This is a genomic window from Streptomyces brasiliensis (assembly GCF_014647875.1).
Lineage (GTDB): Bacteria > Actinomycetota > Actinomycetes > Streptomycetales > Streptomycetaceae > Streptomyces > Streptomyces brasiliensis.
On the sequence record NZ_BMQA01000009.1, the window covers coordinates 225,497 to 281,658 of the forward strand.

The 56,162-nt window shown below is 70.6% G+C and carries 53 protein-coding genes and 2 pseudogenes (2 of these 55 running past the window's edge); 29 read left to right on the forward strand and 26 right to left on the reverse strand.

Annotated elements, in window-relative coordinates; translation table 11 throughout:
- From IEZ19_RS17095 to IEZ19_RS17110, 4 genes are all read left to right on the forward strand, one after another.
- On the forward strand, window positions 1-224 hold the final stretch of the coding sequence (locus IEZ19_RS17095; protein ID WP_189312037.1) for a phosphatase PAP2 family protein. It extends 304 nt beyond the left edge of the window; 224 of the gene's 528 nt are visible here — the last part of the coding sequence; its start codon lies beyond the left edge, outside the window; it ends in the stop codon at window positions 222-224.
- Complete coding sequence (locus IEZ19_RS17100) at window positions 221-1,213, forward strand: decaprenyl-phosphate phosphoribosyltransferase (protein WP_189312038.1); 993 nt, start codon at window positions 221-223, stop codon at window positions 1,211-1,213. Before IEZ19_RS17095 ends, IEZ19_RS17100 begins: the two co-directional genes overlap by 4 nt.
- 107 nt (window positions 1,214-1,320) lie before the next feature.
- Window positions 1,321-1,722 carry a GtrA family protein gene (locus tag IEZ19_RS17105; protein ID WP_229840418.1) on the forward strand — a complete coding sequence of 134 codons (402 nt, stop codon included), beginning with the start codon at window positions 1,321-1,323 and terminating at the stop codon, window positions 1,720-1,722.
- On the forward strand, window positions 1,710-2,624 hold the full coding sequence (locus IEZ19_RS17110) for a YihY/virulence factor BrkB family protein (RefSeq protein WP_189312039.1): 915 nt from the start codon (window positions 1,710-1,712) through the stop codon (window positions 2,622-2,624). Before IEZ19_RS17105 ends, IEZ19_RS17110 begins: the two co-directional genes overlap by 13 nt.
- Here the strand turns inward: IEZ19_RS17110 and IEZ19_RS17115 are convergent.
- Window positions 2,569-3,864, reverse strand: coding sequence for a D-alanyl-D-alanine carboxypeptidase family protein (locus IEZ19_RS17115; RefSeq protein ID WP_373296991.1), 1,296 nt, complete (start codon window positions 3,862-3,864; stop codon window positions 2,569-2,571). The genes IEZ19_RS17110 and IEZ19_RS17115 overlap by 56 nt on opposite strands.
- A gap of 91 nt (window positions 3,865-3,955) precedes the next feature.
- On the opposite strand from IEZ19_RS17115, the gene IEZ19_RS17120 reads away from it, so the two are divergent.
- The 4 genes from IEZ19_RS17120 (at window position 3,956) to IEZ19_RS17135 (ending at window position 7,679) form a co-directional block, all read left to right on the forward strand.
- Window positions 3,956-4,195, forward strand: coding sequence for an SCO4848 family membrane protein (locus IEZ19_RS17120; RefSeq protein ID WP_189312041.1), 240 nt, complete (start codon window positions 3,956-3,958; stop codon window positions 4,193-4,195).
- Window positions 4,196-4,213: 18 nt separating this feature from the next.
- Window positions 4,214-5,461 carry a metallophosphoesterase gene (locus IEZ19_RS17125; protein WP_189312042.1) on the forward strand — a complete coding sequence of 416 codons (1,248 nt, stop codon included), beginning with the start codon at window positions 4,214-4,216 and terminating at the stop codon, window positions 5,459-5,461.
- 218 nt (window positions 5,462-5,679) lie between these two features.
- The gene (locus IEZ19_RS17130; RefSeq protein ID WP_189312043.1) at window positions 5,680-7,224 is read left to right on the forward strand and encodes an ABC transporter substrate-binding protein; all 1,545 of its coding nucleotides are present in this window, start codon (window positions 5,680-5,682) and stop codon (window positions 7,222-7,224) included.
- Window positions 7,225-7,262: 38 nt separating this feature from the next.
- Complete coding sequence (locus IEZ19_RS17135; RefSeq protein WP_189312044.1) at window positions 7,263-7,679, forward strand: ATP-binding protein; 417 nt, start codon at window positions 7,263-7,265, stop codon at window positions 7,677-7,679.
- Between the two features lie 80 nt (window positions 7,680-7,759).
- On the opposite strand, the gene IEZ19_RS17140 is transcribed toward IEZ19_RS17135, so the two are convergent.
- Window positions 7,760-9,205: a sensor histidine kinase gene (locus IEZ19_RS17140; protein WP_189312045.1), complete on the reverse strand. Its 1,446-nt coding sequence runs from the start codon at window positions 9,203-9,205 to the stop codon at window positions 7,760-7,762.
- Window positions 9,202-9,891, reverse strand: a complete 690-nt coding sequence (locus IEZ19_RS17145) for a response regulator transcription factor (RefSeq protein ID WP_189312046.1) — start codon at window positions 9,889-9,891, stop codon at window positions 9,202-9,204. The genes IEZ19_RS17140 and IEZ19_RS17145 overlap by 4 nt, the downstream gene beginning before the upstream one ends.
- Window positions 9,892-10,061: 170 nt before the next feature.
- Here IEZ19_RS17145 and IEZ19_RS17150 point away from each other — a divergent pair, with 170 nt between their 5' ends.
- Window positions 10,062-12,464, forward strand: a complete 2,403-nt coding sequence (locus IEZ19_RS17150; protein WP_189312142.1) for an MMPL family transporter — start codon at window positions 10,062-10,064, stop codon at window positions 12,462-12,464.
- Here IEZ19_RS17150 and IEZ19_RS17155 read toward each other — a convergent pair.
- The 5 genes from IEZ19_RS17155 to IEZ19_RS17175 all read right to left on the reverse strand — a co-directional run bounded on the left by IEZ19_RS17155 (window position 12,457) and on the right by IEZ19_RS17175 (window position 15,329).
- Complete coding sequence (locus tag IEZ19_RS17155) at window positions 12,457-13,065, reverse strand: Uma2 family endonuclease (RefSeq protein WP_189312047.1); 609 nt, start codon at window positions 13,063-13,065, stop codon at window positions 12,457-12,459. The two genes, IEZ19_RS17150 and IEZ19_RS17155, sit on opposite strands and share 8 nt — an antisense overlap.
- 90 nt (window positions 13,066-13,155) lie before the next feature.
- Complete coding sequence (locus tag IEZ19_RS17160) at window positions 13,156-13,893, reverse strand: TetR/AcrR family transcriptional regulator (protein ID WP_189312143.1); 738 nt, start codon at window positions 13,891-13,893, stop codon at window positions 13,156-13,158.
- A 32-nt stretch (window positions 13,894-13,925) separates the two neighbouring features.
- The gene (locus IEZ19_RS17165) at window positions 13,926-14,420 is read right to left on the reverse strand and encodes a thiol-disulfide oxidoreductase DCC family protein (RefSeq protein ID WP_189312048.1); all 495 of its coding nucleotides are present in this window, start codon (window positions 14,418-14,420) and stop codon (window positions 13,926-13,928) included.
- A complete protein-coding gene (locus IEZ19_RS17170) occupies window positions 14,417-14,824 on the reverse strand; it encodes a hypothetical protein (RefSeq protein WP_189312049.1) in 408 nt (135 codons plus the stop codon). The genes IEZ19_RS17165 and IEZ19_RS17170 overlap by 4 nt, the downstream gene beginning before the upstream one ends.
- 94 nt (window positions 14,825-14,918) lie before the next feature.
- A complete protein-coding gene (locus tag IEZ19_RS17175; protein ID WP_189312050.1) occupies window positions 14,919-15,329 on the reverse strand; it encodes a VOC family protein in 411 nt (136 codons plus the stop codon).
- Between the two features lie 188 nt (window positions 15,330-15,517).
- Here IEZ19_RS17175 and IEZ19_RS17180 point away from each other — a divergent pair, with 188 nt between their 5' ends.
- Entirely contained in the window at window positions 15,518-16,450 is a 933-nt protein-coding gene (locus IEZ19_RS17180) for a hypothetical protein (protein ID WP_189312051.1), read from the forward strand.
- A 20-nt stretch (window positions 16,451-16,470) separates the two neighbouring features.
- Here the strand turns inward: IEZ19_RS17180 and IEZ19_RS17185 are convergent, their stop codons facing one another.
- The 7 genes from IEZ19_RS17185 to IEZ19_RS17215 all read right to left on the reverse strand — a co-directional run bounded on the left by IEZ19_RS17185 (window position 16,471) and on the right by IEZ19_RS17215 (window position 22,098).
- Complete coding sequence (locus IEZ19_RS17185; protein ID WP_189312052.1) at window positions 16,471-16,821, reverse strand: hypothetical protein; 351 nt, start codon at window positions 16,819-16,821, stop codon at window positions 16,471-16,473.
- Window positions 16,821-17,420 (reverse strand): hypothetical protein, encoded by a 600-nt coding sequence (locus IEZ19_RS17190; protein ID WP_189312053.1) that lies wholly within the window; start codon window positions 17,418-17,420, stop codon window positions 16,821-16,823. The genes IEZ19_RS17185 and IEZ19_RS17190 overlap by 1 nt, the downstream gene beginning before the upstream one ends.
- Before the next feature lie 472 nt (window positions 17,421-17,892).
- Window positions 17,893-18,654, reverse strand: a complete 762-nt coding sequence (locus IEZ19_RS17195) for a succinate dehydrogenase iron-sulfur subunit (RefSeq protein ID WP_189312054.1) — start codon at window positions 18,652-18,654, stop codon at window positions 17,893-17,895.
- On the reverse strand, window positions 18,654-20,408 hold the full coding sequence (gene sdhA, locus IEZ19_RS17200) for a succinate dehydrogenase flavoprotein subunit (protein WP_189312055.1): 1,755 nt from the start codon (window positions 20,406-20,408) through the stop codon (window positions 18,654-18,656). Before sdhA ends, IEZ19_RS17195 begins: the two co-directional genes overlap by 1 nt.
- 19 nt (window positions 20,409-20,427) lie before the next feature.
- Window positions 20,428-20,910 carry a succinate dehydrogenase hydrophobic membrane anchor subunit gene (locus IEZ19_RS17205; RefSeq protein ID WP_189312056.1) on the reverse strand — a complete coding sequence of 161 codons (483 nt, stop codon included), beginning with the start codon at window positions 20,908-20,910 and terminating at the stop codon, window positions 20,428-20,430.
- A 5-nt stretch (window positions 20,911-20,915) separates the two neighbouring features.
- On the reverse strand, window positions 20,916-21,296 hold the full coding sequence (sdhC, locus tag IEZ19_RS17210; RefSeq protein WP_189312057.1) for a succinate dehydrogenase, cytochrome b556 subunit: 381 nt from the start codon (window positions 21,294-21,296) through the stop codon (window positions 20,916-20,918).
- Between the two features lie 157 nt (window positions 21,297-21,453).
- Complete coding sequence (locus IEZ19_RS17215; protein ID WP_189312058.1) at window positions 21,454-22,098, reverse strand: 2-oxo-4-hydroxy-4-carboxy-5-ureidoimidazoline decarboxylase; 645 nt, start codon at window positions 22,096-22,098, stop codon at window positions 21,454-21,456.
- A 208-nt stretch (window positions 22,099-22,306) separates the two neighbouring features.
- Here IEZ19_RS17215 and IEZ19_RS17220 point away from each other — a divergent pair, with 208 nt between their 5' ends.
- The 4 genes and pseudogenes from IEZ19_RS17220 (at window position 22,307) to IEZ19_RS17235 (ending at window position 26,011) form a co-directional block, all read left to right on the forward strand.
- The gene (locus tag IEZ19_RS17220) at window positions 22,307-23,872 is read left to right on the forward strand and encodes a beta-N-acetylhexosaminidase (protein WP_373296995.1); all 1,566 of its coding nucleotides are present in this window, start codon (window positions 22,307-22,309) and stop codon (window positions 23,870-23,872) included.
- A gap of 30 nt (window positions 23,873-23,902) precedes the next feature.
- Window positions 23,903-24,775: a DUF4328 domain-containing protein gene (locus IEZ19_RS17225; RefSeq protein ID WP_308428971.1), complete on the forward strand. Its 873-nt coding sequence runs from the start codon at window positions 23,903-23,905 to the stop codon at window positions 24,773-24,775.
- An 89-nt stretch (window positions 24,776-24,864) separates the two neighbouring features.
- Window positions 24,865-25,365 (forward strand): annotated as a pseudogene (locus IEZ19_RS17230) (hypothetical protein).
- A 76-nt stretch (window positions 25,366-25,441) separates the two neighbouring features.
- Window positions 25,442-26,011, forward strand: a complete 570-nt coding sequence (locus IEZ19_RS17235; RefSeq protein WP_189312060.1) for a hypothetical protein — start codon at window positions 25,442-25,444, stop codon at window positions 26,009-26,011.
- Between the two features lie 24 nt (window positions 26,012-26,035).
- Here the strand turns inward: IEZ19_RS17235 and IEZ19_RS17240 are convergent, their stop codons facing one another.
- The gene (locus IEZ19_RS17240; protein ID WP_308428972.1) at window positions 26,036-26,524 is read right to left on the reverse strand and encodes a DUF1877 family protein; all 489 of its coding nucleotides are present in this window, start codon (window positions 26,522-26,524) and stop codon (window positions 26,036-26,038) included.
- Between the two features lie 201 nt (window positions 26,525-26,725).
- Between IEZ19_RS17240 and IEZ19_RS17245 the strand changes: the two genes are divergently transcribed.
- Window positions 26,726-27,115, forward strand: a complete 390-nt coding sequence (locus IEZ19_RS17245; protein ID WP_189312062.1) for a hypothetical protein — start codon at window positions 26,726-26,728, stop codon at window positions 27,113-27,115.
- Between the two features lie 259 nt (window positions 27,116-27,374).
- Here the strand turns inward: IEZ19_RS17245 and IEZ19_RS17250 are convergent, their stop codons facing one another.
- Window positions 27,375-28,109, reverse strand: coding sequence for a D-Ala-D-Ala carboxypeptidase family metallohydrolase (locus IEZ19_RS17250; RefSeq protein WP_189312063.1), 735 nt, complete (start codon window positions 28,107-28,109; stop codon window positions 27,375-27,377).
- Window positions 28,110-28,547: 438 nt separating this feature from the next.
- Here IEZ19_RS17250 and IEZ19_RS17255 point away from each other — a divergent pair, with 438 nt between their 5' ends.
- From IEZ19_RS17255 to IEZ19_RS17270, 4 genes are all read left to right on the forward strand, one after another.
- The gene (locus tag IEZ19_RS17255) at window positions 28,548-29,180 is read left to right on the forward strand and encodes an RNA polymerase sigma factor (RefSeq protein ID WP_189312064.1); all 633 of its coding nucleotides are present in this window, start codon (window positions 28,548-28,550) and stop codon (window positions 29,178-29,180) included.
- Window positions 29,181-29,327: 147 nt separating this feature from the next.
- On the forward strand, window positions 29,328-30,278 hold the full coding sequence (locus tag IEZ19_RS17260; protein ID WP_189312065.1) for a hypothetical protein: 951 nt from the start codon (window positions 29,328-29,330) through the stop codon (window positions 30,276-30,278).
- Window positions 30,279-30,661: 383 nt separating this feature from the next.
- Window positions 30,662-31,324, forward strand: coding sequence for an RNA polymerase sigma factor (locus IEZ19_RS17265; RefSeq protein WP_189312066.1), 663 nt, complete (start codon window positions 30,662-30,664; stop codon window positions 31,322-31,324).
- The gene (locus IEZ19_RS17270) at window positions 31,324-32,448 is read left to right on the forward strand and encodes a hypothetical protein (RefSeq protein ID WP_189312067.1); all 1,125 of its coding nucleotides are present in this window, start codon (window positions 31,324-31,326) and stop codon (window positions 32,446-32,448) included. Before IEZ19_RS17265 ends, IEZ19_RS17270 begins: the two co-directional genes overlap by 1 nt.
- A 219-nt stretch (window positions 32,449-32,667) precedes the next feature.
- Here IEZ19_RS17270 and IEZ19_RS17275 read toward each other — a convergent pair whose 3' ends face one another.
- On the reverse strand, window positions 32,668-33,537 hold the full coding sequence (locus IEZ19_RS17275; RefSeq protein ID WP_189312068.1) for a L,D-transpeptidase family protein: 870 nt from the start codon (window positions 33,535-33,537) through the stop codon (window positions 32,668-32,670).
- Window positions 33,538-33,620: 83 nt separating this feature from the next.
- Between IEZ19_RS17275 and IEZ19_RS17280 the strand changes: the two genes are divergently transcribed.
- Window positions 33,621-35,201, forward strand: a complete 1,581-nt coding sequence (locus IEZ19_RS17280; protein WP_189312069.1) for an acyl-CoA mutase large subunit family protein — start codon at window positions 33,621-33,623, stop codon at window positions 35,199-35,201.
- Window positions 35,202-35,254: 53 nt separating this feature from the next.
- Window positions 35,255-35,905 (forward strand): leucine efflux protein LeuE, encoded by a 651-nt coding sequence (gene leuE, locus IEZ19_RS17285; RefSeq protein WP_189312070.1) that lies wholly within the window; start codon window positions 35,255-35,257, stop codon window positions 35,903-35,905.
- Here leuE and IEZ19_RS17290 read toward each other — a convergent pair.
- The 3 genes and pseudogenes from IEZ19_RS17290 to IEZ19_RS17300 all read right to left on the reverse strand — a co-directional run.
- A pseudogene (locus tag IEZ19_RS17290) lies at window positions 35,865-36,320 on the reverse strand (hypothetical protein); the annotation flags it as partial. The gene leuE and the pseudogene IEZ19_RS17290 sit on opposite strands and share 41 nt — an antisense overlap.
- A gap of 12 nt (window positions 36,321-36,332) precedes the next feature.
- Entirely contained in the window at window positions 36,333-37,241 is a 909-nt protein-coding gene (locus IEZ19_RS17295) for a class I SAM-dependent methyltransferase (RefSeq protein WP_189312071.1), read from the reverse strand.
- A gap of 98 nt (window positions 37,242-37,339) precedes the next feature.
- Window positions 37,340-38,506, reverse strand: a complete 1,167-nt coding sequence (locus IEZ19_RS17300) for an acyltransferase family protein (protein WP_189312072.1) — start codon at window positions 38,504-38,506, stop codon at window positions 37,340-37,342.
- A 262-nt stretch (window positions 38,507-38,768) separates the two neighbouring features.
- On the opposite strand from IEZ19_RS17300, the gene IEZ19_RS17305 reads away from it, so the two are divergent.
- Both IEZ19_RS17305 and IEZ19_RS17310 read left to right on the forward strand, forming a co-directional pair.
- The gene (locus tag IEZ19_RS17305) at window positions 38,769-40,235 is read left to right on the forward strand and encodes a glycosyltransferase family 29 protein (RefSeq protein ID WP_189312073.1); all 1,467 of its coding nucleotides are present in this window, start codon (window positions 38,769-38,771) and stop codon (window positions 40,233-40,235) included.
- A complete protein-coding gene (locus IEZ19_RS17310; RefSeq protein WP_189312074.1) occupies window positions 40,232-42,556 on the forward strand; it encodes a glycosyltransferase in 2,325 nt (774 codons plus the stop codon). Before IEZ19_RS17305 ends, IEZ19_RS17310 begins: the two co-directional genes overlap by 4 nt.
- Window positions 42,557-42,652: 96 nt before the next feature.
- On the opposite strand, the gene IEZ19_RS17315 is transcribed toward IEZ19_RS17310, so the two are convergent.
- The 4 genes from IEZ19_RS17315 to IEZ19_RS17330 all read right to left on the reverse strand — a co-directional run bounded on the left by IEZ19_RS17315 (window position 42,653) and on the right by IEZ19_RS17330 (window position 47,920).
- Window positions 42,653-44,386 (reverse strand): phospholipid carrier-dependent glycosyltransferase, encoded by a 1,734-nt coding sequence (locus IEZ19_RS17315; protein WP_189312075.1) that lies wholly within the window; start codon window positions 44,384-44,386, stop codon window positions 42,653-42,655.
- A 126-nt stretch (window positions 44,387-44,512) separates the two neighbouring features.
- Window positions 44,513-45,487 (reverse strand): class I SAM-dependent methyltransferase, encoded by a 975-nt coding sequence (locus tag IEZ19_RS17320; protein WP_189312076.1) that lies wholly within the window; start codon window positions 45,485-45,487, stop codon window positions 44,513-44,515.
- Between the two features lie 127 nt (window positions 45,488-45,614).
- A complete protein-coding gene (locus IEZ19_RS17325; protein ID WP_189312077.1) occupies window positions 45,615-46,946 on the reverse strand; it encodes an alpha-2,8-polysialyltransferase family protein in 1,332 nt (443 codons plus the stop codon).
- Entirely contained in the window at window positions 46,943-47,920 is a 978-nt protein-coding gene (locus IEZ19_RS17330; protein ID WP_189312078.1) for a glycosyltransferase family 2 protein, read from the reverse strand. The genes IEZ19_RS17325 and IEZ19_RS17330 overlap by 4 nt, the downstream gene beginning before the upstream one ends.
- A gap of 198 nt (window positions 47,921-48,118) precedes the next feature.
- Here IEZ19_RS17330 and IEZ19_RS17335 point away from each other — a divergent pair, with 198 nt between their 5' ends.
- From IEZ19_RS17335 to IEZ19_RS17350, 4 genes are read left to right on the forward strand one after another with little or no spacing between them, the layout of a single operon-like run.
- Complete coding sequence (locus tag IEZ19_RS17335) at window positions 48,119-49,468, forward strand: DUF6716 putative glycosyltransferase (protein WP_189312079.1); 1,350 nt, start codon at window positions 48,119-48,121, stop codon at window positions 49,466-49,468.
- Between the two features lie 56 nt (window positions 49,469-49,524).
- Window positions 49,525-50,823 (forward strand): N-acylneuraminate cytidylyltransferase, encoded by a 1,299-nt coding sequence (locus IEZ19_RS17340; protein WP_189312080.1) that lies wholly within the window; start codon window positions 49,525-49,527, stop codon window positions 50,821-50,823.
- A gap of 14 nt (window positions 50,824-50,837) precedes the next feature.
- A complete protein-coding gene (locus tag IEZ19_RS17345; RefSeq protein WP_189312081.1) occupies window positions 50,838-51,776 on the forward strand; it encodes an N-acetylneuraminate synthase family protein in 939 nt (312 codons plus the stop codon).
- A gap of 47 nt (window positions 51,777-51,823) precedes the next feature.
- Window positions 51,824-52,981 (forward strand): hypothetical protein, encoded by a 1,158-nt coding sequence (locus IEZ19_RS17350; protein WP_189312082.1) that lies wholly within the window; start codon window positions 51,824-51,826, stop codon window positions 52,979-52,981.
- Window positions 52,982-53,141: 160 nt separating this feature from the next.
- On the opposite strand, the gene IEZ19_RS17355 is transcribed toward IEZ19_RS17350, so the two are convergent.
- Complete coding sequence (locus tag IEZ19_RS17355; RefSeq protein WP_189312083.1) at window positions 53,142-53,864, reverse strand: class I SAM-dependent methyltransferase; 723 nt, start codon at window positions 53,862-53,864, stop codon at window positions 53,142-53,144.
- A 422-nt stretch (window positions 53,865-54,286) separates the two neighbouring features.
- On the opposite strand from IEZ19_RS17355, the gene IEZ19_RS17360 reads away from it, so the two are divergent.
- Window positions 54,287-55,528, forward strand: coding sequence for a M20 family metallopeptidase (locus IEZ19_RS17360; protein WP_189312084.1), 1,242 nt, complete (start codon window positions 54,287-54,289; stop codon window positions 55,526-55,528).
- Between the two features lie 272 nt (window positions 55,529-55,800).
- Window positions 55,801-56,162 carry the 5' end (the start) of a BMP family lipoprotein gene (locus IEZ19_RS17365; RefSeq protein WP_189312085.1) on the forward strand. 664 nt of this gene lie beyond the right edge of the window, so only the first 362 of its 1,026 coding nucleotides appear in the window; its start codon is at window positions 55,801-55,803; its stop codon lies beyond the right edge, outside the window.

Consider the following 56,162-nt stretch of genomic DNA (forward strand, 5'->3'; position numbering starts at 1 on the left):
CCGCCTCGGCCACAGCCGCGGCGATGGCTCTGGGGGCGCTCGGGACGCCGTACGGGACGTACGCGATCCGGCCGCTGGCCGCCGCCATGTGCCTCTCGCGCCTGGTCGCCGGGGTCCACTACCCCTCGGACGTGGCCGCCGGCGCGGCCCTGGGGGCGCTCACGGCGCGACTCGGGGCGCGCTGGATGCGGGACGGCGGGCGGCGTGAGGGGAGGCGGCCGTGACGGAGACCGCGCCCCTCACCAACGCCGCGCGCCCCGGAGAAACGACTCTGCCCGAGCTGCGCACACCCCCCGGGCAGTCTGCCGCGGGCGCGCGGGAGCGCACCGCGCTCGCGCTCCTGGGCGGCCTGCTGAGGACCACCCGGCCCAAGCAGTGGGTCAAGAACAGCCTCGTCGTCGCCGCGCCCGCCGCCGCCGGGCAGCTCTTCTCCCGGCACGCGCTCACCCAAGTCGCCCTCGTCTTCGTCCTGTTCACCGCCTGCGCCGCCGCCGTCTACCTGATCAACGACGCACGTGACGCCGAGGCCGACCGCGCCCACCCCACCAAGTGCCGGCGGCCGGTCGCCGCCGGGGTCGTCCCCGTGCCCGTCGCGTACGGCGTCGGAGGCACGCTGGCCGTCCTGGCGCCCGCCGTCGCGGTCTGGCTGACCCCGCCGTTCGTACCGGCCCTGCTGGCGGCGTACGTCGGCATGCAACTGGCGTACTGCGTCAGCCTCAAGCACGTCCTGGTCGTCGACCTCGTCGTCGTCACCACCGGGTTCCTGATGCGGGCGGTGATCGGCGGGGTCGCGCTCGGCATCCCGCTGTCGCGCTGGTTCCTGATCACCACCGGGTTCGTGGCGCTGTTCATGGTGTCGGCCAAGCGCTACTCGGAAGCCGTGCAGATGGCCGGGAAAGCGGGCGCCACGCGCGCGTTGCTCACCGAGTACACCACCGGCTACCTCCGCTTCGTCTGGCAGCTGGCCGCCGGTGTCGCCGTCCTCGCCTACTGCATGTGGGCCCTGGAGGAGGGCGGTGTGCCGCAGGAGAGCGTGCTGCCCTGGCGGCAGCTGTCGATGATCGCCTTCATCCTCGCGATCCTCCGCTACGCCGTCTTCGCCGACCGCGGCACCGCGGGGGAGCCCGAGGAGGTCGTCCTGGGCGACCGCGCCCTGGCCCTGATCGGCCTGGCCTGGCTCACGATGTACGGCCTGGCGGTGGCGAATTGGTGAGCCTGTCGCCCGACGGGCGTGCTCCGCGCCCTCGCGGGCGCCCCGCTCCGCGCCCGCCCCGAAGCCCCACCAGCCGCCTCACCCGACAGTTCCCCCACGGCGAGCTCCTGGGCTTCGTCACCGTCGGTCTCCTCGCCTACGCCGTCGACCTCGCCCTCTTCACCTGGCTCCGCGGCCCCGCCGCCCTGGGCCCGCTCACGGCCAAAGCCGTGTCCTTCGCCGCAGGCTGCACCGTCGCGTACCTCGGCAACGCACTCGGTACCTATCGGCACGCCCGGACGCAGGGGCTGCGGCCGTACGTCGTGTTCGTCGCCGTGAATCTCGCCGGCGCCCTCGTCCAGCTGCTGTGTCTCGCCGTCAGTCACTACGGTCTCGGGCTCACCTCGCAGCGTGCCGACACGGTCTCCGGTGCCGGGATCGGGATGGTGTTCGCCACGACTCTGCGGTTCTGGGGTACTCGGACATTGGTCTTCCGCAACGGGGGCAGAGTCGGATCATGGACTGGCTGAAGAAGCTTCCCGGGATCGGGCCGCTCGTCGCGCGGCTGATGACCACGCACGCGTGGCGGTCGTACGAGCGTCTCGACCGGGTGAAGTGGTCGCGGCTGGCCGCCGCGATGACGTTCATCAGCTTCATCGCGCTGTTCCCGCTGCTGACCGTGGCCGCCGCGATCGCCGCGGCCACCCTCAGCCCCGCGCGCCAGAAGAGCCTCGAGAACAAGATCGCCGAACAGTTCCCCGGCATCTCCAACCAGCTCGACCTCAACTCCCTGGTGCACAACGCCGGTACCGTCGGCCTCATCGCGGGCGCCCTCCTGCTGTTCACCGGCATCGGCTGGGTCGGCCAGATGCGCGACTGCCTGCGCGCGGTGTGGGAGCTGCCGGACCCCGACGAGAACCCCGTCGTGCGCAAGGGCGTGGACGCGGGCATCCTGGTCGGCCTCGGCGGCGCGCTGATCCTCACCCTCGCCGCCTCCGCCGTCGCCTCGGCCACGGTGGGCTGGATCGCGCGGCAGCTGGGTGTCGTCGAGCACGGCTGGGGCGCCATCCTGCGCGTCGCCGCGTTCGCCGTCGCCGTGCTCGCCGACTTCCTCGTCCTGGTCTACGTGCTGACCCTGCTGCCCGGAGTCGATCCGCCGCGCCGCCGCCTGGTCGTGGCGGCGCTGTTCGGCGCGGTCGGCTTCGAACTCCTCAAGCTGCTGCTCAGCGGCTACATCCAGGGCGTCGCCACGAGAAGCATGTACGGCGCGTTCGGCACCCCCGTGGCCCTGCTGCTGTGGATCAACTTCACCGCGAAACTGGTGCTGTTCTGCGCAGCCTGGACAGCGACCGACGGCGCGGAGGCGGACGCGGACGTCACTGACGGGACGACCGGCGACGCACCAGGTCCGGCAGCGGCCAGCGGCGGTTGACCAGGAACGCCGCGCCCGCGAGCAGCACCAGCAGCCCGCCGGTGATCGCCAGCGCGATCCCCACGCCGCTGGAGCCGCCGTCGGAGGTGGCGCTCGCCACCGGCTTCGCGGAGGAGCCGCCGGCGTCCGTGCCACCCGCCTGCCCGGCCTTGGCGGAGGCGGTCGCGCCGGGTCGGGCACTCGCCGCGGCGGCGCTCTTCGGCGCCACCAGCTCGCCCACCGGCTGCACCTTGCCGGCCGCCTGGAAGCCCCAGTCGAAGAGCTTCGCGGTCTCCTTGTAGACCTCGTTGTGCTCGTTCTTCTCCGGGTTCATGACCGTGACGAGCAGCACCTTGCCGTTCCGCTCGGCGACCCCGGTGAAGGTCGCGCCGGCGTTGGTGGTGTTGCCGTTCTTGACGCCCGCGATGCCTTGGTAGACGGGGAGGCCGACGTCGCCGCTGAGCAGCCGGTTGGTGTTCTGGATCTCGAAGGACCCGCGGACGGACTTGCCCTTCTTCTTCGTCGTCTCGCCGGGGAACTTGGCCCGCACGGTCGAGCAGTACGCGCGGAAGTCCTTCTTCTGCAGCCCGGAGCGGGCGAACAGCGTCAGGTCGTACGCCGAGGAGACCTGGCCCTCGGCGTCGTAGCCGTCGGGGCTGACCACGTGCGTGTCCAGGGCCTGCAGGTCGTCGGCGTGGGCCTGCATGTCCTTGACGGTCTGCTCGACGCCGTCGTTCATGGCGGACAGCACATGGACGGCGTCGTTGCCGGACCGCAGGAACACGCCGAGCCAGAGGTCGTGGACCGTGTAGGTCTCGTTCTCCTTTATCCCGACCATGCTGGAGCCGGCGCCGATACCGGCCAGGTCGGACTGCACCACCTTGTGCTTCGTCGACCCGGGGAAGCGGGGCAGCAGGGTGTCGGCGAACAGCATCTTCAGCGTGCTGGCCGGGGCCAGCCGCCAGTGCGCGTTGTGGGCCGCGAGCACCTCGCCGGACTCGGCGTCGGACACGATCCACGAGCGCGCCGTGAGGTCCTTGGGCAGCACCGGCACGCCGGCACTCAGACTGACCTGCGTCCCGGCCTGGCCGAGGCGGGCGCCGCCGACCGTCGACATGGTCGCCGGGGGAGTAGCCGAGGGCTTCGGGGCCGCGAGGGCGGCGGGCGCGGCGAACGTCAGGAACGACGTGAATGAAAAGGACAAAAATGTGGCTGAAACGACCAGCAGGGATCGCTTGGCGGTCTTCTTAGGTGCGGGCACGGTCGAGAACGTACCTGTCTCGGGCTGTGAAGTCCCGCGGCCCGTTCCACCCCGGACACGGAACGGGCCCGCCGACGGCGATACTGGAGGTATGAAGCTCAGCCGCCCGGTCTCCTGGTTCCTGCTCGCCTTCGGAGTGTGGAGCTGGGTCATCTGGGTCACTTTCGTCAAGAATCTCGTCAAGGACAGCAGCGGGCTCGCGTTCGACGACGGTCACCCGACCGCGTACTTCTGGGTGCACCTGCTGCTGGCGGTCGTTTCCTTCGTATTGGGGACGGTCATCGGGGCCATCGGGTTGCGCGGACTTCGCGCACTGCGCCGGATGTCATAGCAGGGGATACGGAGCAGGGTGGTCATCGTCTTCGCGCTCGTCGCCCTGGCCGTACTGGCCGCCGCGGCGGGTCTGCACTGGTACCTCTGGCGGCGGCTGGTGCGGGACACCACCGCCGGGCCCGGCCGGGCGCGCCGCGCGGGGACGGCGGTGTTCGTCGCCGCTCCCGTCCTGATGGTCGCGGCCCTGGTCTCGGAACGCGCAGGCGCCCCCTTCTGGCTCCAACGCACGCTCGGCTGGCCGGGGTTCCTGTGGATGGCGCTGCTCGTCTATCTGCTGCTGGCGGTGCTGGCCGGGGAGGTCGTACGGCCGCTGGTGCGGCGGTTCGTGGAGCGGCGGAGGCAGCCGGTGCCGGCCGTCGCCGTGGCCGTACCGGCGGCCGCACCGCAGTCCGAGCCGCCTGTCGAGCCGGTGCCGTCACCGGAGCCGGAGCCCGCCGCCCCCTCCCGCCGCCTGTTCGTCTCCCGGGTCGTCGGCGCGGCCGCCGCCACGGCCGCCGTGGCGACCGTCGGCCAGGGCACGTACGGCGTCCTGCGCGGCCCGCGCGTGAAGCGCGTCACCGTGCCGCTCGCCAAACTCCCGCGCGCGGCGGACGGTTACCGCATCGCCGTCGTCAGTGACATCCACCTGGGCCCCGTTCTCGGCCCGGGTTTCGCGCAGAAGGTCGTCGACACGATCAACGCGACGCAGCCCGATCTGATCGCCGTCGTGGGCGACCTGGTCGACGGCAGCGTCAAGGACCTGGGCCCGGCGGCCGCACCGCTGGCCCAGCTGTCCGCACGACACGGGGCGTACTTCGTCACCGGCAACCACGAGTACTTCTCCGGCGCCGAGCAGTGGGTCGAGGAAGTACGGCGGCTCGGGCTGCACCCGCTCGAGAACGCCCGCATCGAACTGTCCGGCTTCGACCTCGCCGGGGTCAACGACGTGCAGGGGGAGAGCGAGGGCCACGGGCCGGACTTCACGCGCGCGCTCGGCGACCGGGACACGGCACGCGCGTGCGTACTGCTCGCCCACCAGCCCGTCCAGATCCACGAATCCGTCCGGCACGGCGTCGACCTCCAGCTGTCCGGCCACACGCACGGCGGCCAGCTCTGGCCGGGCAACTTCATCGCGGCGGCCGCGAACCCGACGGTCGCGGGCCTCGAATGGTACGGCGACACGCAGCTGTACGTCAGCCGGGGCGCGGGCGCCTGGGGCCCGCCGACGCGGGTCGGAGCCCCCTCCGACATCACCGTGGTCGAGTTGCGCTCCACCCGCGCCTGAGCCGCCCGGCAGCCCTCCCGCGGACCCTGTGAACGGGCTGTGAAACCCGGCCGAAACGGCCCGTCGGTAAGTTCATTCTCATCTCGCAAGATCCCTCTTCCCTCAGGTTAAACACGTGTGGTTAGGTGAGCCTCGTCACTAGGGGAGTGACATCTGTGCTGGGCCAGGGGTAGGGCCTTGAGAGGCCTGGGGAGGGCACCACCGTGCGATCTGTTCGCATGCGGATTCTCGCGATTCTGCTTGTAGTCGCGGCCGCGGGAGTCGTCGGCTGGCAACTGCTGCCGTCTCAGGAGAACAAGAACAAGACGATCAGGGTCGGTACGACGGACGCCGTCACCTCGCTCGACCCGGCCGGTGCCTACGACGCCGGTTCCTGGGCCTTGTTCAGCAACGTCTTCCAGTCGCTGCTGACCTTCGACCCGGACGGCGTCGAGCCGATCCCGGACGCTGCGAAGAGCTGCAAGTTCGTCGGCACCGATCTGAAGACCTACACGTGCGAGCTGCGGGCCGGGATCGCGTTCCCGAGCGGGCGTGCCATGACCGCCGAGGACGTGAAGTACTCCTTCGACCGGGTCAAGAAGATCAACTCGGACGTGGGCCCGGCGTCCCTGCTGTCCACGCTCGGCTCGGTGAGCGCCGACAGCACCGACAAGGTGACGTTCCACCTGTCGACGCCGGACGCCACGTTCCCGTTCAAGGTGGCCACCGGCGCCGGCGTGATCGTCGACCGGAACAAATACCCGTCGGACTCGCTGCGCACCGGTAGCTCGGTGGACGGCACCGGCCCGTACACGCTGACGGCGTACGTGAAGGACCAGCAGGCCACTCTGGCGCCCAACACCCGCTACAAGGGCGCCCTCAGCAGCACCGGCCGCCCTATCGAACTGCGCTACTACGGCGATTCCGAGAAGCTCGACAGCGCCTGGAAGGGCAAGCTGGTCGACGTCGCCACGCGCACCCTGCCGCCGAACGTCCTGTCCGGTCTCTCGGCCAGCGACCCGAACCAGCGCGTCACCGAGTCCGACAGCTCCGAGACCCGCAACCTGTACCTCAACACCCGTACCGGCTCGCCGCTGCACGACGTGCGCGTGCGGCGGGCCTTGGCCTGGCTGATCAACCGCGAGCAGCTCGCCTCCACGGTGTACGAGGGCACGGTCGACCCGCTGTACTCGCTGATCCCGACCGGCCTCACCGGCCACACCACGTCCTTCTTCGACAACTACCCGAAGCAGAGCGTCGACAAGGCCAAGGCGCTCCTCGAGGAGGCCGGCGTCCAGCTCCCGGTGCGCTTCACGTACGGCTACGGCAAGGGCCGCGGTTCCGGTGCCGAGGAGGGCGCCGAGCTGAAGAAGCAGTTTGAGGCGGGCGGCCTGTTCAAGGTCGACGTCAAGGGTTACGAGTGGACCGATTTCCAGAAGCGCTGGGCCGGCGGCAAACTCGACGCGTACGCGGTCGGCTGGATCGCGGACTATCCCGACCCGGACACCTTCGGCGGGGCGCTCGTCGGGACGGGCTCCACCATGAACACCGGCTACAGCAACAAGGCCGTGGACGCCCTCATCCTCCACAGCCAGCAGTTCGGCGACCGCAGCAAGGTCGCGCAGGACTTCCGCAACCTGCAGGCCGACATTGCCTCGGACGTGCCGCTCATCCCACTGTGGCAGCGCAAGGAGTACGTCGTCAGCAGCGAGGACGTCGGCGGCGGACAGTATCTGTCCGACGGCACCGGTGTGTTCCGGCTGTGGCGCCTGGACTGGATCTGACGCGGTCCCCGGGCACGTGCCGGGCCGGGGTGACGCGGGTGGGCACCCGACGCAGCAACTCCTTCCGGTTGCCCGGGCACCCGGCGTCCGTGGGACTCGCACGGCGCCAGGTCCGGGACCATCTGGCCGGCTGGGGCCACGGCCCGGATCACCCGGTGCCGGCGGACGCGGTACTGCTGGTGTCGGAGCTGGCCACGATCGCCGTACGCCACGGCCCGCGGCCGGAGCGCGAGTTCGAGGTCACGGTGACGGTCCTGGCGGACGGCTCCTGCCTGATAGAGGTCTCGGACGAGGGCCACCACCTGTCCCGGCTCCGGGCGTCCGACGAAACGAATGAAACAGATGAAACCGTCCGTGGGTTGCAGATAGTGGAACACGTTGCTGCGGCGTGGGGGGTGTGGGGCCGGGGCGGCCATGGGCCGACGGTGTGGGCAGTGGCGCGGGCCGGGACATGAGGGCGTGAGGCGCCGGGTCGAACGTTCCGCGCGGCCCCAACAGCCGTACCGGACGCCGTACGTCACACCGGCCCGCCCTCCTACGCCCGCACCGCCTCCCCCGTCGGCAAAGTCACCGTCACCGCCAACCCCTCGCCCGGCGCCGTCCGGACCGTCACCTCGCCCCCGTGCGCCCGGACCACGCCCTGCACGATCGCCATGCCCAGGCCCGTGCCGGCGCCGCCGCCCGCCCGGAAGAAGCGGTCGAAGATGCGCGACGCGTCGTCCTCGGTGAGGCCCGGGCCCTCGTCCGCGACGGACAGCCGTACCGTGCCGTCCGCGCGTTCCACGCCCAGCCGTACCGGCACTTCTGCCGGGGTGTGCGTGCGGACGTTGGTGAGCAGGTTGCCGAGCACCTGTCTGAGGCCCGACTCGTCCGCCCGTACCAGCAGGGAGCCGTCGGCCGTGACGGTGACCGGACGGTCCGGCTGCTGGACCCGCAGGTCCTCGGCGGCGTCCCGCACCAGGCGGCTCACGTCCACGTTCCGCAGGCGCAGTTCGGGCCGTTGGTCGAGCCGGGCGAGGGTGAGCAGTTCGTCGACGAGGCGGCCCATGCGGTCCACCTCTCCGTTCATCCGGTCCCAGGCGCGCTTGCGCTCGACGGGCTCGCGCAGCATGCCCTTGTCGTACAGCTGGAGGTAGCCGCGGATCGCCGACAGCGGGGTGCGCAGCTCGTGCGAGGCGTCGGCGACGAACCGGCGCAGCTGTGCCGCGCTGCGCTCGCGCGTCCGGTACGCCGACTCCACCTGGTGCAGCATGGAGTTGAGGGCGAGTCGCAACTGCTCGACCTCCTCCGTCGGATGGTGGCTGGAGGGGACGCGCCGGGTCAGGTCGCCCTCGGCGATCGCTGTCGACGTCTCCACCATGTCCTCGAGCGGCAGCATCCGGCGCCGGACGATGAACATCGTCAGACAGGCGAGCAGCGCGAGCAGCAGCGTGCCGACGGCGATGTCCAGTCTGAGGGCCTTGCCTATGCCCTTGTGCAGGGCGTCGGTCTGGTTGGCGACCAGGACGTAGTTGCCGTCGTCCAGGGCGACGCCTATCGCCCGGTAGACGGCGCCGTGGACCGTGATGTCGCGCGGGTCGGGGGAACTCGCCAGCGCGCGCGGGTCGTCGACGGCGGCGGCCAGCGCGCGCTGGCTCTCGCTGGGCGGGAACCCGGCGATGGTACGGGCGCTGCCATGGGCGTCGACGACCGCGAACACGGAGTCCGGGCGCGGCTGTTCGCCCATGGGCGGCTGGACGAACCGGTCCCGGACGATCGCCAGCGCGGCCAGTGAGTCGATCTGCTGCACGGTGAGATGGGAGTCGTGGAGGGTCTGGCGGGTCTTGGTCAGCTCCGCGTCCACCTGGCCGAGCAGATAGAGCCGCATGCCCATCAGACTCACCGCGGTGGCCACCAGGATGCCGATGGCGAGCAGCCCGACGTTGGCCGCGGTCAGCCCGCCGCGCAGGGAGTGGATGCCGTGCCGGCGGCGCCGTGTCATGCCAGCCCGTATCCGACACCGCGCCGCGTGGTGATCACCGGCGGCCCCAGGGTGTCGAGCTTGCGCCGCAGATAGCTGATGTAGGTCTCGACGACGGTCGACTCGGGCGGCATGTGCTCGTACTGCCAGACATGGCGCAGGAGTTGTTCCTTGGACACGATCCGGCCGCCGTTGCGCACCAGGAAGCGCAGCAGCGCGTACTCGGTCGGGGTCAGCTCGACCGTGCGGCCCGCGCGGTGCACCGAGTACGTCGTCTCGTCCAGTTCCAGGTCGCCGTAGCGCAGTGGCGGGCGCTCGGGTATGACGTCGGCCGAGCGGGTGCGGCGCAGCACCGCGCTGATCCGGGCGACGACCTCGTCTATGTTGAACGGCTTGGTGATGTAGTCGTCGCCGAAGCCGAGGGCGCCGACGATCTCGGCGGGAGAGTCGCGCGCGGTGAGGAAGACGAGCGCCATGTCGGGCCGACGGGCGCGCAGTTCACGCCCGAGGGCGCGGCCGTCGCCGTCCGGCAGCATGACGTCGAGCAGTGCCGCGTCGGGCCGGGTGCGCTCGGTGAGGGCAAGAGCCTCGCGGACGGTGCCCGCGGTCATCACTTCGAAGTGGTGGTAGCGCAGGGCGATGGCGAGGACGTCCGCGATGCTCGGTTCGTCCTCCACGACCAGCACGGTGCCGGGAGCCGTCGTCATGGCCCCAGTATCGGCGCGGGCGCCGACAACCGCCCCCCCGCCCCCCTTTGGAGTTCCTTGAGAGTCATGGGCGGGTCGTGTCCACGCGCGTGTGCCGCCGCGAATGCTGGTGCCCAGGACCTGGGGGACCGACCGAACCGATCCATTAAGGAGCGTTGAACGTGGCGGCATTGGCACGCTGGTGCTATCGGCACCGGCTGGTGGTCCTGTTGCTGTGGGTGGGGGCGCTGTTCGGCCTGGGCTTCTCGGCCTCGACGGCGGGTACGGACTACGCGAACGTCTTCTCCCTTCCGAACACGGACTCCAAGAGCGCGTACGACCTGATGGCGAAGGCCTTCCCGGACAGCGCGGGCGACACCGACACGGTGGTGTGGAAGGTCGACTCGGGCACGGTCAGGGACCAGGACGTACGGTCCCGGATCGAACCCGCGCTGGAGAAGATCGCCGGGATGAAGGGCGTCGGTGACATCACCAGCCCCTACGGCGAGCGGGGCGCGGGGCAGATCAGCGAGGACGGGACGATCGCGTACGCCCAGGTCACGTTCTCCCAGCGGGCGAACGAGATCCCCAAGGAGGTCGTCCAGGACGTCGTCGACACGGCACAGGACGCCGAACGAGCAGGGCTCCAGGTCGAGTTGGGCGGCCAGGCCATCCAGCGCGTGCAGGAACCGCCGACCGGTCTCGCGGAGATGGTCGGCCTCGCCGCGGCGGCGATCGTCCTCTTCCTGGCCTTCGGCTCGCTGTTCGCGATGCTGCTGCCGATCGGGATCGCCGTCTTCGGCGTCGGCACCGGCCTGTTCACGGTCCAGTTGCTCAGCCACACCACCGACATCCCCGACCTGGCGCCGCTGCTGTCGTCGCTGATCGGCCTCGGCGTCGGCATCGACTACGCCCTGTTCATCGTGACCCGCCACCGGCGCGGCATCCTGCGCGGCGCCGATCCCGAGGACGCCGCGGTCACCGCGCTCAACACCTCCGGCCGTGCGGTGCTGTTCGCGGGCGGCACGGTGTGCATCGCGCTCGCCGGGATGCTGGTGACGAACCTGCGCTTCCTGGACGGCGTGGTCATCGGCACATCGCTCACGGTCGTGTTCAGCGTCCTGGCGGCCGTCACCCTCCTGCCCGCCTTCCTCGGCTTCCTCGGCCCGCGTGTGCTCAGCCGCCGCCAGCGCCGCAAGCTCGCGGAGACGGGCCCGGAGCAGGAACACGCGAGTGGTCTGGCGGCCCGCTGGTCGGCGAACGTCCAGCGACGCCCCCGTACGATCGCCGCACTCGCGCTGGTGGTCATGGCCGTACTCGCCCTGCCCGTGCTGTCGCTGCGCCTGGGCGCCACCGACCAGGGCAACGACGACGCCTCGACGACCACGAGGAAGGCGTACGACCTGCTCGCCGAGGGCTTCGGCCCCGGCTTCAACGGCCCCCTCCAGGTGGTCACCGAGGGCGGTGACACGGCCGGCCTGGTCCGGGGCATCGAGTCGACGCCGGGAGTGGCCAGGGTCGCCGCGCTGCCGCCGGCGAAGGATGTCACCGTCATCCAGGTGGTGCCCACGACATCACCGCAGTCGAAGGAGACGGACGACCTCATCGACACCCTCCGGGACAAGGTGATCCCCGAGGCGGGCGCACAGGCGCACGTGGGCGGTGTGACGGCGGTGTCGAAGGACTTCGCGTCGGTGACGGGCGACCGTCTGCCGCTGTTCGTCGCGACGATCATCGGCCTGGGCTTCCTGCTGCTCCTGATCGCGTTCCGCTCCCTGGTCGTCCCACTGACGGCCGCGGTGATGAACCTGATCGCCGCGGCGGCCTCGTTCGGCGTGCTCGTCGCGATCTTCCAGTGGGGCTGGGGCCTCGAAGTGCTCGGGCTCGGCAAGGAGGGGCCGATCAACGCCTTCCTGCCGGTCATCATGCTGTCCCTGCTCTTCGGTCTCTCCATGGACTACCAGGTGTTCCTGGTCAGCCGGATGCACGAGGAGTGGGTGAACACGCGGGACAACGCACGGGCGGTCCGCGTCGGCCTCGCCGAGACCAGCCGGGTGATCAACTCGGCGGCCCTGATCATGGTGTGCGTGTTCACGGCGTTCGTGCTGAGCGGCGACTCGGGTGCGGCGATGGCGGGCGTGGGGCTGGCGGCGGCGGTCGCACTGGACGCGTTCGTCCTGCGTACGGCGCTGGTGCCGGCGGCGATGCATCTGCTGGGCAAGGCCAACTGGTGGCTGCCGGCGTGGCTGGACAAGCGGCTGCCGCACCTGGCGGTGGAGCCGGCGGAGGAGCCCGAGGAGACGCCGGTGCTCGCGGGCCCGGCTTCGGTGGTCCACGGCTTCGTCCGCACGCTGCACGGCGAACAGGTGGCGGGCGCTTCGGTGACCCTGCTCTCGAAGGGCGGACGCCAGCTGGACCGCGTGACGTCCCTGGCGGACGGCTCCTACATCGTGTCGGTGCCGGGGCCGGGGGCTTATCTGCTGGCGGTGACGGCGTCGCTGTACGGCGCGCGGGCCCAGCACGTGGTGGTCGAGGACGGGCCGTTGGTGTACGACGTGGAGTTGGCGGAGGGGGAGGTCGACGCCGTCAACTGACCTGTGACTGCCCAGCCTCGAGGATCGCGCTCACGTCCACCGTGACCTCGGCGCCGATCGAGGCGGGCAGGGTGACGATTTCGCCGGGGGAGTACGGGCGGTGGTTCTCGTATCCGTCCCCGGCGGGGTCGGTCAGTACGTGGAGGCGCTGGTGTTTTCGGTCGATGATCACGCAGGTCGGGACCTTGGCGCTGGCGTAAGCCGTCACTTTGTCACGCAGATCCGTCCGGTAGTTGCTGGAGGTCACCTCCAGGACCAGACGGAAGCAGACCGGGGCGTAGCAGTTGTTCTCGACAAGGTGCTCCCGGTAGTCGGCGTCGATGACGGACAGGTCGGGAATCGCGCAGTCCTCCGTGCCGGTCGGCAACCAGATGCCGATGCCTGGGAGCACCCTGGACTCGCCGCCATGCAGGCCCGCTTCGGCGAAGAGAAGTGCGAAGTCCATCATGGCCTCTCCATGGGGGCCGTCCGGTGGCGGGGTCAGGAGGATCTGGCCTCCGATGATCTCGACTCGGTAGCCCGGATTGCGGTCAATGAGCCGGTTCGCTTCCGTGATCAGCGGACGGCTTCCATGGGGCCGCTCGACGGATGCTGGGGACATCGCGTGCCTCCTGGGGGCTGCTGTCGAGAGCATCATCGTTGGCAGACGGGACGCCACGTGTCCCGTTGCAACCCGCTCACCCGGAAGTGATCACTCCCGCCTCCGCCCCTTGCCCGCCGGATCCGGCAGCGCCCTCGTCATCCCCGGCAGGAAGTCCGTGAACAGCTCGTGCACCTCGTGGACGAGGGGCCGTAGCACCCGGAACCGGGCCAGGGTCACGCCGCGAGCCGTGAGCCTGGCCCCCCGCTCGGCGAGCCGGTAGCTGCGCTCGCGCCCCTCGGTCCGGTCGAAGATCCAGTACAGGACCAGGCCCATCTGGGAGAGCCACATCAACTCGGGAAGAACGTCCCGCAGTTCCTCCGGGACCTTGGCCTTCGACCCGGCCAGCACCTCCCGGTGGACGCTGATCGCCTGCACGCGCGCGTGCTCGCTCTCCGGCGAGAACGGGCTGAGCGGGCTGTCCGGGTCGGCGGCGTTCTTGAAGAACTGCACCGCGAACTCGTGGTACGGCCGCGCCACGTCGAGCCACGTCCGCAGCACGCCGGCCAGCCGCGCCTCCAGGTCGGTCTCCCGGTCCAGGACCTCCCGGACCGCCACCTGGTGCTCGGCGGCGATCCGGTCGTAGAAGCCCTGGATCAGGTGCTCCTTGCCGGCGAAGTAGTAGTACGCGTTGCCGACCGAGACCCCGGCCTCCTTGGCGATGGCCCGCATGGTCGTCCGGTCGTACCCGCGCTCCTGGAACAGCCGCATCGCGGTCTCCAGGATGAGCGCGCGGGTCTGCTCGGACTTGCTGGGAGAACCGGCGTCGCCGGGCTGGTCGTCCTTCATGGACTCGTTGTTCGCGGACACGGAAGAAGAGCCTAACGAGTGGCGCAGGCCCCGCCGTCGCAGCCCGGCGGGGCGTACGTCCAGCCCTGGCCGCCCCGGTAGGTCCATCCGTCCACCGCCCGGTACGCCGTGCCGCCCCACTGCCGGCCCCGCCACTTGGCGGCGGCCAGGACCGCGCCTTTGGCGAGCAGGGCGCCGGTCGGGGTGCTGAGGCGGTGGGCGAGCGGGCGGTGCTCGCGCAGGGCCCACAGCACGACGATCCAGGCGGCGGAGCCCCGGTAGACCTGCCCCGAGTCACCGACGACGGTGACGTCGTCGAGGGTGGCGGCGTGATCGAGCCCCGGAAACCGCCGGCGAGCCTCGTCGGAGGAGGCCGGTACGAGCTCGATCGGCACCAACTGCGACTGCCGTACGAGCCAGTCGCGCACGTGGGTGCACAAGGAGCACTCGGCGTCGTAGAGGACGGTGAGCGCGCGGACCGGGACGCGCGAGGCGTCTCGGTCCTCGACGGCGGCCACGTCGCTCACGCCCCGACCGTCGGCGGGACCCAGCCCTGCGGCGCGACGGGCGGCTGCTGCTCCCGCTCCATGATTCCGCGGCGCCGGATCCGGTTGAGGACGTACACGTTGCCGAGGTGCATCACACCGAGGACGAGCAGTACGACGCCCAGCTTGGTCGACAGGGCCTCGAAGATGCCGCGGGTGTCCTCGATGGTGTCGTCGCCGCTCAGGTAGAGGGCGACGAAACCGAGGTTGACCAGGTAGAAGCCGACCACCAGGAGGTGGTTGACGGCGTCGGCGAGCTTCTCGTTGCCGTGCAGGACGTCGGAGAGGAAGATCCGTCCGTTGCGGCTGAGCGTGCGGGCCACCCAGACGGTCAGCCCGATGCTGACGACCAGGTAGATGACGTAGGCGATGACCGTGCGGTCCATGCCCCACCCCTTCTTGAACGCGTTCAAAACGCTGACGGTGGAGACTGTAGACCCGTTTTTGAACACGTTCAACCGACCGCGGGAGTGACCCCGTTCACGACCGCCGCCCCAACTCGGGCCGCTTCGAGTAGTCGGTGAACCCGAGGACGTTCCCCCAGGGGTCGGCGACCTCCATGACCCACCCGGTGGCGGTGGCGAACGGCTCGTCGAGCAGCCCGATCCCAGCCTCCGTGAGCCGCCGCGCGGCCACACGTGCGTCGGGCACCTCGAGCCACACGCGGGGCGAGGGCCACATGGGGGGCCGATACCCGAACCCCTCCTCGACGCGCAGCAGAATCCCGGGCGTCTCACCCCCGACCTTCAGCAGTGCGATCCCGGCCTCATCGAGCCGAAACCCGACGACGAACCCGGCCCGCTCGTAGAACCCCACGGCTTCGCCGAGATCCCCGACGGGAAGGAGGACGTTGTCGAAACCGAGCAGCTCGTACGACTCTTTGTCTGACATGTCGTCAGATTAAGTGGGCTGGGGGACGGATCGAGGCGCACCGGGAGAGCCGGACCGTCCGTTCACCCGCCCGGACGAGGCGGACCGGCCGGCGCATGCGGCGCCTCGTCGGCGCCCGCTCTGCGCCCGGGAACGGCACAGCCCCATACTTGAACGGCGTCGAGGGGCGTATGGGGAGGGCGGGCTTCGTGCGACGGGTGCTGTCGGTGCACTTCGCGCCGTGTGCTCTGTTCGTCGCCGGGATCCTCGCTCTCGTGCGGGCCGGGAGTTTCTCCGGGCGCAGCGACTGGGAGGCCGTATGGCCGCAGCGGCCCGTCGCGGTGTTCGGCGCGCTCACGACGATCGCCGTGTGTGCTTCGCTGCTGGGACTCCTGCTGCAGCCGTTCCAGGTGCGTGCGGTTCGTGTGCTGGAGGGGTACTGGGACCGCTGGCCGGTCACGGCACGGCTCGCGGGGGTGCTAGCCGGGTTGCAGCGCAGGCGCTTGCAGGCCCTGCGCAGGCGGGCTCACAGCACGGCGCGTGGGGACACGGACCTGCGCGTTCGGGCGGACGTGCGCCGCCGCCTCGCCGCCCACCCGCCGGCCGACGTCCTGCTCCCCACGGCGCTCGGCAACGCCTTGCGCGCCGGGGAGTTGAGCGCCGGAGAGCGCTACGGTCTGACGACGCTGACCTCCTGGCCGCGCATCTTCCCGCAGGTGTCCGATCGCATGGCCGAGGCGCTCGGCTCGGCCCGGGACGCACTCGACACGGCCGTGAACTTCTGCTGGGCGTTCCTCGTGCTCACCGGCGCGGGTGGCGCGGCCCTGTACGACGAACCGTCCGCCTGGTGGTGGTGCGGTAGCTGCCTGGTGCTGGCGGCCGTGGCGTACAAGGGCGCGGTGACGACGGCACAGGCCTACTCCGGCCTGATGCACGTCGTGTACGACCTGCACCGCTTCGACCTGCTGGCCGCGCTGCACTATCCGCTGCCGGCGGATCGGGAGAGCGAGGAGGAGACGCTCTCAGACGTGTCGGACCTGTTCGCCGGGATCCAGCCGGAGGGCCGCACGTACGACCATCCGGGCGCGCGGCACCGTTCGTCACCTCCGGCTCAGGACGGCGGCGGCGCGACGGAGGCGTGAGTCGGTGGCGTTCTTCAAGGTCAGGCGACGGGGCGATCGCCCCGGGCCCGGGCATCCGCCAGTTGCTGCATTGCATACCGCAGTTGCTCGAACGCATTCCTCCCCTGGTCGTCGTAGCCCTCGCACGAGGCGTGCACCGCGGGCGGCAGGTCCGCGAGGGGGCAGCCTGCCCGGTGCCGTCCCCGGAACTTGGCGTTGTGCTCCGCCAGATAGGCGTCGATGGCGGTCGGCCCGGACTGGAGCGCGCGTTTCCACTCCCGCAGGAGGAGCACACGCTGGGAGACGATGCCGAAGTCCGCGGGACAGTCGCCGTCCCTGCAGGTCGTCGAATGCTGCTGGTAACCGGGGAGTACCACGGCGTGCATGGTCATCAAGAGCCTCCTTGGCCGATTCGGGGGCGCGGGTGAGTGGCTCGCTCGTTGACTTTGCGTCTGAGCCTGCGCTGCCAATAGATCTCGCCGAGGGTGCAGAGGAGGACCATGACGGCCGCCCCCCAACGCCAGGGCTGCTGTCTGCTGTCGTGCCCAGGAGCCAGAGCGGCGGCCACGCCGAACCCGAGCAGTACGGTTCCCGTGTTGAACAGGCTGTTGGCCCGGTTGTTGTACACCACCCAGGTCCTGAAGTCGTTGCCCTGTTCGATACACAACTGCAGGAGCCGCTGCGGCTGTTCGCGGATCGCCAGGCCGTACCAGTCGAAGACGTCCTGCTTCGAGTAGAGGAACTTACGTGCATGGTAGGCCAGTTGAATGCTGTAGATCAGAAGCAGCGCGGACAGGACGAGGACGAGGAGGGTCGGTCCCGACAGGAGGAACAGGTCGTCACCGGCCCCAGCCACCACCCCGGCCAGGCCGAGCGCGGCTGCCGCAAGCAGGGGAGCGGCCACGAACTGGGCCTCCTTGGCCCCCTGCCCGTATCCCAGCGGAATCGGCTGCTCCCAGCCGGGTGTCAGGTCGTCTGTCGGTGTCGGCACGCGCCCCCGCCTTCTCGAACACCCATGGACCGTCAGGACGTTCGACAGGAGTGTGACGGCGGAACGTGCCTACCGGCAGGAGCGCGAACCGGCCAAAAACCCCAGAGGGCCCTGTTTCCGAAGTGACGGAAACAGGGCCCCGTTGCCGGACCGAGGCGGTCGGCCACCGCGTGCGGCGGCGCCTCAGGCTTCGCTGAACCCGTCTCGTACGAGTTCCTGCGCCAGGGCCTCGCGCGTGGCCGCCAGTTCCTCGGTGATGCGGCCGAGCGCGTCCTGTCGATCGTCACCGAGGCGGGCGCAGGCGGGGCGCTGGGCAGGAAGCGGCGGCGCAAATGAGTCGGAGGGGGAAGCTGATCACAACTCCGTGCCGGAGTGAAGCCGGGAGGCGGGAGCGCCGATTCGGCGGGCCAGGGACGGTTCGGGCCCTGCTCCCGGGCAGGGAGCAGGGCCCGAACCGGCATGCCGGAGCGACTCAGAACCGCCGCGTGATCAGGGCCTTCTTGACCTCTGCGATCGCCTTTGTCACCTCGATGCCGCGCGGGCAGGCGTCCGTGCAGTTGAACGTCGTGCGGCAGCGCCAGACGCCGTCGCGGTCGTTCAGGATCTCCAGGCGCTGCTCGCCCGCCTCGTCACGGCTGTCGAAGATGAAGCGGTGGGCGTTGACGATGGCCGCCGGGCCGAAGTACTGGCCGTCGTTCCAGAAGACGGGGCACGACGACGTGCACGCCGCGCACAAGATGCACTTCGTCGTGTCGTCGAAGCGGGCGCGGTCCTCCGCCGACTGCAGGCGCTCGCGCGTCGGCTCGTTCGTCTCCTTCGTGATGAGGAAGGGCATGACGTCCCGGTACGCCTGGAAGAACGGCTCCATGTCGACGACCAGGTCCTTGAGGACCGTCAGGCCCTTGATGGGCTCGACCGTGATCGGCTTCTCGGGGTTGAGGTCCTTGATCAGCGTCTTGCAGGCGAGGCGGTTCCTGCCGTTGATCCGCATCGCGTCCGAGCCGCAGATGCCGTGGGCGCAGGAGCGGCGGAAGGTCAGCGTGCCGTCGAGGTCCCACTTGATCTTGTGGAGGCCATCGAGGACTCGCTCCTTGGGGTCGATCTCCAGCTGGAAGTCTTCCCACACCGCCTCTGCCGAGACCTCCGGGTTGAAGCGGCGGATCCGGAAGGTGACCGTGATGTAGGGAGAGGCCGAGGCCTCCGCCTCCACCTTGTCCAGAACGGGGGTTGCCATCAGTACTTACGCTCCATCGGCTGGTAGCGGGTCTGCACGACCGGCTTGTAGTCGAGACGAATGGACTCCGTGCCGTCGTCGCCGACCTCGCGGTACGCCATGGTGTGGCGCATGAAGTTGACGTCGTCGCGGTTGGGGTAGTCCTCGCGGTAGTGACCGCCGCGGGACTCCTTGCGGGCCAGCGCCGACACCGCCATGACCTCGGCCAGATCGAGCAGGTTGCCCAGCTCGATGGCCTCCAGCAGGTCCGTGTTGAAGCGCTTGCCCTTGTCCTGGATCGCGACGTTCTTGTACCGCTCGCGCAGCTCGGCGATCTTCTCGACGGCCGTCTTGATCGTCTGCTCGGTGCGGAACACCATGACGTTCGCGTCCATGGTCTCCTGCAGCTCGCGGCGGATCTCGGCGACCCGCTCGGTGCCCGTGGACGTACGCAGCTGCTCGATCTGCGAGACCACGAACTCCGCCGGGTTCTCCGGGAGTTCGACGTAGTCCGCCTTCTGGCTGTACTCCGCCGCCGCGATGCCCGCCCGGCGGCCGAACACGTTGATGTCCAGGAGGGAGTTCGTGCCGAGGCGGTTCGCGCCGTGGACCGACACGCACGCGACCTCGCCGGCCGCGTACAGGCCCGGGACGACCGTGGAGTTGTCCGACAGGACCTCACCCTCGACGTTCGTCGGGATGCCGCCCATCGCGTAGTGGGCCGTGGGCTGGATCGGGATCGGGTCCGTGTACGGCTCGATGCCCAGGTAGGTGCGCGCGAACTCGGTGATGTCCGGGAGCTTGGCGTCCAGCTGCTCCGGCGGGAGGTGCGTGAGGTCGAGGTAGACGTGGTCGCCCTCGGGACCGCAGCCGCGGCCCTCGCGGATCTCCGTGTAGATGGAGCGGGACACGACGTCACGGGACGCCAGGTCCTTCATCACCGGCGCGTACTTCTCCATGAAGCGCTCGCCGTCCTTGTTGCGGAGGATGCCGCCCTCACCGCGGGCGCCCTCCGTCAGCAGGATGCCCATGCGCCAGATGCCGGTCGGGTGGAACTGGAAGAACTCCATGTCCTCCAGCGGCAGACCCCGGCGGTAGACGGCCGCCTGACCGTCACCGGTCAGCGTGTGGGCGTTGGACGTCACCCTGAAGAACTTGCCGCAGCCGCCGGACGCGTAGATCACGGCCTTGGCCTGGAAGACGTGGATCTCGCCGGTGGCCAGCTCGTAGGCGACCACGCCGGCGGACCTCTTGACGCCGTCCTCCTCCGTGATCATCTGGTCGAGGACGTAGAACTCGTTGAAGAACTCCACGCCCTCCTTCACGCAGTTCTGGTACAGCGTCTGGAGGATCATGTGGCCGGTGCGGTCCGCGGCGTAGCAGGACCGGCGGACGGGCGCCTCGCCGTGGTTGCGGCTGTGCCCGCCGAAGCGGCGCTGGTCGATCGTGCCGTTCGGCGTGCGGTTGAACGGCAGACCCATCTTCTCCAGGTCGAGGACGGAGTCGATGGCCTCCTTCGCCAGGATCTCGGCGGCGTCCTGGTCGACCAGGTAGTCACCGCCCTTGACCGTGTCGAAGGTGTGCCACTCCCAGTTGTCCTCCTCCACGTTGGCCAGCGCGGCGGCCATGCCGCCCTGCGCGGCGCCCGTGTGGGAGCGGGTGGGGTAGAGCTTGGTCAGGACCGCGGTGCGGCTGCGCTTCGTGGACTCGATGGCCGCGCGCATGCCCGCACCGCCGGCGCCGACGATGACGGTGTCGTACTTGTGGATCTTCATGATTCTCGCAGCCCCGTGCCTAGCGGATGTTCGGGTCGAAGGTGAAGATCACCAGCGTGCCCAGCAGGATGGTGAACACCGTGGCGGTGTACAGGAGGCCCTTCAGCCACAGCCGGCTGTTCGGCCGCTCCGCGTAGTCGTTGATGACCGTGCGCAGGCCGTTGGCACCGTGCAGCATCGCGAGCCAGAGCATGGCGAGGTCCCAGACCTGCCAGTACGGGTTGGCCCAGCGGCCGGCCACGAACGCGAAGCCGACCTTGGAGACACCGCCGTCCAGGACGAGCTGGATGATCAGGTGACCGATGACCAGGACGACCAGCACGATGCCGGACAGGCGCATGAACAGCCAGGCCGCCAGTTCGAAGTTGCCCCGGGTGGACTTGGGGGTCTTCTTGGTGCGCCGGCGCGGGGCCTCGATGAGCGGGGCCGGGTGGTCGACGTTGTAGAGCTCGGCGCCCTCGACGGGGCCGATCCCGGAGGCGGTGGTTTCAGTCGTGGACATGGGCCTCAGCTCCCGAACAGAACACGAGCGGCGTGGCCGAGAACGGGGTAGATGGCCCCGGCCATGAGGACGACCCAGACACCGACGACCGTCCAGAGCATCTGCTTCTGGTAGCGCGGGCCCTTCGACCAGAAGTCGACGGCGATGACGCGCAGGCCGTTGAGCGCGTGGAAGAGGATGGCGGCGACGAGGCCGTACTCCAGCAGCGCGACGATCGGCGTCTTGTACGTGGCTACGACCTTGTCGTAGGCCTCGGGTGAGACACGCACGAGAGCGGTGTCCAGCACGTGAACGAACAGGAAGAAGAAGATGAGGACGCCGGTGACTCGGTGAGCCACCCAGGACCACATTCCTTCCCTGCCGCGGTACAGCGTTCCAGCCGGCACGGAAGAACCCTCCGGGAGCGGGGACTGAGGGCCGCGCCGGCTTCGGTGTCGGTCGGGCCCGGCCGGGTACGGTCCACCGGCCCCCAGCATGCTAGCCGTGCGCCGCCGTGAGGCTTACAGGGGGCCTACCGGTGTGATCAAACTGGCACCGGACGGGCTAGTTGGGCCGCCAATGGGGTGGGGGCTGCCGCGAAATGCCGGATGCGGCCCCGTTTGGGCTGGTCGCGCCCCTCGGCGGAGCCGCTGATCGATGCTGCCCCGCGCCCCTCAGGTAGGTCACCAGTCTGTTTCCTGCCAGTTTGCGGAGTTGGTCCGACGCCACGACCCGTTCTTCCTCGCGGTCGTTCGTGAGGCGGGCCCGGATGCCCTCCAGGACGCGGTCAAGCGTCTCCTCCGGGGCGGTGTCACCCAAATAGATGACGAAAGCGTGGCCGAAACGGGCCTCGTACGCGGCGTGTGCGGCGTTGAGTGCCGTATGGGCCACTGAGTACGTTCCGTCCGGAAGTGTCGGGAGTGTCTCCCCGGCCAGGGCTTCCGTCAGGTCTCCCGCCGTCAGGTCGTACGCCGCCTCGTCCGCCGCCGCCAGGAGCGAGTCCAGGTCGGGATAGGGGCGGTGGGCGGCGACGCGGTGGGCCCAGCGGTGGCTGTGCAGGCAGGTCAGGAGCGTGGTGAGGGCTTGGTCGACGGGGGCGGTGTTGAACTCCTGGAGGGATGCGCGGGTCTGCCGGGGGAGCGCCGATATGGCCGCTCGTCCGGGGGCGTACGGGAGACGGGGCGCAGGCAGCGTGGGTCCTCGCGTCACATGTGGGATGGCAGGGGATGCTGTGAGAAATGTGTCATCACGTTATCCACACTGGTCACGGCGTGTCCGACGAATGCCCGAATTTCACTCGGTCGGGAGAGTTCGGGAACGGTCGGTGGACGCGGGCCGTCGGCGTTGGCCTTAGGTTGGCCGTGTGAGTCAGCACAGGCGCCGGCTGCCGGCGCGGGACGCGAAGCGCAGGCAAGTCGTGACGGCCGGGGCCTTCGTCGGCACGGTCGCGCTCGGAGTCGGGCTCGGTTTCTGGGTCTCGGCGGACGGCAGCGACGGCAAGTCCAGCGTGTTCGCCGACTCCACGGCGACCGGCAGTCCGTCACCCACCCGCAGCTATCCCCTCTCGCATGCGCCGCGCACCATCCCCGCCGTGCGTGCCCACACGCCGGCCCGCGGCCCCGGCTGGCGTCCCGCGCACGGCGAGCGTGTCGTGGTGAGCGATCCGGAACTGACCGACGAGGGGCGGCTGATCGCCGGTGAGCTGGGTCTGTCCTACGCGGGCGAGAAGGACGACGTGCGCGCCGGGGACGTACGGCTGGCGCTGAGCGGCGAGGAGGGCGCGAACCCGGAGTCGTACACCATGACCGTGCGCGACGGACGCGTGAACATCAGCGGGCCCGCCGACGCCGGCGTCTTCTACGGCACCCGCACGCTCAAGCAGGAGGTCCACGGCGGCGGTACGGCACCGGAGGGCGTCGTGCGCGACGAACCGGCCAAGCCGCGTCGCGGGTTCATGCTGGACATCGCGCGCAAGCCGTACAGCGCGGCCTGGATCGAGGACCGGGTGCGCGAGCTGGGCGATCTGAAGTTCAACGAGCTCGGGCTGCACTTCTCCGACGACCAGGGCTTCCGGATCGAGTCCAGCAGTCACCCGGAGATCGTGTCGAAGGACCACCTCACGAAGGCCCAGGTCAAGCGGATCCTGGACCTTGCCGCGAGCCGGCACATCGAGGTAGTGCCCGAGATCGACTCGCCGGGCCATCTGGGCGCCGTCCTCGACGCGCACCCGGATCTGGAGCTGCGCGACGCGGACGGTGATCCCACGCGCGGCGCCGTCGACATCTCCAAGGACGCCTCCGGCGCGACCGTCGACGATCTCCTCGAGGAGTACGCAGGCCTGTTCTCCGGAGGCTACTGGCACCTCGGCGGCGACGAGTACCAGGCGCTGACGAGGTCCGACCCGGAGGCCTCCTACCCGCAGCTGGCCGCCGCGGCCCAGAAAGCGTTCGGCTCCGGGGGGAACGTCGCCGACCTGGCCACCGGCTGGCTGAACGACCGGGCCGGCACCGTCCGCGCCCACGACCGGACCATGCGCGTGTGGAACGACGGCTTCTTCGAGAGCGCCTCCGTGCAGCCCGCCAAGGACCTCGAGGTCGCCTACTGGACGGGAAAGGAGATCGACGCCCGGGAGCCGCTGGTGTATCTGCGCGCCGGGCGCAAGGTGCTCAACTACAACGACGAGTTCCTCTACTACGTCCTCGGCGAGCCGCAGACCTTCGTCTATCCCACGGGACAGCGGATCTACGAGCAGTGGACCCCGCGCGTGCTGCGCGGCACCGACACCGTGCCCGACCGGTACGACGCGCAGATCCTCGGCGGGTCCTTCGCGGTGTGGGCGGACATCGCGAACGCCCAGACGCAGGAACAGGTGGCCGCCGGGATCCGGATGCCGCTGCGGGCCACCGTGCAGAAGCTCTGGGACCCGGGGAAACCGGCGTTGTCCTGGGCGGAGTTCAAGAAGCTGGCGGACACCTTGCGCTGAGGGGGCGGACCACCGGAATCGGGTGGACGTATGAGCCGGCGGGACCGTATGTTCCGCGTGCCGCGCGTGCGCCTCGGGGAGGAGAGCCGCGCCCGGCCCCAACGCTTCGTTCCGGGGGGACCCGCCGTGCTCTGCGCCCGTTGCCAGCATTTCGCCGCCACGTCGGGCGGCACCCTGTGCACCCGGTGCGCCGTCGCGGAGGCACCGCCCGCCGCGCCGGCCGCCCCGCCGTTCACCGGGGCGCCCCGAGCCTGGCTGCGGTCGCCGGTGGGGCTGGGCCGGGCCGCCGCGGCCGTGCTCGGACTCGTCATCGCCGCCGACCTGTTCGCGGTCTGGGCGGACGTCGTCCTGCTCGACGTCTCGGGCGACCTCGCCGACCGGACGTACGAGGCGGCCATCGGCCGGCGGGCCGACGACGCCGACACGCTGACCGCCCTGGCCGGTGTCGCCCAGGTTGCCACTACGCTGGCCTGCGCGGTCGTGTTCCTGTGCTGGTTCTACCGGGTGCGGGTCAACGCGGAGGTGTTCAACCCGTTCGGGCACGCCAAGAAGCGCGGCTGGGCGATCGGGAGCTGGTTCACCCCGTTCGTGAACCTCTGGTTCCCGCGCCGGATCGCCCTCGACATCTGGAACGCCAGCATCCCCTGGGGCGCGCCGCGTTCACCCGGGCCGGTCAACGCCTGGTGGACGCTGTGGCTCGGCTCGACGTTCGTCGGCCGCCTAGCGGACTCCCGGTACGACAGCGCCGAGGACACGTGGGAGGCGCACGACGCCGCCGCCACGATGCTGTTCTCGGACGCCCTCGACATCGTCGCCGCCGTGCTGGCGATCCTCTTCGTGCTCGAACTGACCCGGATGCAGCACCGCAAGGCGCTCGCCGGTCCGGTACCCACGGCGGTGTGACCCCGCAATCCCCCAGTACGGCTGCGAACTTCCGTACGAATGTGGTGTATTCGGCCGGAGTCGCACCGAAGAGCCGCAGGGGGACCGGGATGGGCTACTGGGGGTACTTCGTCGTGGGCCGGGCGGAGCGCCCGCTCGGCGAACTGGACGCGCCGGCCGGGGGCGAGGGTTGGGCCTTACGGGACTCGGCGCCCGATGGCTGGTGTGGGAGTACGCGGCCGCGGAGGGTGACGCCGGGAGCACGCACGCCCTCGCCCGGCTGACCGGCGCGCCCGCGCTGTTCGAGTACGTGATGGACAGCGCCTGCGTGGTCGTCGAGGCGGCCCGGGCCGGACAGCGGCGGCTGGACGACGTGTCTGGCGCGGGCGGCGATGGCCCGCCACCTCGGCGCCGACCGGGAGGGCCCGAGCCTGGAGGACTGCTTCCTCGAGCCGCGCGACGCGACCGGGCGGGCGGTCGCCTGGGCCGCCGAGGCGGGGCATACGGTGCGGGCCGAGGCGTTGGCCGAGGTGTTCACCGCCGACCCCGATCCGTTGGCCGAAAATCTCTTCTTCCGCCTCCTCGACGTGCTGGGCGTGGTGCCCTTGTGACACTCCCGGGTCGTCGCACGCAGTAAGGGGAAGTGCGGGCTCCGTAGAGGGCGGCGCCCTGGCGAGGGAGGCGTGCATGAGCCTGGTGGACCTGATCACTCAGGCCGACGAGCGCGGACTGGCCACCAGCGGGTTGGCTTGTTTGGATCGGTGCGTGCCGCTGCTCGGCGGTGACGACGAGGTCCTGCGGCCGCTGTGGGCGAGCCTCACGGTCGGTGGCGGCGACTGGGGCGAGAGCCTCGCGAAGGCGCGCGCCACCCTCGGTGCCGCGGGCGAGTGCGAGACCGCCGAGGACGAGGCCGCGTCTCTCGCCCGCCGGATGCTCGACGCCGCCCCGGCCGAGCCCACGGGCGCCGGGATCAGGGAGTGGGCCGACGCCTGCTCCGTCGCCGCCCTGCGGATCAACCGGCTCCTCGAGCCGGCCGACGACGCCGCGGGCGCCGACGACTTCGTCGAGCCCCACCGCCAAGGTCGTACGGAGGGCATGTCTCCGCTGGTCGCCGCCGAACTGCGCCGTCAGATCACGACCCTGGAGCTGCTCGCCGAGCACGGCGCGGGCGGACTGCGCCGAGCCCTCGACGTGTCGGTCGAGGGCCGTCGGATCCTGCGGGCCGTGGTGTCACGGCGGGCCCGGGGCCGCGCCTGACACCGGTACCGGTCCGCACGGCCCTCACAGCACCAGCCACTTCACCACCGCGTCGCCGTAGCGCGCCGTCTCCGAGTAGAACGCCGTGAGGTCCTGGTGCGCCGACTCGAACGCCGCCCTGGTCTGTGACTCGGTGTCGGCCTCGGCTCGTTCCGGCAGCAGGGTCTTGCGGGCGAAGTCCCACAGGTACGTGAAGTCGGTCGACTCCAGATAGGTGGCGACCCGGTCCGCCTCCGCCGCGGTGAGCAGCAGGAACGGCGGCCGGGTGGGGTCGGGGTGGTAGACGGCACGGCCGCCGAGGACCACGTCGGTCCCCGGGCCGTCCACCGTGTCGTACGGGGGAGCGCCGGTGTACAGGAAGTCATGGTCGAGGTAATTCCGGTCCAGCATTTCCTCACGGTGCCGGTCGAGCCGCTGCCGCACCGTCTCCCAGTCGTCCTCGAACAGCCTGCGCAGCCAGTTCGCGCTGTTGCGCAGCGCCGGGGGCGGCACCGCGCGGAGATGGAAGTACATGCTCATCACTGAGTGGAGCGCACGGGCCGCTCGAGACGTCACTCGGGCCCGGAGCCGGGGGACGAACCCCGAATCCTGGGCGAGTCCTGTGCCGGTTGTGGGCGCGCGGTGCGACGGTCCTGCGCTGGTTGCGGGAACCGTCCGGATCCGAGTGACGAAAACGCCGCTGACCTCGCTCTACGGAATGTGACTGCGCAGTATGTGACAACACAGCAGGAGACCAGGCCGCAGGCCTCGGCCAAACCGGTGCGCTGGGCGGCGGACACGGTCGCGACGATGCGCGAGGGCGCGCGGGTACGGCTCGACTACTCGGTACAGAGCCTGTGGCGGGTCGACCGGATGATCGAGGAGATACGGCGCGACGGTGCCCCGCCCGCCGCCGTGGACCATGTGCTGCGCGGCTTCGGGGCGTACGCCGGCGAGGTGATCGTGAGGCAGACCGACGCCGAGTGGTGGACGAGCGGCGGCGACCACTGGGTCCGCACGCCCGACGGCCGCCTGTGGGACCCCATCGAGGAGGCGCGCCGCTGCTTCGGCGGCCATGGCTCGCTGCGCCTGCTGTGCCGGGACGCGACCTCGGTGGCCTGCTAGTGCCGTGCCGGGCGTCGCGAGCCGGTGAACCTTTCCGGTCACGGCGTTGGCCACCCCGGACGCGGGATCCGCGCGGGACTTCGGCGTCGGCGTCGTCCCGGGCTGCTCGCTGAAGACCGCGACGAAGCCTCTGATGCCGGTCGAGCAGTTCTCGAGGAGGATCGCCGCGCCCGCGTCGGATCGGTTCGTCGTTCGTGGTGGGCGGGTGCCGGCGGGGCGCCCGGTGCGGCCGGCCGGTTGCCCCGCCCGCTGTCGGCCGTCAGATGCCGCAGTTGGGTGCGGACCAGTACGGCGACGGGTCGAGGGCCACGTGGACGTGGTCGTTGTGGTCGGGGTAGCCCGGGCCGAGGATCTCCGAGAAGCCGTGGGAGCGGGCTTCCTTGGCGAGTGTGCAGAAGCTCGGCGAGCCGGTGAGGTCGGCGGCGTCGCCGTAGAGGTGACGGCTGGTGGACGCGCCGCCGGCCGCGCTGTTGCAGGCGTAGGAGCGGAAGCCGCTGGAGATGGTGATCGGCACGTCACCGAGCGCGTGCCGCATCGCCTCCAGCTTCCACATGGTCTTCAGGGCGTTGGCCTTGGCGGTGGCCGCCGAGACCGCGCCGCCGGACCAGTCGGAGTTGCAGTGGTTGAGCTCGGAGTACGCGAAGTGGACCGGGGTGCAGTCCGGGTCCTGGAGCGCGTAGATCTTGCTGAAGGTCTGCGGGCCCGCGACGCCGTCGGCGGCCAGGCCGTACGCCGACTGGAACTTCTTGACGGCGGCGGCGGTCCGGGCGCCGTACTGGCCGTCGTACGAGAGCCGTTCGCCCGAGGTCACCCAGCCCGCGACGCGGATCTGCAACTGCGTCACGTCGCTGCCGGAGGAGCCCTGGGACAGAGTGCGGCTCCAGGTGTAGCACTCGTCGGCGTGCGCGGTGCCCGAGGTGGCGCCCACCCCGGCGACCGCGCCAGCCATGATCATGACAAGTGTGGCGAACATTCGTGCCGTGCGTCTGAGCAATCCGGCCTCCCGACCGTCGAACCCGAATGGTGGTGACGCCGCCGCGCGAACAGCGACCGCGCCCAGGGTGAGGCCCCGCCGCTACGCGCGTCAACAGCGCCTGGGGTATGGGAGGTTGCGATTCCTTTACCATCGGCGTACCAGTCGGCAGGACGGGGATCGGGCGGAGTCCGGATGGGCCGACGGACACCGAACTCCGCCGTCGGGTCGCGCCGACACGTCATGGCGTCCGTCCTTGCAGTCGTCGCCCCGCCGGTCGTGCTGGGGCACCTGGTGAGACCCAGGAGGACGTCGGTGACTGTGACACTTCTGTGAGCTTCGACGCTGATTCCCCTGGGGGCGTGGGATGCGGGAGGCCGTGTCGCGCGGTGCGCATTCGCCACGAGCACGAAGACGGCCCCGGTCGGGGCGCGAGCTCGGTACGGACAGGGACGGTTCTTGGGCCAGGTAGGGGAACCCCGCCGCGTGCAGGCCTACGACGGGGAACTGGGCGCGGCCGTCGCGCGGGCGCAGGAGGGCGACGAGGCCGCCTTCGCGGTGGCCTACCGCGTCGTGCAGCCGGGGCTGCTCGGCTATCTGCGCGGCCTCGTCGGGCAGGACGCGGAGGACGTCGCGTCCGACGCCTGGCTGGAGATCGCCAGGGACCTGGGACGGTTCAAGGGCGACGGCGCGGGATTCCGCGGCTGGACCGCCACGATCGCCCGGCACCGGGCGCTGGACCATCTGCGCAGACAGCGGGTACGGCCGCGGGCGACGGCGCTCGAACAGGACGTACTGGAGCTGCCCGGGCAGCACAACACCCATGACCAGGCGCTGGAGTCCATGTCCACCGAGCACGCCCTCGAACTGGTCCGGGGACTGCCGCGCGACCAGGCGGAGGCGGTGCTGCTGCGGGTCGTCGTCGGACTGGACGGACCGGCCGCCGCGCGTGTCCTCGGCAAGCGGCCCGGCGCGGTGCGCACGGCCGCTTACCGAGGGCTGAAACGGCTCGCCCGTCAGCTCGGCGTGCAGGACGCGGTTGACGAAGGTGTGACGGATGACGGCCCCCGGACGCTGGGGGAGTCGAAATGAACGGAGACGGCCGGGGTCCGTATGGATCGGGGACGGCCGCGGTGGCACGGCGCCCCGGACGGTCGGGGCGGCTCGTGCGAACCGGTGGACCCGGGGTGCCGGGCGGATCCGGCGTGACGGACAGATCGGACAGGGACGGGAACTGACATGGGTGAACGGCAGAGCGACGGCGGGCTCCCCGACCGTCGGCACGTGCACCCTGGCGCGACGCCCACCGGCCGTCGGCGCGCGGGCGAGGGTTCGGCGTCCGGTGTTCGGCCCACCGGCGAGGGCTCGGAGTCCGGTTCCTGGTCCACGGATGAGGGCGGGGCATCCGGTCCTCGGGTCACCGGCGAGGGCCGTGCGTCCGGTTCTCGGTCGACCGGCGGCGCCCCGGCCTTCGGTGTGCGGTCCGTCGTCAGTGACGACGAGCTGGAGTCGGCCTTCGCCGTCGCCATCCGGCGTGGTGGCGTCGGCGTCGACGGGGAGCAGCAGGCCGTAGCCGCCTTCCGCGCCGCGCGCGACGCCGGCACACACAAGGCCCGGACCCGGCGTCGGGACGACTGGCGGCCCCGTGCGTCGTGGCGGGCGAAGTTCTCCGTGCGGACCGCGCTGTCCGTGCTCCTCGCCAGCCTCACGCTGGGCGGTGTCGCCGTGGCCGCGATCGGCGGCTCCTCCTCGGACGGTGCCCACGACGGCGAGCCCGGCACGCACCCGGCGACCAGTGCCCCGCCGCGGTCGTCCGCCGGATCGGACACCGGTTCCTCCGCGCACCGGGACCGCCCGGACACCGCCAAGGACATCCTGGCTCACTGCCGCGCGTACGAGCAGGTCGCGGACCGGGGCAAGGCGCTGGACTCGACGGCATGGCAGCGACTGATCAAGGACGCCGGCGGCGAGAAGAACGTCGTGGCCTACTGCGCCGAGCAGTTGGCCGGGTCGAGGGACCGCGCCGACGGCAATGGTCAGGACAGCTCCCAGAACAACGGTCAGAGCAGCAGCCAGAACAGTGGCCGAGGGAGCGGGCAGAACCCCGGCAAGGGCACCCGGCCGAGCAACAGCGGTAAGGCGAACGGCAACGCCGGCACCAGCGTCCCGAAGTCCAACGGCAATCAGTAGCCGCGACGGCTTTCAGCGGCACCGACGGGATTCAGCAGGCGCTGGGGCGGCCGGTAGGCCCAACGGCCATCAGTGATTCGGCTCACTCCGGGCCGACCTGGCGGGGCGGAACGCGCCGCCATGGCAACGGCCGGGGCCGCCACCCCCCACAGGAGAGGCCCCGGCCGTCGCGCGGCACGGGCCGCGCGGCGGCCCGTACTTCCTACAGCGCCATGTGTGCCATTTCTGTCACACCTCGGTCGTCACGAGTTAGTTGCACCTTGTACGGTCATGGACGAGGAGCGGTTTCAGGCCGTAACGTGCCTTTCGCGTCGAGCGCAGATGCATGATCACTGCAACGATCGGCGGACTCCAAGCCGCGACCATCTACTGAGGAACCACTTGTGCTGGGGGACGACGCGGAGCTGACCGCCGCGGTGCGTGCGGCGCAGGACGGGGACGAGACCGCGTTCCGGACCGTGTACCGTGCGGTGCATCCGCGGCTGCTCGGTTATGTGCGGACGCTCGTCGGCGAACCCGACGCCGAGGACGTCGCGTCCGAGGCCTGGCTCCAGATCGCCCGGGACCTGGAGAGGTTCAGTGGGGACGCGGACCGCTTCCGCGGCTGGGCCGCACGTATCGCCCGCAATCGCGCCCTGGACCACATACGGATGCGCGGCCGCCGCCCCGCGATAGGCGGCGACGAAACGGAACTCACGAGCCGCGCCGCCGAGTCCGACACCGCGGGCGAGGCCATCGAGGCCCTCACTACCAGCAACACCCTCTCCCTCATAGCACAACTCCCGCAGGATCAGGCCGAGGCGGTCGTCCTGCGCGTGGTCGTGGGCCTGGACGCCAAGACCGCCGCGGAGACGCTGGGCAAACGCGCGGGCGCCGTACGCACCGCCGCGCACCGCGGCCTGAAGCGGCTCGCGGAGCTGCTCGGCGAGAATCCGGAATCTGCCGGCCGGCTCGACGCCCTGCCGCCTCAGCGAGAACCGCGCCGTCGCGCGGTGACGTCCGCCACTGTGACGCATACGCGAGCGCGGGCGCAGAAGGGCATGTGATGGCCGACGAGCAGTACCAGTGGCTCAACCGTGAAACGGCGGAACGTTTGCTGCGCGGAGAGCCACTCGAAGCCGTCGACCGCCGACGGGCCGAGCGGCTCGCCGAGACCCTCGGTGCCCTGGCCTCCGACGCCGCCCCGGCCCACGGCGAACTCCCCGGCGAGGAAGCCGCGTTGGCCGCGTTCCGCAAGGCCCACGAGGTGACGGCCGCGGAGCGGGCCGCCGTGGGGCACCACACCGCTGCCGCCCCGCACCGCTCCGCCGGATCCTCCGACGCGGGCCTGGTCCGCCTCGGCCGCCCGCACCGCAGCGGCAACCGCTCCCGCGGGACGCGCCCCGTGCGGGTGGCGCTCACGGCGGCGCTGGCCGTCGGCATGATCGGCGGGGTGGCGGTGGCCGCCGGAACCGGAGTCCTGCCGACACCGTTCCACAAGGACTCCCCGGCGCCGGCCGCCTCGGTGTCGTCCGCGGCGACTCCCGAGGTCCCGCTCGTGTCGCCGTCCCCCGACGGCACACAGGCCGCCGGTACGTCCGGCCCGCCGACGCCCGGCGGCTCCCCGAGCGGCACGTCCGGTGACGGGTCGCAGCGTGACCAGGCCGGCCAGGTCACGGGCGGGAACGGCAGCGGCCGCACCGGCAACTGGTGGAGCGGCGCCCCCTCGGCCTGCCGCGACGTCCGGGACGGCAAGACGCTGCGCCTGGACCGCAAGCGCGCCCTGGAGGGGGTGGCGGGCGGCCCTGCGCGCGTGTGGAAGTACTGCGAAACCGTCCTCGGCTCCTCGGCCCACACCTCCGGCGACCAGGGCGACCAGAACGGTAACGCCAATGGCGGGCAGGGCGACGAGAACGGCCAGGGTGACGACAACGGCCAGGGTGACGACAACGGCCAGGGTGACCAGGACGGGGACGGTGGCCGCTTCGGGCCCGGTCACTCGGGCGGGGGCGCCGGCAACGACCATCACCAGGATGGTGGCGTCGGCGACGTCGCCACGCCCGCACCCTCCACGCCCGCACCGTCCACGCCCACGCCCACGCCGACCGCGTTCGTCCCGCTGCAGCCCGGACACGCCGCCACGAGCCCGGCCCCGGCCATGTCGCCGAGCCCGACATACAGTGCGCTCTGACCCATTCCAGCGCCCCTGAGCTGCGGTTTTGCAACTCGTCGAACTTTTTCCGCGCTGGGTGTGACGTTTTCGGCCGACCGGACGCAGTACTGAGTGAGCCGACTGGTCATCGGCCGTCGCACTGAGCCGGGGTTCCCCCCGTACCTACGGCTCGTGCACCTGGCGCGGGCGGGACACGTTCCCCCGGTCCCGCCCGCGCCCTGCTGAATCCCCGGTCGGTCACCAGTAGACGACGACCTTGTCGCCGGTCCTCACCTGCGCGAACAGAGCCGCGATCGCCGCCTCGTCCCGTACGTTGACGCAGCCGTGCGAGCCGCCCGCGTACCCACGGGCCGCGAAGTCGTACGAGTAGTGCACCGCCTGGCCGCCGCTGAAGAACATGGCGTACGGCATCGGGGAGTCGTAGAGCGTCGACACATGGTGCCGTGACTTCCAGTAGACCTGGAACACTCCTTCCCGCGTCGGGGTGTACTGCGCGCCGAAGCGCACGGACATCGTCGACACCGTGCGCCCGTCGACCATCCAGCGCAGCGTGCGGCTCGTCTTGCTGATGCACAGCACCCGGCCGGTCATGCAGCGCGGGTCCGGCGCTGCGGCCGGCTGACCGCCCATCAGATACAGGTCCCACTTGCCCGGCTCGTGCGTCATGTTCAGCAGCCGCTGCCAGGTGACGGCGTCGGTCTTCCCCGTCCGGGGCAGCCCGCGCTTGCCCTGGAAGCCTTCGACCGCCTGCTCCGTCAGGTCGTCGTACGTCCCCGTCGGCCCGTCGAAGAGCCAGGCGACCTGACGCAGGCGGGCCTGCAGCTCGCGCACGTCGGTGCCCGTGTCGCCGCGGGACCACAGGACGCGGGGAGGTGCCGGGGGCGGCGCGGTGGTGGCCGGCGTGGGGTCGGCCTGTTCGGCCTCATGGGTGGCGCCGGGGCTGGTGGGCTGCCTGGTGGTCGGCAGCTGTATGTGCACCGGGGAGCGGTGCTTGCCGTCGGAGCCCGGGGCCTGCACGGTGCAGCCGCAGAGCAGGGCGAGCGCGGCGGCCGAGGTGAGCGCGGCGGTGGGCCGGCCGGCGCTGCGGATGATCCCCCTGATTCTCATGCCCGGTATGTTTCCCCGCGTGACCGCCGGCGAACTCCGGGGCATGGTGGGGAGTAACAGACGTCCCCGCGGAGGCACCCATCATGGCGCGTGAGTCGGAGTCCGGACTGCCCATCGAGCCGCTCTACGGCCCGAGCGACCTCGCGGGCTGGGACCCGGCCGAGCGGCTGGGCGAGCCGGGCTCGTACCCCTTCACCCGGGGCGTGTACCCCACGATGTACACCGTCCGGCCCTGGACGATGCGCCAGTACGCCGGTTTCGGCACGGCCACCGAGTCCAACGCGCGGTACCGGCAGCTCATCGCGCACGGCACCACGGGCCTGTCCGTCGCCTTCGACCTGCCCACCCAGATGGGCCACGACTCCGACGCGCCCCTCGCGCACGGAGAGGTCGGCAAGGTCGGCGTGGCGATCGACTCGATCGACGACATGCGGGTGCTGTTCGACGGGATCCCGCTGGACCAGGTCTCGACGTCGATGACGATCAACGCCCCCGCCGCCCTGCTGCTGCTCCTCTACCAGCTGGTGGCCGAGGAACAGGGCGTCCTGGCCGACCGGCTGACCGGCACGATCCAGAACGACGTCCTGAAGGAGTACATCGCGCGGGGCACGTACATCTTCCCGCCCAAGCCGTCCCTGCGCCTGATCGCGGACATCTTCAAGTACTGCCGGGCGGAGATCCCGAAGTGGAACACGATCTCGATCTCCGGCTACCACATGGCCGAGGCGGGCGCGTCCCCCGCCCAGGAGATCGCGTTCACGCTGGCCGACGGCATCGAGTACGTCCGTACGGCGGTGGCGGCCGGCATGGACGTGGACGACTTCGCCCCCCGCCTGTCCTTCTTCTTCGTGGCCCGGACGACCCTCCTCGAGGAGGTCGCCAAGTTCCGCGCGGCGCGCAGGATCTGGGCCCGGGTGATGAGGGAGGAGTTCGGTGCGCGGGACCCCAAGTCGCTCATGCTCCGTTTCCACACCCAGACGGCAGGTGTCCAGCTGACGGCCCAGCAGCCGGAGGTGAACCTGGTCCGGGTCGCCGTGCAGGCCCTGGCCGCGGTTCTCGGCGGCACCCAGTCCCTGCACACCAACTCCTTCGACGAGGCGATCGCACTGCCCACCGACAAGAGCGCCCGCCTCGCCCTGCGCACCCAGCAGGTCCTGGCCCACGAGACGGACGTCACGGCGACGGTTGACCCCTTCGCGGGCTCGTACGCCGTCGAGCGGATGACGGACGACGTGGAGGCGGCGGCGGTGGATCTGATGCGCCGGGTCGAGGACCTGGGCGGCGCGGTCGCGGCGATCGAACGGGGCTTCCAGAAGGACGAGATCGAGCGCAACGCCTACCGCATCGCCCAGGAGACGGACGCGGGCGAACGGGTCGTGGTCGGCGTCAACCGGTTCCGTCTCGACGAGGAGGAACCGTACGAGCCGCTCCGCGTCGACCCGGCGATCGAGACCCGGCAGGCCGCCCGCCTCGCCCGCCTGCGTGCCGAACGCGACCAGCCCGCGGTGGACGCGGCCCTGGCCGCCCTGCGCAAGGCGGCCGAGGGCGAGGACAACGTCCTGTACTCGATGAAGGAGGCCCTGCGCGCACGGGCGACGGTGGGCGAGGTCTGCAACGCGCTACGGGACGTGTGGGGGACGTACGTCCCGTCGGTCTCCTTCTGAGACGTCGTGGCCCCGAAACCCGGAATGTCGTACCCCCGTGCGACACTCCTTCCATGTTCGGCGTCATCGATCTCCCCACCTATCTGGCAGGCGTCGTCCTGATCGTCCTGCTGCCCGGCCCCAACTCGCTGTACGTGCTGTCCGTCGCCGCCCGCCGCGGGATCCGGGCGGGCTACACCGCCGCCGCGGGCGTGTGGTGCGGGGACACCGTGCTGATGACGCTGTCCGCGGCGGGGGTCGCCTCGCTGCTCAAGGCGAACGTGGTGCTGTTCGGGATCGTGAAGTACGCGGGCGCCGGATATCTGACCTGGCTGGCGATCGGCATGCTGCGCGCCGCCTGGGGGATGTGGCGGACCCGGCGCGAGAAGCTCGCCGAGGAGCCCGCCCCCGCCCCCGCCGCGCACGAGCGGCCCTACCGCCGTGCCCTGGTCGTCAGCCTGTTCAACCCCAAGGCGATCCTGTTCTTCGTCGCCTTCTTCGTGCAGTTCGTCGACCCGGGCTACGCCTACCCCGCGCTCTCCTTCGTCGTCCTCGGCACCTTCGCCCAGCTGGCCAGCTTCCTGTACCTGAGCGCCCTGATTTTCAGCGGTACGAAGCTGGCCGCCGCGTTCCGCCGCCGCAAGCGCCTGTCGGCGACCGCGACTTCGGCGGCGGGCGCGCTGTTCATCGGCTTCGCTGCGAAACTGTCGCTGGCGAGCTCCTAGCGCGAGTGCCCGGCGTCCAGGCGGTCCGGCCGAGGCGGGTGAGGTACGGGGGGAGGCCGGCCGCCGTGTCGCCCGCCCAGCCGACATAGCCTTCCGGGCGGACCAGGAACAGGCCGGGGCCGTACGGCTCCGGGGCCGGTCCCCGCACCGTGCGTGCCCACGGGCCGAGTTCGGGGGCGTCCGGGCCAAGCAGGGTCCAGTGCGGACCCCGGAACGCGTCGAAGAGGCGTACGCCGTCCACCCTGCCGTCCGGGGTGCGGTCGCCCGCCCGCACCCCGGCCGGGTCGGTGCGCGTCTCCTCGGTCAGGGACGAGTCCCGGTAACCCAGCCCGAGCTGCACCGTCGCCTCTCCGCGTCGTACCTGCCCGCGGTGCACCCGCGTCGACAGGCCCAGCATGGGGGCAGATCGTGGCCGTGCCGGCGAGCCTCAGCGGCGAGCGCTTCGCAGCGCGCGGGTGACCACGGGGGGCAGCAGGTCCACCGCGACCCGGCGAACCCGGCTGCGGCGCTGCCCCAGGCCGTTGCGGGCGGCCGCGGGAGCGGGCGGTGCGACGCGGGCCGGCTCCTCGGGCCCGGTGGCGTGCCTGGAGGGCGGGAACGGCGGGGCCTCCATGCCGTTGGACTTCAGGCGGACGATCCGGTGCCCGGCGGCCGTCTGGACGCTCAGCCGGCAGTCCGAGCGCTGCCGCACCATCGCCAGCAGCTCGCGCTGCACCGGCTCGGGGTCGCCCCAGGTGCCGTACAGCTTCTGCGTGCTCAGGCAGACCGGGTGGAGGCCGCGGTTGAGCACGGCCTCCCACGCCGCTATCGACACGCCGGGTGTGTGCTCGGCGCGGAAGTCGTCGAGGACCACGATCCCGTCCGGCAGGAGCAGGTCGTGGGCCGCGCCGATGTCGCCGTACACGTGCTCGTACAGGTGCGAGGCGTCGATGTGCACGAACCGGCAGGAGGCCGGCTCGACCTCGTCCGGCACCACCGAGCTGGGCCCCTGCAGGACGCGGGGCAGCTCGTCGTGGAAGGAGAGGTAGTTCTCCTCGAAGACGCTCCGGGTCAGCCTGCTGTAGGACTTGGTCGACTCGGCCCGGTTGGCGTTGTCCGGGGCGTCGCCCTCGAAGAGGTCGCACACCGTGTACGTCTCGCCCGGCTGCAGACGGCGGCCGGTGAAGATGGCGCTCTTGCCCATGTAGACGCCGACTTCGAGCAGGTCGCCCCGGGTACCCGCGGCGACCTGACGGGACAGGAACCAGTCGAAGAGCAACTGATCCAGCACGGGGAACCAGCCGGGCACGTCGTCGAGGCGGCGGGGCGGGCGGGGACTTTCCTGGGTGGTGGCCATGCGGAGGAGACACTCCCTCGATACGGCAGTCGGTGGAAGCCCTGTGGAACGCCTGTGCGGCGGGCGAGGGCATCACCGTGCCTGCCCGAGGGGCTGGTTCAGAAGCCAAGACGAGGTGAACGGAAACCCAACTTCCCTTGCTGCATGCCTTTCTTGAGCCGCGGCCCGAACGGCTTCTCCACGAAGCGGTGGATCAGCCAGGCCAGGACGAGCATGCCGAGCACGGTCACCACGAGCGTCGTCCACGACGGCAGGCCGAGGCCCCGGTGCAGCACCCGGATGACGAACCAGCCGAGGTGTTCGTGCACCAGGTAGAAGGGGTACGTCAGCGCCCCGGCCGTGCTCAGCCAGGGCCAGGCCGCCTTGCGTGTCCAGCCGAGGGCGACGGCGGCCACCGCGAGGAAGCACAGTGTGACGACCAGCACGATGATGCGCGGGTCCCGGTGGAAGTCGCCGTGCGGAGTGACCTGCCACAGGCCCCGGGTGGCGGTGCTCTGTCCGAGCATCCAGGAGACGGCCACGATGCCCCACAGCACGAGGTTGCTGCCGAAGCGGTGGATCAGGTAGAGGGCGAGACCGCCGACGAAGAAGGGCGCGTAGTCGGGCATGATCAGCTGCTCGGTCAGCTCGTTGTGGGCGCTCTTGGCGATCACCGCGGCCAGGGTCCACACGCTGCAGAACAGCACCACCCGGCGGTAGGTGGCGCCACGCGCGACCACGAGCAGGGCGAACAGCGCGTAGAAGCGCACCTCGACCCAGAGCGTCCAGCACACGCCGAGAATGCGGGGCACGCCCATCGGCATCTGGAGCATCGTCATGTTGACCAGGAACTCGTCGAGCCGCAGCGGCTTCAGGACGACGGGCAGGACGAAGGACGCGGCGGTGACCAGCACCAGCGCGACCCAGTAGGCGGGGTAGAGGCGGGCGACACGGGAGCGGAAGAAGTCGCCGAGGGTGCGGCCCCAGCTGCTCATGCAGATCACGAAACCGCTGATGACGAAGAAGAACTGCACGCCCAGGCAGCCGTACATGGCCACACTGGGCAGGACGGGGAAGATCCGGTCCGGGGACTGGCCCCAGGACGCCGAGACGGTCCCGCCGCGCCCCGCGTAGTGATAGAGGCAGACCATCAGCGCGGCCACGAGGCGCATGCCGTCGAGGGCCAGCAGCCGGCCCCCGCGTCTGCTCGGGGCGGGGGCGGTCGGGGCGTGTTCGGGGGTGGGGGGAGAGGGGACTGGAGCGAGGGTGGGGGATGAAGGTGCCATGATCCGAGTCGCCTACCCGAAGATGGCCCATTCATCTCGGGCGTTCCCTCCGATGTCCCCAGGACGAAGGAGGCCCTGCGCCCGCACCTGGGCGAATCACAGGTACGTCTTGGTTGACAGCCCAACGATTCGTCCGGCAGTACCGGCGTGTTAACCCGGAAGTCGTTTTAGCTTCCTAGTTTCTCCATCTGCCCCCACGTGTCGGTAAACGCTGGGAATGCGGCCGTAAACCCAATCTTTGCTTGGCAAAACCAGGAGAGCTATGACGAGGGTCCAGAACAGGCGGACACCTGCCGGTGGAGGGGAGCTGGACGACTGCCTGCGCGCGTGTGCTGTGCACAGTGGCAAACTCGTCGGAAGCCTCGACCGCCGGCGCGGGGAACTCGCCGAGCAGCTGCGCAAGCTGCTCGTGGTGTGCACGACCGAGGGTGCCGGCGCCCCCGCGCCCGCCCCGGCCGGCGGCGCGACCGCCCTGCTCAAGCGTGCCGTCAAGGGTGCGACGGCCCCCTCCGGCGGCATCAGCAACGAGCTGCTCGACGCTCTCCTCGCCGTCGCCAACAAGGCCCTGGAGTGCGGGTACAACGACGAACTGAACCTCGCCCTGGAGATCAGCGAGACCGTCCTCGCCCAGCGCAAGAACTCCCGCGCCGGCTGGCGGCTGCGCGCCCGCATCCTGGAGGCGCTCGGCGAGGAGCGTGAGGCCGTCGAGGCCTACGAGCGCTACCTCGGGCTGACCACCGACGACGGCTTCGGCGTCGCCGCCCGGGTCGCCGGACTGCGCCGCGCGGCCGAGCGTGAGCGCGATCTGATCACCCTGCTGCGCGGCCAGGTCCCGGCCGCCGCCGAGTTCGCCCGCGGCCGCGCCACCGACGTCTGGGCCGAGGGCCTCGCCCTGCACGCCCTCGGCGACTGGACCGCCGCCGAACCCCGCCTTGTGGGAGCGCTTCTTTCGCTCACCGAGGACGAGGCCCCGGTCACCGACCGGCAGGAACTGCTCAGCCAGTACCTCGACCTGCGCACCGGTGTGGCCGACGCGGACCCCGTCGCCTTCACCGAGGCCGTCGCCCTCTACGCCGAGCAGCGCCGCGTCCGTATGCGCGGCCCGGTCGCCAACCCCACCGTCGACGGCGTGCAGTGGATCACCCTCGGTGAGTTCCGCAACCTGATCGCCGGCAAGTCGATCTGTCTGATCGCCAACTCCGGCCGCGTCGGCACCAGTTCGATGGGCCGCGAGATCGACGACTACGACCTCGTCGTGCGCTTCAACTCGTACAAGATCGACCCAAAGCACACCGGCAGCCGTACCGACATCCACGCCACCATCCACAAGCACGGCTTCAACTGGGACAAGCCGGTGACCACCCGGCTCGTCTTCGGCGGCATCTCCGGCGACTGGAAGCACTCCCTGCGCAACCGCCTCGTGCCCGGCGCCCAGCAGTACCTCGGCGACGAGTCGCTGCGCTGGCCCGTGCGCAACATCGGCCAGCTCGGCAACGATGTCTGGTCCGGCATTCCGACCACGGGCTTCAACATGCTCTGGCTGCTGGACTTCCTGGACGTCAGCCCGAAGCTCGACCTGATCGGCTTCGACTTCTACGAGAGCGGCGCGTATCGCGTGCAGGAGGCGATGAAGCTGGCGATCACGTCCGTGCACGAATACACCAGCGAGAAGGAATGGGTCATGCAGCGGGCCCAGAGTGTGACCGACATGAGGACATGCCTGCGATGACCACGACCATCCCCACCGCGAGCGTCACCCCGGCGACCGACGCCCGCGCCCTCACGGGCAAGCGCCGCATCGCCTTCGCCAGCTACGTCGACGAGAACTACCTGCCCGGCTTCCTGGCCCTGCTGCGCAGCCTCGCCCTGTCCAACCCGGGCGTGTGCGAGGACTTCGTCGTCCTCTACGACGACCTGCGCCCCGCGTCGATCGCCCGCATCCGCGCCCTGCACCCGCGCATCGTGCTGCGCCGCGTCAACGACACGCACTACGACTCCTACGTCAAGGGCGACCAGGACAACTACCTGGTGCGCAAGGCGTACTTCATCCTCGACATCTTCCGGCTGCGCGACTACGACACGGTCATCACCCTGGACACCGACATGGTCGTCCTCGGCGACCTGAGCGAGCTGCTGAAGCTGCGCGAGGGGCTCGCCGCCGTCCCGCAGTTCTTCTACGGTCAGCACAAGCTCAACTCCGGGCTGCTGGTCATCCAGCGCGAGTACCTGTCCGACGAGTTCTGCGCGAAGATCGACGCGACCGGACGCAGCGGCGACTACGAGCTCGACAAGCACGACCAGGGCATCCTCAACGCCGTCCTGGACGGCGACTTCGTGCGCCTCGACGCCCGCTACAACTTCGTCAAGCGGCGGCTGTCCGGCGACCTGCCCGTCCCAGACGACACCGCCATCCTGCACTTCACCGGCCGCCACAAGCCGTGGCAGGGCGGCGAGGCCGGTTACGCCCAGGCCGAGGACCGCTGGCGCGAGTTCGAGCTGAGCGACGCGGAGTTCCAGGCCGCTTACCTGGGCCTCGGCGGCGCCCTCCACCACGACCTCCTCGTGCACTTCGGCACCCCGCACGTGCGCCGCACCGGCGACATCGAGAGCGCCCGCCGGGTCGCCGCCGCGCACATCGCGTCCGGGGACTACCAGGCGGCCGTCGACCTTCTGGAGAGCGTCCACATACCGCTCGACGCGGCCTGGCCGCACGAGGTGTTCGGGCACGCCCTGATGAGCGTCTCGCGCTACCAGGAGGCGAAGACGCAGCTGCTGATCGCCACCGCCGCCCCCAACCGGGCCGCCACCGCCTACTCCCGGCTGGCCCAGATGGCCTGGGTGCACGGCGACAACACCGAGGCCCTCCGGTACGCCACCACCGGCCTCTCCGTCGACCCCACCCACCGCCCCAGCCGGCTGTGGGCGCAGCGGGCGGCCGCCGTGCCCGCCCAGGAGCAGGGCGCCCCCGAGGACCAGCTCGCCCACGTCGCCTTCTACATGGACCGACAGGGCAACGCCGGCGACAAGCTGCTGCCGGAGACCGTGCGCCTCGGCTTCGGCCCCGACACCACCTCGCGCCGCTGGCACTCCGTCCACGCCCACCGGCTGTTCGACGCGGCCGCCCTGGAGCGGGTCAACGCCCGGCGCGGCCTGGTCATCGGCGGCGGCGGCCTGTTCATCCCGGACACCATGCCGAACGGCAACAGCGCCTGGCAGTGGAACGTCCCGGACGAGCACCTGCGCGCCGTCGACGTGCCGATCATGGTGTACGCGGTCGGCTTCAACGCCTTCGACGGACAGTCGTACCGGGCCCAGCGCTTCAACGAGAGCCTGCGCCTGCTGGTGGAGAAGGCCTCCTTCTTCGGCCTGCGCAACCACGGCTCCATCGAGAAGGTCCGCTCGCTGCTGCCGGCCGAGCTGCACGACAAGGTCGTCTTCCAGCCCTGTCCGACCACGGTCAGCCGCCAGCTGATCGCCGGCTGGAGCGACCCCGTGTACCGCGAGGACACGGTCATGCTCAACGCCGCCTACGACCGGGCGGGGCTGCGCTTCGGACACGACTACGCGCACTTCCTCGCCGAGATCGCCAAGGCGGTCAGGGCGATCGGCGCGCACACCGAGGTCAAGTGCGCGGCGCACTCGCTGGACGACGAGCGCATCGCCTTCGACCTGCGCCGCGAGCACGGCATCTCGCTGCCGGTGATCCCGATGTACGACTTCGACAACGACGAGATCCGCGAGACCTACGCCAAGACCCGGCTGGTCATCGGGATGCGCGGGCACGCCGGAATGATCCCGTTCGGCGTCGGCACGCCCATCATCAGCCTGATCTCGCACCCGAAGATGGCGTACTTCCTCAACGACATCGAGCGCCCCGAGTGGGGTGTCTCCGTCCACGAGCGGAACCTCGGCGCGGTGCTCACCGAGCGGGCGATCGACATCCTCGACCACCACACCCGCACGGTCGACGACGTCCACGACCGCCAGCAGCGGCTGTGGAAGGTCACGCAGGACAACCAGGCCCGTCTCCAGGCGATCCTGGGCGGCTGAGCAGGGCTGCCGCCCAGCACACGCACGGCAGGAAGCGCCCGGGGTGCACGAGCCCCGGGCGCTTTTGCCGTGCGAGCACGATCCGCAGCCGCGGTATCAGGGACGGCGGTAGATGGTGATCGAGTGGCCTACTTCGTCGATCGCGCTGCTGCTGTCGATCAGCTCGGCCAGCGGGGCCGCTGCCGTGGCGACCGCGGAGTCCGACACGACGAGCAGTCCATGGACCTCTTGCGGAGGGACCGTCCGCGGGTCGGAGGCGTGGATGCCGTAGGAGGAGGGCTCGCCGCTGCCCTTGTAGATCAGCCAGACCTTGTCGTGCGGGTAGCGCTGCCGCAGGCGGTCGGCGAGCCGCCCCAGGTCCTGGCCCCAGTCGACGTTCGAGTCGTGCAGCCACAGGTGGGTCTTCGCGGACCCGCCGAACGCCTCGTTGGCATACGGCAGGTAGTACGGGTACGTGCTCAGCGAGCTGACGGCGGCGAACGCGACAAGTGACGCCGTCATGGCGTACGCCCACCGTCGCCGGACGGCGACCACGGCCGCCGCCGCGACGGAGAGGAAGAGCGGCACGAAGATCGCGTACCGGGTGCCGTAGTCGCGGGTGCCGGTCATGGCCGAGGCGAGCAGGACGGCCGCGGGAAGGAGCACGTACATGGCCGCGGGCCGCAGCCGCCGGATCGACATCGCCGCGGCACCGACCGCCCACAGAACGAGCATGCCGAGCGGCGTCTTCACCAGCAGGGCGGCCGGCAGGTAGTACCAGAGCGAACCGTAGTACATCCGGCCGTACAGGAAGCCGGCCCGTACGACCTCCTCCTTGCCGAACTGCATCAGCATCCCGTCCCGGTACTCGCGGGGCAACGGCAGCAGGTTGGCGGCAACGGCCCGCAGCCCGTGCACCTCGGGCATGTCGGCGGGCGGAGTCCAGTGCAGTCGCGGGTCGACGACGAGGTAGGAAGCCCACACCACGGCGACCGCGATCAGTGCCATCCCGGCCGCCGACGCGGCGCCGAGCGCGAGGGTGCGGGCCGTGCGGCGCCGGTCGCGTCCGGGCGTCCGCCGGGCGGCCAGGACGGACAGCACGGCGAGGAGGAGCACCACGGGAACAGCCGGCAACGTGTTCATCTTGGTGGCCAGGGCCGCGCCGAGTGCCGCCCCTGCCAGAGGCAGGTACACACCCGGCCGTCGGCGCGCCCGCCAGGTCAGCCACACCGACGTCAGCACGAAGCCCGCCGCGGGCAGGTCCAGGGTGGCCAGCGACCCATGGGTGATGACATCGGGCGAGAAGGCGTACAGGGCGAGCGCCGCCAGGGCACCCACGCGTCCGGTGAGGTCGTACGCGAACGCGCAGACGACCAGCCCGAACAGCAGCGTCAGCACGATCATCGGCAGGCGGGCCCACAGCATCAGCCGCTTCGGGTCGTTGCCGGACTCGAACAGCAGATGGCGTCCGAGCCTGCTCTGGTCGCCGGGGAAGCCGGGTTCGAGGTGCGGGCGGGCGACGGCCACTCCGGTCGCGATGATGAGTTTGCCCAGCGGCGGATGTTCCGCGTTGTACCGCAGGCTGTGCTCTTTCAGGTAGACCGTGGCTGTGCCGACGTACACCGGCTCGTCGATGGTCGGGGACTGCTCCACGGCCGTCGTGACCATCGCCACCGCCATCTGGGCGAGGAGCGCCACGACGGCGAGCGCGAACACCAGCCGGCGGTGCCGGCGCAGCGCCTCGAAGCGGTGCGGGAACCTTCGCGGGCGCCCGGTCGTCGTGGCGGAGCCGTTCACGTCGCGAGCCGGGGCCGGGGTGCGGACGGACGGCTGTATGTCCTGCCGAGTCATCGGGGTCCGTCCTGGTGGACGGACCCCGGGCAGGAGGAAGCTGTATGCGGCATTCGGAGAAACTATGGAGACTTCGTTAACCCCGCCGCAACACCTTGTCACGGAGCGGCATCGGCTCCGTCGTGTTCACTTCTTGCCCACCAGCTTCTTGAGCCTCGTCATCGTCGACACCTTCGGTTCGGCGTCGTACGCCTTCTTGAGCTGCTCGAAGTGGTCGGCGCGGGTCCGGCTCAGGTACTCGTCGTCCCGCAGCGTCTTGGCGATCGACCAGGCCCGCTTGTGCTGGCCGTCGTAGTGGGCGACGTAGGCCTTGGCGAGTTCGAGGACGGACTTGAAGGGGATGCCGCCGGTGTGGTCGCGGTCGACGCGGTCCTGAACGGCGGTCATCAGCGCCAGCTTCTCGTCGACCGTGAAGTCGTCCTCGGAGATCCGCTTCAGGACGTCCGCCGGGATCGGCTGGGTGACCTCGAAGGCGAGCGTGGAGCGGATCGGCGGACCCGCGATCTCGATGTAGGGCAGCAGAGCGCCGGTGCTGTAGTGCAGCCACGGCAGCCGCGGTCCGGCGAAGTCCTGGTGCAGGACGACCGAGCCGGGCTGCATGCGCGTCAGGAACCGCTCCGACACGCATTGGAACACCCGGGCCGTCTTGGCTATGTCGATGTGCAGGAATTCGACCGGGCTGGTGTCGTCCGGGTCGGAGGTCTGCCAGAGGTCGCCGGCGTGGATCTCCAGGAACGGCAGGAAGGGCTCGAGGCGGGCGCGGAAGTCGTTGAGGAAGGAATTGTCGTCCTCGGGCTTGTGCCCGGCGCTGAAGAACTTCTCCGTGGCGAAGGTGCCCTTGCCGACCCGGAAGAAGTCGTACGCGTGCAGCCGCCCCTTCTTCTCGTCGAAGGCCGGGTTCTCCTGCAGTCCCATCGCGAGTGCGTAGGTCGAGCCGCCGCCGCCGGAGCCCAGTTCGACGATCCGGTCCCTGCCGGTGAGGTGATGCCGCCCCACGAGGTACAGGAACTGCAGCTCCCACTTACTCACTTGGGTGTAGGGCAGATTGTCCGGCAGCTGGACACTGTCGAACATCGAGTAGAGCCGGCCGAGCTTCGTCATAGGTGCCTCACGGGATTGGATAGGCGGTGCCCGCGATCCTAGGGGCAGAGGCACCACCTATCCATAAAATCATTACGGAAAAGGAATGAAATCCCGGTTGTTGGTGTGGAGTTCACTCACGATTCGCTCAGCGTTTCACGGCTTTCTTCAGCGCCAGCGCCCGCCGTGCCACGCGGCGCATGGCGGCATTGCGCGGGATGAACCCCAGCTGGCCCGGTACGCCACCCGGCAGCGCCAGTGACGTCAGCCGCTTGCGCTTGAAATAGCGCAGCGTCTTTTCGTCGAGGTTCTCGGCGAGGTAGGCCTCGGTCTCCTGGCGCAGCCGCGGCAGGATCTTCGGCTGCATCGCGAAGCCCACCGCCCGCACCAGCGGACCCAGGACGTCGACGCTCATGCCCCGGCGCTGCTCGGTGACCGCGGCGCGGTCCGTCAGCTCCGGCAGCAGCGCGTCGACGACGGTGACCGGGACGCGGTTGCTGTTCTCGAACGGGGACAGCCGGTCCAGGAGCAGCTCCGTGCCCAGGCGGGCGACCGGCAGGCCGTACAGCGCGGACGCGGTGAGCAGCGCCGTGGAGAAGCAGCCGACGACCAGCGCGGGACGCATCCGCTGGTACAGCACCTCGGCCAGGACCGGGGTGTCCAGGACGGTCAGCTCGGCACCGAGCTTCTCCGCCTCCTGCTCCAGCTTGCGCGTGAAGCGGGCCGGCGCCGTCGGGTGCGGCTTGAACACGATCCTCGTGTGGCCGAGTGCGTGGGCACCCTTCAGCATGCGGACGTGGAGGTTCTCCTCGTCGTCGGCGCTGAGGATGCCGAGCGCGGAGAGGTACTGGCCGAGCAGCAGCGCCGGCTCCTCGATCTCCGGCAGTCCCTCGCCGCTGCCCACGAGTTCGGCCAGCACCTTGGTGAAGGCCGGGGTCGGCACGATCTCGCCCGCCACGCCGAACTCGGTGAGCAGCAGCGGCTTCAGTCCCGGCACGAGGTCGAGGTGGAGCACCCGGTTCACCCGGGTGCCGACCTGCGGGTCGATCTTGTTGCGGGTCGGGCCGTAGCTCATCAGGCCGTCCGCGTACACGGTCACCGGCGCGTCGACGAAGATCTGCGCGAGCGCGAGCGACGGGTTGACCTGGATCGACTCGACCGCGAACTCGACGTCGTCGCCGATCTTCCACTCCAGGCGCAGATACCGCTCCCAGAGCGGCATGTCCTCCGGCCGGGGGGCCCAGCCGCCGGGGTGGAAGGGAAAGATCGTCTCGTTGTACGACAGCACCTCGTCGAACCGGTCCCGCAGCCGCTCGAAGCCCGGCATCTCGTCCGGGCCCGGCGTCGTCTCGGGCGTCGCGGCGTTGTTGCAGACCAGCAGGATGCGGCGGTCGGCGGGACGGAAGAGGCCGGAGTCCAGGGCGGCGGCGAGCGTCGCCATGCCGTAGAGCGTGGACGCCTGGAAGATCTGGGTGGTCACGCGGCGACCCCCGGGGCGGCCGGCCGACGGCGCAGCCGGCGCAGCTTCGTGGCGCGCTGGAGGTCCATGGAATCCAGGGCCTCCTCCAGCACGTCCTGCGGCATGCGCTGCAGCGCCCCGGCACTCATGGATTTCAGCTTCTTCGCCACCGCGGGCTCGAACCTTTCGATGGATCCCAGATGATGGGAAATGATGGCGCAGTACGTGCGGACGGCCTTCGGCAGGAGGGTGTCCGCCTCCGGGTCCTGCGCGGTCTCCTCGATGACCTGGTCGAACGCCCGGATGAAATCGAGCTGCCGCACATCGCCGATCTGGGTGAGTGACGAGGCCACGCCCCGCCGGTAGAACACGCCGAGCAGGCTGACCGCGGCGAAGGATTCCGCCTCCCGGTGCAGCTTCCAGATCCACGGCCGGTCCTCCGCCGTGCGCAGCCCGTCGGTGAAGTGCAGCAGTCCCTTGTCCACCAGCCGGCGGTGGTAGACCCCCGCCCAGGCGTACGCGTAGTCGACCGAGGTCGACCGGTCGGCAGGCAGGATCGCCTCCCGCGGGTTCAGCACCACGTTGCGCGGGCCGACCGGCACCCGGTGCACGGTGCGCGCCCGTGCCGTGGTCTGTACATGGTCGGTGCGCAGGAAGTCACATCCCAGCGACTCGATTGCGGAGACCAGCTGTGGGTAGTAGCCGCGGGCGAGCCAGTCGTCGCCGTCCAGGAAGGTCACGTACTCACCGCGTGCCCGGTCGATGCCGGTGTTGCGTGCGGTGGCGAGCCCCCCGTTCTTCTCGTGTCTGACGTGGACCGCGCCTGGCAGCTCGCGTTCGGCGCGCGCCAGGATCTCGGGTGTCCCGTCGCTCGAGCAGTCGTCGACGAGAATGAATTCGAAGTCCTCACGCGCGTTGGCACTGAGGCTCCTCAGGGTGTCGGGCGCGTATTGCTGCACGTTGTAGAACGGCACGATGACGGAGAGCTTGACCACGCACTGGACGTTAGGGGGGCGCCCGTCATCAATCTTGACCGGTGCCTTGATGCCAGATGAACGACACGTGGCGAACCTGTGAACCAGGACTTTTTCGCACGTGTTCTCGGGCTGATTCGCTATTCGGAGATGTGCTGTTAACCGTTTGTTGTATTCGGGTTGGGCAGAACCTAGGAATGCCTTCCTAGCGTCTTCGACGTGCCAGCAAGTGCAACGAAGTCCCTGCGGGTCGCGGTCCTCGCGGATTCCGACACCCGGTGGAAGTGGGGCGCGCTCACCGCGAGCCGTATCGCCTCGAACGACTCCACCGTGCCGGACATACGCCTCGACGGCTACCTCCTGCGGGGCCGTGCCACCCCCACCGCCCGCCAGCTGCGGGAAGTCGGTGTCCACGCGGACTCGCTCCGCGAGGTGACCGCCGTGGAGTTCCTGCGCGCCATGGACCGTGAGGCCGAGGAGCAGTACGACGTGCTCGTCCTCGCCCTCGTCGGCGGTGGCGTGCAGGCCATGCTGCACGGCCTCCGGCACGTGTGGGGGGAGCGGGCCGAGCGCCCCGTCGTCGTCACCGGCTACGTCGGTGTCGTCTACGAGAAGCTCGCCGACGGACTCCTCCTGCGGCACGGGGCGGACATCGTCCTCGCCAACTCCCGCCAGGACGCGGACCGTTTCCGGGACGTGTACGAGGGCGTGGGCGCCGACGCCTCGTCGGTGACCGAGGTCGCGCTGCCGTTCCTCGGCGGCAAGCCCTACACCGGCGAACACGAGCCCTACACCGTCGTGTTCGCGGCCCAGCCCTCCGTCCCGGAGACCCGCAAGGACCGTACGTACCTGCTGAACCGGCTGATCGAGCACGCCCGCAAGCACCCCGAGCGCGAGGTGCTGCTCAAGCTGCGCTCCCGGCCGGGCGAACACACCACCCACATCGAGGAACTGCCGTACCAGAAGCTGGCGCAGGGCAAGGACCTGCCCGCCAACTTCAGCCTGGTGTACGGGCACATGGGCGAGGTCCTCGACCGCACCGACCTGCTCGTCACTGTCAGCTCGACGGCCGCGCTCGAGGCACTGCACCGCCGCGTCCCGACCGTCGTCCTCAGCGACCTCGGCATCCGCGAGGCGCTCGGCAACCACCACTTCGTGGGCTCCGGCTGCCTCGCCTCCTGGGACCAGCTCGACGCCGGACACCGCCCGGTACCCGACGAGCAGTGGGTGGCCCGGCAGGGCGTCGCCGCCGGGGGTACCCCCTCTGAGGGAGGTTCCTACGAGAGGGCCTTCGACGCGGCACGCGAGCGGATCACCGAGCTGCTCGCCCGGCCCGGCGGCCTGCCGCCCCTGAACCCCTACTACACGACCGAGACCGCGCCCGGCTATCTGCCGGGGATCCTCGCCCGCCACCATCTCGGTCCCGACGGTGCCCCGCTGCCCGGGGCGCCCGCCTCCGACAAGGCACCGGGACCGGTGCGCCAGATCGTCCGCCGCGCCGCACGCGGCGCCTACCGCCACGGCGTCCAGCGGGTGGCTCCCGTCATCCGCCGCATGGGAGAGCTGTGAGCGACCGGATCCCGCGTCAGTCGGCGCCTTCGCACGGAACTGGAGCAGTTGAGCCTATGAGCAACCCCGAAGCGGGTCACGGTGCCGAGGTGCGCCGCGTCCTCGCGGTGATCCCGGCCCGCGGCGGCTCCAAGGGCGTGCCTGCGAAGAACCTCGCCCCCGTCGGCGGCGTGCCCCTGGTGGCCCGCGCCGTGCGCGAGTGCCGCGCCTCCCGGCTGGTGACCGACGTCGTCGTCTCCACCGACGACCAGGCCATCGCCGCGGCCGCCCGCCAGGCCGGCGCCGAGGTCGTGCTGCGGCCCGCCGCCATCGCCGGCGACACCGCCACCTCCGAGGCCGCCGTCCTGCACGCCATGGACGCCCACGAGGCGCTGCACGGCGCCGCCGTGGACGTCGTCCTGCTCGTGCAGTGCACCAGCCCGTTCCTGGTCCGCGAGGACGTGGACGGGGTCGCGGCGGCCGTCGTCGAGAACGGCGCCGACACCGCGGTGACCGTTGCGCCCTTCCACGGCTTCGTCTGGCGCGACGCGGCCGACGACCCGGCGGTCGTCGACACCCAGGCCGCCAAGGCCGTCGGCGGAGCCGTCGCCGTTGCCAACTCGACGGTCACCGAGGGTGGTTACGGCGTCAACCACGACAAGTCGTTCCGCCCGCGCCGGCAGGACCGCCCCCAGGACCTGCTGGAGACCGGCGCCGCCTACGCGATGGACGCGGCCGGCTTCCGCGAGCACCGGCACCGCTTCTTCGGCCGTACGGAACTCGTCCGCACCGACCCCGCCCGGGTGCTGGAGATCGACGACCCGCACGATCTCGCCCGCGCCCGGGCCCTGGCCCCACTGTTCGACGCGGACCGCCCCGGCGCCCTCCCGGCCGCCGATGACATCGACGCGGTCGTCCTCGACTTCGACGGCACCCAGACCGACGACAGGGTGCTGATCGACGCCGATGGAAAGGAGTTCGTCTCCGTGCACCGCGGGGACGGTCTCGGCATCGCGGCCCTCCGCAGGAGCGGCCTGAAGATGCTCGTCCTGTCCACGGAACAGAACCCGGTCGTCGCCGCCCGGGCCCGGAAGCTCAAGATCCCGGTCCTGCACGGCATCGACCGCAAGGACCTCGCCCTCAAGCAGTGGTGCGAGGAGCAGGGCATCGCGCCTGAGCGCGTGCTCTATGTCGGCAACGACGTCAATGACCTCCCGTGCTTCGCCCTCGTCGGCTGGCCCGTGGCGGTCGCGAGCGCCCACGACGTCGTGCGCGGCGCCGCACGCGCGGTCACCACCGTCCCCGGCGGCGACGGCGCGATCCGAGAGATCGCCAGCTGGATCCTCGGCCCCTCTCTCGATTCCCTCACCAAGTAAGGACATCTTCTGCCATGAGCACCAACTCCCGTCTGCGTACGTTCGGTTCCCGTGAGGTCGGCCCCGGCCGCCCCGTCTACGTCTGCGGCGAGATCGGCATCAACCACAACGGTGAGCTCGAGAACGCCTTCAAGCTGATCGACGTGGCCGCCGAGGCCGGCTGCGACGCCGTCAAGTTCCAGAAGCGCACCCCCGAGATCTGCACCCCGCGCGACCAGTGGGACATCGAGCGCGACACCCCCTGGGGCCGGATGACCTACATCGACTACCGCCACCGCGTGGAGTTCGGTGAGGACGAGTACCGCCAGATCGACGAGTACTGCAAGGAGAAGGGGATCGACTGGTTCGCCTCCCCGTGGGACACCGAGGCCGTCGCCTTCCTCGAGAAGTTCGACGTCCCGGCCCACAAGGTCGCGTCCGCGTCCCTCACCGACGACGAGCTGCTGAAGGCGCTGCGCGCCACCGGCCGCGCGGTCATCCTCTCCACCGGCATGTCGACCCCGAAGCAGATCCGCCACGCGGTCGAGGTCCTGGGCAGCGACAACATCCTCATGTGCCACGCCACCTCCACCTACCCGGCCAAGGCCGAGGAGCTGAACCTCCGCGTGATCAACACGCTGGAGAAGGAGTTCCCGAACGTCCCGATCGGCTACTCCGGCCACGAGACGGGCCTGCAGACCACCCTCGCCGCGGTCGCGCTCGGGGCGACCTTCGTCGAGCGTCACATCACCCTCGACCGCGCCATGTGGGGATCCGACCAGGCCGCCTCCGTCGAGCCGCAGGGCCTGCAGCGCCTGGTGCGCGACATCCGCATCATCGAGGCCTCCCTGGGCGACGGCGTCAAGAAGGTCTACGACTCCGAGCTCGGCCCGATGAAGAAGCTGCGCCGCGTCGCCGGTGTCGTCGCCGAGGCGGAGATCGCGGCCGCGGCCGGCGAGCCGGTCACGGTCTGAGCGTCCTCATCCACACCGCCTTACGACGACGGGACGGTCGTACGTCGATGAGCCCCCGCGCCGGTCACGCCGGCACCACCCCCCACACCCTCGCCTTCGTCGAGAGCCCGGTACAGCTGCTCAACGTACTGGAGTGGGCGCACGTCCATGCCCTGCGAGGGGCGGAGCCGGCCGACACGGACGGGCCGGGGGGCTCGTCCGGCGCCGGGATGCCGGGTGGCTCGTCCGGCGCGCGGGGGGCGGGCGCCGGACTCACCGTCGTGGTGCTGTCCCCGACCGACCCCATGACACGCGGCCAGCTGCGCCGCATGGCCGACCTGGCCCGGGACGAGGGGTACCAGGTCCGCTGGGAGGAGGCGCGGGGCGGCACGACCGCGCCCTTCCACACCATCGGCGGACTCGCCGGAAAACTGCGCCGGGCCGACCGGATCGTCATGGGCGACCCGTTCTCCCGCTATGTGCAGCTGCTGCTGACGATCACCCGGGCCAAGGACCTGGTGGTCGTCGACGACGGCACGGCGACGATGGAGTTCGTCTCCCAGCTCGCCCGCGGTGAGCGACTCGTGCGCTGGCACCGCAAGGGCGGGCGCCCGGGTGCGCGCGACCTGCTGTTCGCGCCCGTCTCGTCCTCGGCCCGGCGCCGGCTCACCCCCAAGGGCGGGCGCCGGGTGGAGGTGTTCTCGTCCATGCCGATGGACCGGACGCCCGACGGCGTCACGGTGACCCCCAACGACTTCGGCTGGACCCGCGCCCGCTTCGGGCCGCCGCGCATCACCAAGGGCGCGGACATGGTGGGCACGTCCCTCGTGGAGACCGGGGTGGTGGACGGCGAGCGGTATCTGGAGGCCGTCCAGCGCCTGGCCAAGGCCCACGGGGCGACGCGCTACTTCGCCCACCGCCGCGAGAGCACGGAGAAACTCCACCGGCTCGCGGCACAGACGGGACTGGAGATCGTACGGCCCGACCTGCCGCTCGAGCTGATCGCGCGGCGCGGCCCCATCGGGCGTACGGTGCTCAGCTTCCCGTCGACGGTCGTCCACACGCTGCCGCTCGCGCTGGCCGGCACCGGGGTCCGGGTCGCGGTGTGCGACATCGACCCCGGTTGGCTCACGGAGACCGCCTCGCCCCGGGCCCAGGGCTTCCTGTCCGGGGTGACGGGGACGGCCCGGGACGTGCATCGGCTGGCGGCGGTGGGACTGGGCTAGTGCTGCGACCGGAAGGGTTCACCGGCTCGCGACGCCCGGCACGGCACCTCGCGGCGTTGTCGCCTCACCCGAGTACATCCAGTACGCGGGTGACGCTCCGCCTTGCGATGCACCGCACCGGACGCCGCGAGCTTCCCGGCAAACCTTCCCGGCCACAGCACTAGGGCTGCTCCGCGGGGCCCTGTGCGGGAGCCGGATCCTGTCCGGAATCCTGTGCGGGGCCCTGTTCCGGTTTCTGGGCGAGGACGAAGGCGCGGGGGATCGTCTCCTCGCCGCGGGGGTCGCGCCGGATCCTCGTGTACGGCTCCAGGCCCGCCTTGCGGAGGTGGGCCGCGATCGTCTCCGGGGTGCGGAAGTAGTAGTCGAGGCCGATCTCGTGGCCGAAGCGCTCGGCGAGGTGCCGGTGCCCGTCCTCGTCGGCCGTCTGGAAGGCCAGCAGGACGTGGCCGCCGGGGACGAGCGTGCGGTGGAACTCCGCGAACGCCGTCGGCAGGTGGTCCTCCGGGAGGTGGATCGTCGAGTAGAGCGCGAGGATGCCGCCCAGGGTCTCGTCCGGGAGGTCCAGGTCGGTCATCGACCCCACGTGGAAGCGCAGCTCGGGGTGCGCCTCGCGGGCGAGGGCGGCCATGCCCGGCGAGACGTCGATCCCGAACACGGGCACACCGAGTGCGTGCAGCCGGGCGGCGATGTAACCGGGGCCGCTGCCGAGGTCGGCGACGGGAGCGGTGGAGTTGGCCGTGACCAGCTCCGCGAAGATGTTGATCAGATTCCGGTCGAGCGGGTGGTGGGCCAGACCGTCGGGGTGAAGGGCCGTGTACTCCTTGGCGATGGTGTCGTACGACGTGCTGGTGGTTCTGAGGAAGTCCGTGGTCGCGTCGGTCACGGCGGGGGACGTTACCGGGGCCGGGGCGGAGACGGGCGCTTCTTCGCCAGTCGGTCAGGTGGGCGCCGCCCGCTGCCCGGCCGTCGCCGTCGGACGAGAAGCCGCACGTGAACATCCCAGGTGATGGCACAGACGCGCCGATCACCTGGCGGCAGCCGCCCCGTCGGGTTTCGATGGGTGGACAGGTCCACTGGGGCTCGGGGGCGGCGTGGTATCCGTTGAGGCGGGTACCGGGGTGCGCTCGGGTGGCGCTTCGGAGATTTCCGTGATCGACTCGGTCGGAAGTCGGACGAGTTTACCCATCCCAGCTCATAGCCATGCGTCCGGTGGTCAGATTTTCTTCCCCTAACGGGCTGAAGTTTTGTTGATCGCGGGGCAGTTGACCGTTCCGGCGTCCTACCCTTCAGAGGGTGAACCAATTGATGTCCCCAGAGTCCGAGGCCGATCTCCCCGGGGAAGCCGTGCTCCCCGGCGTGCTCAGCGACGCGCTGCACGCCGAACTCGTCGCGTTCCGTCGCGACTTGCACATGCACCCTGAGCTCGGCAACCAGGAGTTCCGTACGACCGCCGCCATCAAGGCGCGGCTCGAGCAGGCCGGGCTCAAGCCCCGTGTCCTCGCCCTCGGAACCGGGCTCGTATGTGACATCGGTGGGGACATCGGCAGCGAGGGGGGAGACGCCGTCAGCGGGGGCGTCCTCGCCCTGCGGGCCGATATCGACGCTCTGCCCATTCCGGACACGAAGAGTGAGTGCTCCTACCGGTCCACCGTGCCCGATCGGGCGCATGCCTGCGGGCACGACGTGCATACGGCCGTCGTGCTGGGCGCCGGGCTCGTGCTCGCCGAACTGCACAAGCAGGGGCTGCTGCCCCGGCCCGTGCGGCTGCTGTTCCAGCCCGCCGAGGAGGTGCTGCCCGGGGGCGCCACCGACGCCATCGAGTGCGGTGTGCTCGACGGGGTGGGGCGGATCATCGCCGTGCACTGCGACCCCCGGGTGGACGCCGGGAAGATCGGGCTGCGGCAGGGGGCGATCACGAGTGCGTGTGACCGTCTTGAGGTCGCGCTGGACGGGCCCGGTGGGCACACCGCACGGCCGCATCTCACCACCGATCTCGTCACCGCGGCTGCTCGCGTCGCCACCGACGTGCCCGCAGTCGTCGCCCGGCGCGTGGACAGCCGGAGCGGGCTCGCCGTCACCTGGGGGCGGATCGAGTCGGGGCACGCGCCGAACGTGATCCCGCAGCACGCCGAGCTGTCCGGAACCGTGCGGTGCCTGGACCTGGAGGCCTGGCGCACGGCTCCCGACGTGGTGCACGCGGCCATCGACGAGGTCGCGACCCTGCACCGGGCCAAGTCGCAGATCACGTATGTGCGGGGCGTGCCGCCCGTGGTGAACGACCCGGCGGTCACCGAGTTGCTGCGGGACGCCATGATGGCCCGGCGCGGTGTGGACTCCGTCGAGGGGACCGAGCAGAGCCTCGGCGGCGAGGACTTCTCCTGGTATCTGGAGCATGTGCCGGGCGCGCTGGCCCGGCTCGGTGTGCGGCCGCCGGGCGAGTGTACGGTGCGGGATCTGCACCAGGGTGACTTCGACGCCGACGAGCGCGCCATCACGGTCGGCGTGGAGCTGTTCACCGCCGCCGCGCTTCTTGACGCGCAGAGGTAAGGAGCAGGGGGAGGGGCGCCGGTTGGTGCCCCTTCGCCCGCTTGTGTCACCCGTGCGTAACCCGGGGCGGACGGTTGTAACGCGGGGGCGGCACGAATCGATAACGGCAGGGAGAAATCCTGTTCCCCTCCTCTTCTACGCGCGTTACTGTGCGCCGAAATGGCCACCAGAGGCGGCACATTGGGGAAGCGGGCCGGCGACGGTGCCGTGGGGATGAAGGGGTGCTTGCTGTGCGTCTGATCTCTCGGAGGACGAGGTTCTCCCAAGCTGCGGTGACCGTCGCGGTCGTCGCCCTCGCGGCCGCCGGGTGCGGCAAGTCCAGCAGTGACTCCTCGAGCACGTCGAAGGACGGCAAGTACGCGGGCAAGGGCATCGGCCTGGCGTACGACATCGGTGGCAAGGGCGACCAGTCCTTCAACGACGCCGCCTTCGCCGGTTTCCAGAAGGCCGAGAAGGAGCTCAAGATCAGCGGCCGGGACATCGAGCCGCAGGACGGGGAGTCCGACGCCGACAAGGTGCAGCGGCTCGAGCAGCTCGCCAAGTCCGGCTACAACCCGATCATCGGCGTCGGTTTCGCGTACGCCCCGGCGGTCAAGCAGGTCGCGGCCAAGTACCCGAAGATCACCTTCGGCAT

Excerpts from the sequence above, each read along its gene's own strand:
- IEZ19_RS17175 (WP_189312050.1), bottom strand. The coding sequence starts at position 15,329 with ATGTCAGACAAAGAGTCGTACGAGCTGCTCGGTTTCGACAACGTCCTC.
- IEZ19_RS17315 (WP_189312075.1), bottom strand. The coding sequence starts at position 44,386 with ATGACTCGGCAGGACATACAGCCGTCCGTCCGCACCCCGGCCCCGGCT.
- IEZ19_RS17120 (WP_189312041.1), top strand. The coding sequence starts at position 3,956 with ATGAAGCTCAGCCGCCCGGTCTCCTGGTTCCTGCTCGCCTTCGGAGTG.
- IEZ19_RS17170 (WP_189312049.1), bottom strand. The coding sequence starts at position 14,824 with ATGGACCGCACGGTCATCGCCTACGTCATCTACCTGGTCGTCAGCATC.
- IEZ19_RS17225 (WP_308428971.1), top strand. The coding sequence starts at position 23,903 with ATGAGCCGGCGGGACCGTATGTTCCGCGTGCCGCGCGTGCGCCTCGGG.
- IEZ19_RS17345 (WP_189312081.1), top strand. The coding sequence starts at position 50,838 with ATGAGCACCAACTCCCGTCTGCGTACGTTCGGTTCCCGTGAGGTCGGC.
- sdhA (WP_189312055.1), bottom strand. The coding sequence starts at position 20,408 with ATGAAGATCCACAAGTACGACACCGTCATCGTCGGCGCCGGCGGTGCG.
- IEZ19_RS17160 (WP_189312143.1), bottom strand. The coding sequence starts at position 13,893 with ATGAAGGACGACCAGCCCGGCGACGCCGGTTCTCCCAGCAAGTCCGAG.
- IEZ19_RS17260 (WP_189312065.1), top strand. The coding sequence starts at position 29,328 with ATGGGTGAACGGCAGAGCGACGGCGGGCTCCCCGACCGTCGGCACGTG.
- IEZ19_RS17295 (WP_189312071.1), bottom strand. The coding sequence starts at position 37,241 with ATGGCCACCACCCAGGAAAGTCCCCGCCCGCCCCGCCGCCTCGACGAC.
- IEZ19_RS17205 (WP_189312056.1), bottom strand. The coding sequence starts at position 20,910 with ATGTCCACGACTGAAACCACCGCCTCCGGGATCGGCCCCGTCGAGGGC.
- IEZ19_RS17360 (WP_189312084.1), top strand. The coding sequence starts at position 54,287 with ATGTCCCCAGAGTCCGAGGCCGATCTCCCCGGGGAAGCCGTGCTCCCC.
- IEZ19_RS17350 (WP_189312082.1), top strand. The coding sequence starts at position 51,824 with ATGAGCCCCCGCGCCGGTCACGCCGGCACCACCCCCCACACCCTCGCC.
- IEZ19_RS17195 (WP_189312054.1), bottom strand. The coding sequence starts at position 18,654 with ATGGCAACCCCCGTTCTGGACAAGGTGGAGGCGGAGGCCTCGGCCTCT.
- IEZ19_RS17110 (WP_189312039.1), top strand. The coding sequence starts at position 1,710 with ATGGACTGGCTGAAGAAGCTTCCCGGGATCGGGCCGCTCGTCGCGCGG.
- IEZ19_RS17275 (WP_189312068.1), bottom strand. The coding sequence starts at position 33,537 with ATGAGAATCAGGGGGATCATCCGCAGCGCCGGCCGGCCCACCGCCGCG.
- IEZ19_RS17270 (WP_189312067.1), top strand. The coding sequence starts at position 31,324 with ATGGCCGACGAGCAGTACCAGTGGCTCAACCGTGAAACGGCGGAACGT.
- IEZ19_RS17320 (WP_189312076.1), bottom strand. The coding sequence starts at position 45,487 with ATGACGAAGCTCGGCCGGCTCTACTCGATGTTCGACAGTGTCCAGCTG.
- IEZ19_RS17235 (WP_189312060.1), top strand. The coding sequence starts at position 25,442 with ATGAGCCTGGTGGACCTGATCACTCAGGCCGACGAGCGCGGACTGGCC.
- IEZ19_RS17130 (WP_189312043.1), top strand. The coding sequence starts at position 5,680 with ATGCGGATTCTCGCGATTCTGCTTGTAGTCGCGGCCGCGGGAGTCGTC.
- IEZ19_RS17310 (WP_189312074.1), top strand. The coding sequence starts at position 40,232 with ATGACCACGACCATCCCCACCGCGAGCGTCACCCCGGCGACCGACGCC.
- IEZ19_RS17340 (WP_189312080.1), top strand. The coding sequence starts at position 49,525 with ATGAGCAACCCCGAAGCGGGTCACGGTGCCGAGGTGCGCCGCGTCCTC.
- IEZ19_RS17145 (WP_189312046.1), bottom strand. The coding sequence starts at position 9,891 with ATGACGACGGCTCCCGGCACCGTGCTGGTCGTGGAGGACGAACCGAGC.
- IEZ19_RS17305 (WP_189312073.1), top strand. The coding sequence starts at position 38,769 with ATGACGAGGGTCCAGAACAGGCGGACACCTGCCGGTGGAGGGGAGCTG.
- IEZ19_RS17240 (WP_308428972.1), bottom strand. The coding sequence starts at position 26,524 with ATGTACTTCCATCTCCGCGCGGTGCCGCCCCCGGCGCTGCGCAACAGC.
- leuE (WP_189312070.1), top strand. The coding sequence starts at position 35,255 with ATGTTCGGCGTCATCGATCTCCCCACCTATCTGGCAGGCGTCGTCCTG.
- IEZ19_RS17185 (WP_189312052.1), bottom strand. The coding sequence starts at position 16,821 with ATGACCATGCACGCCGTGGTACTCCCCGGTTACCAGCAGCATTCGACG.
- IEZ19_RS17155 (WP_189312047.1), bottom strand. The coding sequence starts at position 13,065 with ATGTCCCCAGCATCCGTCGAGCGGCCCCATGGAAGCCGTCCGCTGATC.
- IEZ19_RS17280 (WP_189312069.1), top strand. The coding sequence starts at position 33,621 with ATGGCGCGTGAGTCGGAGTCCGGACTGCCCATCGAGCCGCTCTACGGC.
- IEZ19_RS17300 (WP_189312072.1), bottom strand. The coding sequence starts at position 38,506 with ATGGCACCTTCATCCCCCACCCTCGCTCCAGTCCCCTCTCCCCCCACC.
- IEZ19_RS17140 (WP_189312045.1), bottom strand. The coding sequence starts at position 9,205 with ATGACACGGCGCCGCCGGCACGGCATCCACTCCCTGCGCGGCGGGCTG.